The following is a 56,205-nucleotide window of genomic DNA, read 5'->3' on the forward strand; positions in this document are numbered from 1 at the left end:
GGCCAGATTACGGCCGAAGATCAGTTTCTGCATGTTGCCGCCGGACAGGAGCCGCGTGCGGCTGTGGGCCGATCCGCCGCGAATGTCGAAACGGTCGATGACGTCGGCTGCAAAGGCGCGCGCCGTCGATTGCCGGACGAAGCCACCCTTGGAAAAGGGTACGTCGCGCACACGTTCGAGAATGGCGTTCTCCCATATCGCCAGTTCGCCGATGGCGCCTTCGGTGTTGCGGTCCTCGGGGATGCGGCCGACACCGCGGCGCACGAGGTCGCGCGGCGACAGCGTGGAGGTCTCCTCGCCCAGCACGGACAGGCCGCCGGCATCCGGCGCGACGAGCCCGGAGACCAGATGGGCGAGCGTCGCCTGGCCGTTGCCGGAGACGCCGATGATACCCAGCGTCTCGCGCTCGCGCAGGTGAAAGCTGACGTCGGAGAGCCGCCGGGTGCCACCCACGGTGACGGTGACGGTGCGTGCCGCCAGCACCGTGTCGCCCGGCACGGCCGCGGCACGGACCGGGCGCGTCACGCGGCGGCCGACCATCAGCTCGGCCAGTTCCTCCTTGGAGGTCGCGGCGGTGGCCCGCTCGGCGACCATCCGCCCGGCACGCAGCACCAGCACGCGGTCGGCGGCCGCCATCACCTCGTGCAGCTTGTGGGAGATGAAGATCAGCGACAGCCCTTCGGCCGCCATTACCCTGAGCGTCTTGAAGAGGGTTTCCGCCTCCGGCCGGGTCAGCACCGCCGTCGGCTCGTCGAGGATCAGGATCTTCGCGTCGTTATAGAGCGCCTTCAGGATTTCCACCCGCTGCTGCTCGCCGACGGACAGATCGCCGACACGCTTGTCCGGATCGACGACGAGGCCGAAACGCTCGGCGAGGCTTGCCAGCTTGCGCCGCGCGGCAGCCTTGCCCGAGCGCCAGCGCAGCAACGGCTCAGTACCGGTCATGACGTTTTCGAGGACGGTGAGGTTCGGCGCCAGGGTGAAATGCTGATGGACCATGCCGACGCCGGCGGCGATGGCGGCGCGCGGCCGGCCGAGCGGCAGCTCCTCTCCGGCCACGAGAACGCGCCCGGCGTCCGGCACGTAATGGCCGAACAGGATGTTCATCAGCGTCGTTTTGCCGGCGCCGTTCTCGCCGAGCAGCGCGACGAGTTCGCCGCGGTGAAGGGTCAGGCTGACATCGTCATTGGCCGCAAAGTCGCCGAAGCGCTTGGTGATGTGTTCGAGGGACAGGACGGCAGTCATACGGTCTCACTCCCGCCGTTCCGCAATAACCGGGCGTCCGACAGATGCTGGCCGGCCGCGCGAAGGATATTGCGGGGACCGGCCGGATCATCGGGGCCGTCGCAGATCGGCGAACGGGCTGGCATGCGTTCTCGTGGATCAGGTCGGTTCGGCGAAGTCGATGACCACTTCGAACTCGCCGGCCTTGATAGCGGCGCGGCGCTCTTCCATCGCCGCGACCGCCTCGGCCGGGACCATGGACTCGGCGAAGACGATGTCGTTCCCGCCTTCCTGCATCATGCTGTAGGGCGTGTAGTTCTTGCCGGTGCCGTTCTTGGCCTCGGTGTCGGCGATGGCCGCGTCGAGGATCGGCCGGAAGTACCACATGGCGTTGGCGAAGACGGTCTCGGGGTAGCGCTCGGTATAGTCGGTCAGCGAGCCGATCGCCTTGATGCCGCGCTCCTTGGCGGCGTCGGCCGTGCCGATGCGCTCGCCGAACAGGATGTCGGCGCCGGCGTCGATCTGGGCGAGGCCCGCCTCGCGCGCCTTGGGCGGATCGAAGAAGGTGCCGATGAAGCCAATCAGGTGCTTGGCATCCGGACGCACCGAATCAACGCCGGCCCGGAAGCCATTGATCAGCATGTTGACTTCGGGGATCGGGATCGCGCCGACCGCGCCGAAGATGCCGCTCTCGCTCATCTTGCCGGCGAGCATGCCGGCGAGATAGGCGCCCTCGTGATTCCACGTGCCGAAGGTGCCGAAATTGTCGCCGGTCGGCTCGCCGCTAGAGCCCATCAGGAACATGGTGTCGGGATAATCCGCCGCGACCTGCCGCGCCTCTGTCTCGACGGCATAGGCCTCGCCGACGATCAGCTGGGCGCCCTGCTCGGCATATTCGCGCATGGCGCGGGCGTAGTCGGTGCCGCTGACGCCTTCGGAGAAGACATACTCGATGGCGCCGTCCTCGGCGGCCTGGACCATCGCCGCATGCAGGCGCGAGTTCCAGGCGTTCTCCACCGGCGAGGCATGGATGCCCGCCACCTTCAGCGGCGTCTGCGCGAAGGCGCGCGGCATGCTCAGTGCGAGGCCGACACCGGCGCTGCCCAACAGAAAACCGCGCCGACCGATCCGACCTGACTTCAGCATGAAATTCCCCAACGATCCCGAATGAAACAGGCGGCGATTTGACGACCTGCACAATTCCTTGTCAACCGCGCAGCCCGCACAGCAAACAATCAGCCAACAGATGAATCGCCCTGCGGCGCGTAAGCCGCCGGGTCGACCGTCACGGCGCGGCCCGGCAGCGTGAGCTGGCTGAGGCGCGGCTGTGCCCGGGCGATCACCTTGCCGCCGCGCACCACGGCGAGCCGGGTCGCCTTGAGCCGGATCGCCTCGATCGGATCGGCCGCCTGCAGCAGCACGCAATCGGCCCGGTTGCCGACCACCAGCCCGTAGTCCTCCAGCCCCATGATCTGCGCGGAATTGACCGTGACCGCGTCGAAGCAGGCGCGGATGGCGTCGCGCGAGGTCATCTGGCCGACATGCACCGCCATATGCGCCACCTCCAGCATGTCGCCGGAGCCGAGCGAGTACCAGGGGTCCATCACGCAGTCATGGCCGAAGCCGACATTGATTCCGGCTGCCATCAGCTCGGGCACCCGGGTCATGCCGCGGCGCTTGGGATAGGTGTCGTGACGGCCCTGCAGCGTGATGTTGATCAGCGGATTGGGGATCACGTGCAGGCCGGATTCGGCGATCAGCGCGATCAGCTTGGACACGTAGTAATTGTCCATCGAATGCATGGAGGTCAGATGCGAGCCTGCAACCCGCCCCTGAAGTCCGTAGCGCACCGTCTCGGCCGCCAGCGTCTCGACATGGCGCGACAGCGGGTCGTCGGATTCGTCGCAATGCATGTCGACCCGCAGGCCGCGCTCGGCGGCGATGCGGCAGAGCGCGGCGACCGATTCCGTGCCGTCGGCCATGGTGCGTTCAAAATGCGGAATGCCGCCGACGATATCGACGCCCATGTCCAGCGCCCGTTCGAGGGAGGCGGCACCGCCCGGCGTGCGCAGATAGCCGTCCTGCGGAAAGGCGACGAGCTGCAGGTCGATATAGGGCTTCACCCGATCGCGCACCTCCAGGAGGGCCTCGGCGGTGACCAGCCGCGGATCGGAGGTGTCGACATGGCTGCGGATGGCCAGAAGGCCCTGCGCGACCGCGAGATCGCAATAGCGCATCGCCCGCTCGATGAGCGCGTCCTTGGTCAGAAGTGGCTTCAGCTCGCCCCAGAGCGCAATGCCCTCCAGAAGTGTGCCCGAGCGGTTCATGCGCGGCAGGCCCAGCGACAGGGTCGCGTCCATGTGAAAATGCGGATCGACGAAGGGCGGCGACACCAGCCGTCCGCCGGCGTCGATCACCTCGCCCGCCTCGCCGGCGATCGCCGGTTCGATGGCGGCGATCCGGTCGCCCGTCACGGCGATGTCGACGCCGGTGCGGCCGTCGGGCAGATGGGCATTGCGGATGATCAGATCGAACATCGGGCAGCGGATCCTTTCGCTTCGTCCTGGCGCCCGTTTTGCTGCGAGCGCGCCGCGATGTCGATGGGGGCAGAGGCGGCTTGCTGTACGAAACCCACAGGCTAGGCTAACAATGCCGGACCGACGCCCTGCCGGATCCCGCGCGCCGGCAGCTTGCAGGCGCAACGGTGCTCCGGAAGCCTTGCGGAGACCGTGGCGGATGCGGAGTCATGATGTGCCGATGACGCCGCCATGAATGTTTCCAACATCGTCGTCCTGATCGCCACGCTCGTCGCCTTCGGCGCCCTGGCGCGGCCGTTGGCCACGCGGCTGCGGCTGCCGGTCTCGATCCTCCTGGCATTGGGCGGCGCCAGCCTCGGCTTTGCCAGCCTCTATTCTCTCGATCATCCCGGCACGCTGCTGCCGGTCGACCTTGCCGCGTTGATCACCGACCTGCCGGTGGGCTCCAGCCTGTTTCTCTACGTTCTCCTGCCGACGCTGATCTTCCAGAGCGCGCTGGTGGTCGACATGCAGCGGGTCCGCGAGGATCTTCTGCCGATCGTCCTCCTCGCCCTCGTCGCCGTCCTTGCGGCGACCTTCGGCGTGGCGCTGGCCCTGTGGCCGATCGCCGGCATGCCGCTTCTCGCCTGCCTGCTGCTGGCCTCTCTCGTCGCGACGACCGATCCCGTGGCGGTCATCGCCATCTTCCGCGACGTCGGCGCGCCGGACCGGCTGACGCGGCTGGTGGAGGGCGAGAGCCTGTTCAACGACGCGCTGGCGATTTCGCTGTTCCTGATCTTCTCCGCTGCGATCATTGCGCCGGGCTCGGTGACGGTGACCGGTGCCGCACTGAACCTTCTGCTGCTGCCGATCGGTGGCGGGCTGTTCGGCTATCTGATGGCACGCCTCTATCTCCAGTTGCTCCGGCTGATCGGCGACGATCAGGTGACGGCGGTCTCGCTCAGCCTCGCCCTGCCCTATCTGTCGTTCTGGATCGCCGAGCATGTGCTGCAGGTCTCGGGCATCATCGCCGTCGCCACCGCCGGCGTCGCGCTCGCCAGCCTGTCGCCGGCGCGTGTCACCCGCGAACTCTGGCGCCATCTCGACGACACCTGGCAGCAGCTGGCGTCCTGGGCGGCGATCCTCGTCTTCGTGCTCACCTCGCTGCTCGTGCCGCAGATGATGACGGACCTGTCGCCCTTCGACTTCCTCCTGATGCTGGTCATCTTCGCCGCAACGCTGGCGACGCGGGCCTTGGTGCTGTTCGGCCTCATGCCGCTGCTGAGCCAATACGGGTTGTCGTCCAGGGTCTCGCCGCCCTATCGGCTGGTGGTGCTTTGGGGCGGCCTGCGCGGATCGATGACCCTCACCCTGGCGCTTGCGGTCAGCGAGAACGACGCCGTGCCTCGCCCGGTCGCCGCCTTCGTGGTGACGCTGGCCACCGGCTACACGCTGATGACGTTGTTCGTGCAGGGCACGACCCTCAGGCCGCTGATCCGGGGATTGGGCCTCGACCGGCTGTCGGGCATCGACCGCGCGATCCGCGACCTTGCCCTCAGTGTCACTTCGGCACGGGTTGCGCGCTTTGCCGGCGAGATGGCCCAGCGCTTCGGCGGCACCGACGCACCGGGCGATGCCGAGAGTGTCGGTACGGCGGTCGCCGCGGCCGAGCCTGCCGCGACGAGCCCATCGGACGCCCTGTCCCTCGACGGGCGCACGGCCATCGCCCTCGTCTCGCTGACCGCGCGCGAGCGTGAAATGGTCCTCGATCATTTCGCCAACGGCATGCTGGCCCCGCGGATCGCCCGGCGCCTGACCTCCGACACGCGGCGGAGGCTGGAAATGGCGCGCCACGGTGGCGTGGAAGGCTATCGCGCGGCTAATGCCGAGGAGACACGCTTCCTGTGGTCGGACCGGGTGGCGTTCGTGATCCAGCGCCGGCTCGGTCGCAGCCGGATGTTGTCGAAACGGCTGGCCCTGCGCTTCGAGAAGCTGGTGGAGATCTCGCTGGTGCTGGGCAGGCTGCGGGCATTCGCGACCAGCGAGTTGCAACCGGTCCTCGGCGAGGAGACGATTGCCGCCGTCATGGCGGTCCTCGACGAGCGGCAGGCGCGCATCGACCGGGAGATCGACGCGGTCCGCCTCCAATATCCCGCCTATGTCGCCGAGCTCGAACGCTGCTTCGTCCTGCGGGCCGCCCGTGCCATCGAGATCGCCGAGATCCGACGACTGCGCCAGTCCGGCGTCATCAGCAAGGAGATTGAGCGCGACGTGTATCGCAGCGTCGCGCGGCGCCCCGACCTGACGACGCTCAGCCCGCCGCTGGACCTCGGGCTCGACACGCGCCGCCTGATCGACGGCACCGACCTCTTCGCAGCCCTCGGCGACCGCGAACGCGATGATCTGGCGCGGCTGATGACGCCGTTCCTGGCCGCGCCCGGCATGCGGATCGTCTCGCGCGGCGAAGTCGGAGACGCGGCCTATTTCATCTCCTCCGGTGCGGTGGAGGTCGATACCGGCACGCATATCGTCCGGCTCGGACGGGGTGACATCTTCGGCGAGATGGCGCTGATCCTCGACATGCGGCGCCAGGCCGACGTGACGGCGATCGCCTACAGCACGATGCTGCGCCTGGCGCGCACCGACTTCGCGCGCTTCGTGTCCCTGCACCCGAAACTGCGCGCCCGGATCGAGGCGATCGCCCGCAGCCGGCATGCCGACAATGCGAAAGGCTGACACCCGAGATCGCCAAGCCATGCGGGATGGATAGGCCCAGTCCCCTCCCGCCGATCCCGCTGGAATTTCACGTTAGCCGGTTCAGCATCGGCGAACGAACGCGTCAGACGGCACGTTCATGTTCCCAGTCCGCCAGCCGGCCGTGATGACGCACTCAACAAGGAACACGAACCGTGAGCGAAGTCCTGTCGACGACACTGCCCGACGATCTGGAAGAGCGGGTGAAGACCCTCCTGCAGCGCGCCTGCGACCGATCCCTGACGATCGCGACCGCCGAAAGCTGCACCGGCGGCCTGCTGGCCTCGGTGTTCACCGACGTGGAGGGCTGCTCGCGTGCCTTCGACAGCGGTTTCGTGACCTATACCGACGAGGCCAAAATCCGGATGCTGGGCCTGCCCCGCCAGCTTCTCGAGGAGAACAACGCCGTCTGCCGCCCGGTCGCTCTGGCCATGGCCGAGGGGGCACTGGACAAGTCCCTCGCCGACATCACTGTTTCCACCACGGGCTTTGCCGGCCCGGCCGGCGAGGATGACGAACCGGGGCTCGTGCATTTCGCCTGCGCCCGGCGCGGGCGCGAGACGCGGCACCGCGAAGAGCATTTTGGCGATATCGGCCGTGGACCGACCCGCATTGCTTGCTTACGAACGGCACTGGATATGCTCGAGGAGATGATGGATTGAGTTTGCAAAGCCTTCGAGACCGTTCCTTCTATGCGCTGCACCGGCACGGCTTCGTCCGCGTCGGTGTCGCGACCCCCGGCGTCTTCATTGCCGATCCGGCCCGCAATGCCGCGGCGACGATCCGCGCGGCGGAAGACGCGGACAAGGAGGGCGTCGATCTCCTGGTATTTCCGGAGCTCGGCCTCTCCGCCTATGCGATCGACGACCTGCATCTGCAGGATGCCCTGCTCGACAGTGTCGAATCCGCCCTCGCCACCGTCTGCGAGCGCAGCCGCGACCTGCGCAGCGTGCTGCTCGTGGGCGCCCCGCTGCGGCGCAACGGCCGGCTCTACAATTGCGCCGTGGCCATCGCCCGGGGTCGCATTCTGGGCGTCGTGCCGAAGCTCTTCCTGCCCAATTACCGGGAATATTACGAGAAGCGCTGGTTCGCCTCGGGCGCCGGCATGACCGGCCGCGACATCACCGTCGCGGGCCAGGAGGCGCCGTTCGGCATCGACCTCCTGTTCGAAGCCTCGGACCTGCCTGGCTTCGTCTTCCACACTGAAATCTGCGAGGATTACTGGGCGCCGACGCCACCTTCGACGGACGGAGCAATGGCCGGCGCCCGCATCCTCTGCAATCTCTCGGCCTCCAACATCGTCGTCGGCAAGTCCGCCGACCGGCATCTTCTCTCGGCATCGCAGTCGATGCGCTGCATCGCCGCCTATGTCTATTCGGCCGCCGGACGCGGCGAGAGCACTACCGATCTCGCCTGGGACGGCCAGGGCTCGATTTACGAACTGGGCGACCTCCTCGCCGAGTCCAAACGCTTCGCCGATGCCGGACAGCTGATCGTCGCCGATGTCGATGTCGGGCGCATCGGGCAGGAGCGGCTGCGCACCCCCACCTTCAACGACGCGGCGGCGCTTCGCGGCCATCCGGAGACGGCGTTCCGAACGGTGCGCTTCGCCCATGAGCCGGCCTTCGAGGACCTCGGCCTGCGCCGCCCGGTCCGGCGCTTTCCCTATGTGCCGAACAATCCCGAACGGCTGCACCAGGATTGCTACGAGGCCTTCAACATCCAGGTCGAGGGCCTGCGCCGGCGCTTCGAGGCAACGCCCGGCGATCACATGGTCATCGGCGTGTCCGGCGGGCTGGATTCCACCCATGCGCTGATCGTGGCGGCCAAGGCCTGCGACCAGATGGGCCTGCCGCGCTCGACCATTCTCGGCTTCACCATGCCGGGCTTTGCCACCGGCGACGCCACCAAGGCGAATGCGCTGGCGCTGATGCGCGCCCTCGGCACGGGCTGCGAAGAGATCGACATCCGTCCCGCCGCGCGGCAGATGCTCGGCGACATGGGCCATCCCTTCGCGGGCGGCGAGCCGGTCTACGACGTGACCTTCGAGAACGTTCAGGCGGGCCTGCGCACCGACTATCTCTTCCGCCTCGCCAACCAGCGCAGCGGCTTCGTCATCGGCACCGGTGATCTGTCCGAGCTGGCGCTCGGCTGGTGCACCTATGGTGTCGGCGACCAGATGAGCCACTATTCGGTCAATCCGGGCGTGCCGAAGACTCTGATCCAGTATCTGGTCCGCTGGGTCGTGCGCACCGAGCAGTTCGATGCCGAGACCGGCAAGCTCCTGACCGCGATCCTCGACACCGAAATCTCGCCCGAACTCGTACCGGTGGATGCCGAGGGCGGCATGCAGAGCACGCAGGACAAGATCGGCCCCTACGAGCTGCACGATTTCTTCCTGTTCCACACCATGCGCTACGGGCGGGCGCCGTCGAAGACCGCGTTCCTCGCCTGGCATGCCTGGAAACAGGCCGAGGCAGGCCTCTGGCCCATCGAGTTTCCCGAAGAAGCACGCAACCAGTACGATCTGGCGACGATCGCAAAATGGCTGGAAAGCTTCCTGTTCCGCTTCTTCCAGACGTCGCAGTTCAAGCGGTCGGCGATGCCGAACGGGCCGAAGGTGTCGGCCGGCGGCAGCCTGTCGCCGCGCGGCGACTGGCGGGCGCCCTCCGACGGAACCGCGGATGCCTGGATCGCCGAACTCAAGGCAGCCCTGCCGCAGGATCTGCGCTGAACGGCACGCGTGCCAACCTGACGACCCGGACAAAGAAACGGCCGCATCCGGAGATGCGGCCGTTCTGTTCTCTGTCGAAAGCGATGGATCAGGCCTCGGGGGTGACGTCGACGCCCTCGCCCGCGCTGATGTTGTTCAGATGCGCATGCCCCTCGCCGCGCTCCGGATGGGGCGAGACATTGATGTCGGCGCCTTCCAGCCAGCGGCCGGAGACGTCGCCCTGGCCCGGCACGATGCGCCAGCGGGTTCCGTCGCTGAGTTCGATGATCCCGTCAGTGCTGGCGAGTTTGAGCAGAGCCATGGTCGGACCTTTCACGTTCGTTCGGCTGCTTAGCCTTGGTGTCAGGCAATGCCGCGCGTGCGAGAGGGTTCCAGACCGCGCTACCGTGCTTCGCCGTCCTCGGGCAGATCCAGCATGAACCGAACCTCGTCCTCTGTGAAACCAGCAGACAAGGCGAGATCCACGTCCGGCCTGTGGCCGATCGATCTGCGCGGCTTCTCGGCCCCAGGGGCCGTGTCGTCCGTGGTCTCGGTTTCGGAACGTTCGTTGCTCATGCCCCAATGTTGCATCCGCAACGATCGGCGTCATTAAAGCACTATAAGTTGTCTGCACGACTGAAATTCAGTGGGCGTGCTTTTCTTCGAGAAAGGCCCGCTGTTCCGCCGTCAGGCCACGCGGATCGAGGCCACGGGTCAGGATCGCCAGACGCGCCGTCTCCTCCAACTCTTCCATGGCGAAGACCGTGGCCGCCAGTTCGGTTCCGGCAACGACCGGGCCATGATTGGCGAGAAGCACCGCGGAACGCTTGCCGGCAAGGCCGCGCACCGCCTCGCCCATCGCCGGATCGCCCGGCATGAAATACGGCAACAGCTTCACCCGGCCGAGCTTCATCACCGAATAGGCGGTCAGCGGCGGCAGGACGTCGTCGGGGTCGGTGCCGGGCAGGATCGACAGCGCCACCGAATGGGTGCTGTGGAGGTGCACCACCGCCCCGGTCGTCGCCCGCCGGGTCTCGTAGAAGGCGCTGTGAAGCGGGATTTCCTTGGTCGGCTTGTCGCCGGACAGGTGCCGGAACTCCTCGTCCAGCCGCGAGATCCGGGCCGGGTCGAGAAAGCCGAAAGACGCATTGGTCGGGGTGACCAGGATCGTGCCGTCGCCAAGCCGCGCCGAGATGTTGCCGCTGGAGCCGCAGGTCAGGCCGCGGTCGAACATCGACTTGGCGAAGCGGCAGATGTCCTCGCGGAGCCGCGCCTCCTCGCTCATGCCTCGCCTCCCAGACGGGCGGCGGCCTTGGCGAAGAAGTCGTCGGCGCCGAAATTGCCGGACTTCAGCGCCAGCGCCAGTTCGCGGCCCTCGACGCGCACCGCGGGAACGCCGGGATCGATCTCAGGCCCGATCTCCAGCGACTGGACGTCGAGCCCGGTGACGACGGCGCCGGAGGTCTCGCCACCGGCGGAGACCAGCCGGGTGATACCGGCCTCGACCAGCGCCGCCGCGGTGGCGGCAAACAGCCGTTCGATCGCGGTGGCGACCGCTTCCTTGCCATGGCGCTGCTGGGCCGCGGCGACCGTCTCCGGGTCGGCCGAGGAATAGATCAGCGGCACGCCGGACTGCGCAAGAACCCATTCGGTCAGCGAAGCGGCCGTCACCTCGCCTGCCATCACGGCATCGGCACCCAGCTCGAAGGTCGGGTGACCCGCGTCGCGATGGACGCCGACCTGGCGGCGGGTGGCGGTCGAGACCGAGCCGGCGAGTGCCGCCGCGCGGCCGACAACGCCGGTCCAGAGCGCGGTCGAGGAGCCGATCAGCCCCTGCGCGCGGAAATTCTCAGGCAGGCCGAGCGCGATGCCGGAGCCGCCTGTGATCAGCGGCAGGTCGCGCGCCGCGTGTCCGGTGGCGTGGAGATCGGCGTCGAGCACGGCATCGGTGATGACGAAGCAGAGACCGTCGGCGCCGGCCTGGCGAAGCGCGTCGGCGATCGCGTCCTCTCCCTTCGCCACGACGCCGTAGGGCACGTGCGACACCGGCGCATCGGTCTGGCGGGCCAGCACCCGGCGCAGGTCGGCGTCGCGCATCGGCGTCAGCGGATGATTCTCCATGCCCGATTCCGACAGCAGCCGGTCGTTCACGAAGAGATGGCCCTGATAGACCGTGCGGCCGGTCGCGGGAAATGCCGGGCAGACGATGACCGCACCGGCGCCCAGCTCCCTGGCGATCGCTTCGCCGACCGGGCCGATATTGCCCTCGTCGGTCGAATCGAAGGTCGAGCAATATTTGAAGAAGAACTGCCGGCAGCCCTGGCTGCGCAGCCATGCCAGAGCCTCAAGCGACTGGCGCACGGCCTCGGCGACCGGGATCGTGCGCGACTTCAGCGCCACCACGCCGGCTTCCACGTCCGGCGCGGCATCGCCCGTCGGGACACCGCTGTACTGGACCGTGCGCATGCCGCCCTTGGCCAGCGTGTTGGCAAGGTCGGAGGAGCCTGTGAAGTCGTCACCGATACAGCCGAGGATCATGGAATAACTGCCCGCTTGATGTCTGACGGGTTCCTGCATGCAGATGCACGAACCGGGGAATGGCCGCTCCATAGCATTCCGGCACCAAAACGACACCTCCTGCCGTGCGGATCGTCAACGGCTGCCGTCCGGGCCACGCGTCCGGATCGCCGACCTGTCGACCGTGGCCAGGAAAGCCGCCCGCGCGCATCATCTCCCGGCGGCACATTCACCAAGAAACCGGAATCATTCCCTGCGCTTGCGCAACTATGTTGCAGCGCACTTTGAACCGTAAGACACTGGCAAAACAGCGGACAACCGGTGTTTGCCGTCAGCCGAGGTCCGGCAGTCGTCCCTCGATCTCTTCACGCCTCGATTCAAGAAACGGCGGCAAGCGCAGCGCCTGTCCGAGGTCTTCCGGCGCTTCGTCCACCGCAAATCCAGGCGCGTCGGTGGCGATCTCGAAGAGGACATGCCCCGGCTCGCGGAAATAGACCGAACGGAAATAATTGCGGTCCTTCTGCTCGGTCGCGGCAATGCCGTGGTTCTCGGCGAGCTTGCGCACCAACACGGCCTGCTGTGCGTCATCGGCCGCGCGGAAGGCGACGTGATGGACCGATCCGGCGCCGACGCGCGGCTTCAGAAAGCCGCCGACGGCCCGCAGATCGATGATCCGGCCGAAATTCGCATCGCAGACGAAGCGGATGAGCGATTCCTCGCGAGCAACCTCGCGGAAACCGAGGACGTCGGTGAGGATCGCCGCGGTCGCCTCGGCCTCTTCCAGGAGCAGGCTGACGCTGTGAAAGCCGCGGATCGCATGTTCGGCCGGAATCTCGGAGGTCGCGCGGCCCGGCAGCAGGTCATCGCCCGCGCGGGCAACGAAGGCGAGGCGCAGGCCATCGGGATCGCGGAAGGCCAGCACGGTCTCGCCGAAACGCTTGACCAGCGAATCGTGGGGCACACCCTTCTCGATCAGCCGATGGCTCCAGAAGCCGATCGCCCCTTCCGGCACGCAGAAGACGATCTCCTGGGTCTCGCCCACACCGAGCCGGCCCGGTGCCGCATGGTCCCAGGGAAAGAACGTCAGGATCGTGCCCGGCTGCCCGGTCTCGTCGCCGTAATAGAGGTGATAGGTGCCGGGGTCGTCGAAATTGACGGTCTTCTTGACCAGCCGGAGCCCGAGCGTGCGGGTGTAGAAGTCGAGATTGCGGTCCGCGCGCCCCGCAATCGCCGTCACATGATGAATGCCGTTCACGACCATGCCCCTTCTCCGCTTTTTGCCGGATCAACGGGGCACAGGTTAGGGCGGGCGCCGATCCGGCGCACGCGGAATCGCCCGCACCGGGGTCTGGACGCGGCGAACGGTGAGTCAGCCGAGCTCGAGCGGTACGATCTTGCCATTCTCGAGCGTGATCGCGCGGTCCATGCGGGCCGCCAGCTCGTGATTGTGGGTGGCGATCAGCGCCGCGACACCCGACTGGCGCACCAGGGCAGTCAGCGCGTCGAAGACATAGCCCGACGTGGTGGGGTCGAGATTGCCGGTCGGCTCGTCGGCCAGGAGGACATGCGGTGCGTTGGCCACGGCCCGCGCGATGGCGACGCGCTGCTGTTCGCCGCCCGACAGCTCGGCCGGTCGATGTGCCGCGCGCTTGCCGATCCGCATATATTCGAGCAGCTCCCGCGCCCGCTCGGCAGCCGCAGACCGCGACTGTCCCAAGATCATCTGCGGCATCATGACGTTCTCGAGGGCCGAGAACTCCGGCAGCAAGTGATGGAACTGGTAGACGAAGCCGATCGCCCGGCGCCGCATCTCGGTGCGCCGGTCGTCGCCCAGCGTGCCGCAGGGCTGGCCGCCGACAAGGACCTCGCCGGTGTCCGGCCGTTCCAGAAGCCCGGCGATATGGAGCAGCGTCGACTTGCCGGCCCCCGACGGGGCGACGAGCGCCACCATCTCGCCGGCGGCGACGCCGACGGCCGCGTCGTCGAGGATCGTCAGACGGTCCTCGCCCTGGTCGAAATGTCGTCCGACCCCGGTGAGCTGAAGTGCGTAAGTCTCTGTCATCATTCGTACCGCAGCGCCTCGACCGGATCGAGTCGCGAGGCCTGCCAGGACGGCAGGATCGTCGCGAGGAAAGACAGGCCGATGGCCATGAGGACGACCAGCACGACCTCGCCGGAGTCGATCTCGGCCGGCAACTGGCTGAGGAAATAGAATTCCGGGTTGAAGAGGATCGTGCCCGACAGCCAGGAGAAGAACTGCCGGATGTTCTCGATATTGAGGCAGAAGACGACGCCCAGGATCAGGCCGGCCAGCGTTCCGGCGAAGCCGATCGACGCGCCGGTGATCAGGAAGACGCGCATCACCGCGCCCCGGGTCGCACCCATGGTGCGCAGGATGGCGATGTCGCGGCCCTTGTCCTTCACCAGCATGAACAGGCCGGAGATGATGTTGAGAGCCGCCACCAGCACGATCAGCGTCAGGATGATGAACATGACGTTGCGCTCGACTTCCAGCGCCGAGAAGAAGGACTGGTTCTGGGTCTGCCAGGTCACCGTGTAGTTCGGACGCCCGGCCGCGGTCTCGATCGTGCGCTGCAGGTCCTGCACCCGGTCGGGATCGTCGACGAAAATCTCCACCGACTGGGCGAGCCCCTCGTGGTTGAAGAAGAGCTGCGCTTCGGCGAGCGGCATGTAGACGTAGGAGGCGTCGTATTCCGATAGGCCGATCTCGAAGATCGCCGCCACCGGATAAGCCTTGACCCGCGGCGTCGTGCCGAGCGGCGTCACGTCGCCATCGGGCGAGACCAGCGTGATGTTGTCGCCGAGCCGCAGGCCCAGCGCTTCCGCCAGCCGGCTGCCGATGGCCAGCCCGCCGCCTTCGCTGAATCCGTCGAGCGTGCCCTGCCTGATGTTCTCGGAGACCGGCTTCAGATCGGCGAGGTCCTCGCCGCGCACGCCCTTGACCAGGGCGCCCGTGCTGCTGCTGGCAAGGCCCGAGGCGAGGACCTGTCCCTGCACCAGTGGCATCGCGAAGGCGACGCCCGGCACCGTTTCGACCGCGGCGGTCACATCGGAGAAATCGTCGAGTGGCCGGTCGATCGGATACATGACGACATGGCCGTTGACGCCCAGGATGCGGGTCAGAAGCTCGCCGCGAAAGCCGTTCATCACCGACATGACGATGATCAGCGCCGCGACGCCCAGCATGATGCCGAGGAAGGAGAAGCCGGCAATGACGGACACGCCGGCATCGCGGCGCCGCGAGCGCAGATAACGACCGGCGAGCATCCATTCGAAGCGCGCGAAGGGCCGCGTCGAATGGCGGGCCCCGGCCGAGGGCGCGGCGGCCGCGGTGGCTTCGCTCATGCCTGCACCCGGGCAAGAACCGACGACAGCGGCAGCGATTGCCGCTCGCCGGTGGCGCGCAGCTTGATCTCGGCCTCGCCGGCCTTGGCGCCGCGCGGCCCGACGATGACCTGCATGGGCAGACCGATCAGGTCCATCGAGGCGAACTTGGCGCCGGCCCGGGTGTCCTGGTCGTCGTAGAGCACGTCGATGCCTGCCGCCTGCATCTGGCGGTAGAGATCCTCGCAGGCCGCGTCGCAATCGGCGTCGCCCGGCTTCATGTTGATCAGCCCGACATCGAAGGGCGCCACGGATTTCGGCCAGATGATGCCGTTCTCGTCGTGGGAGGCTTCGATGATCGCGGCCAGAAGCCGGCTCGGGCCGATGCCGTAGGAGCCCATGTGCACCGGCACGTCCTTGCCGTCGGGGCCGGTGACGACCGCCTTCATCGGCTCGGAATATTTCGTCCCGAAATGGAAGATGTGGCCGACCTCGATACCGCGTGCGGCAAGCTTGTCGTCCTCTGCGAGCTGGTCCCAGGTCGCCGTCTCGTGCATCTCGTCGGTGGCCGCATAGGGAGTGGTCCAGGCCTTGACGATCTCGGCGAGGCCCGCGGCATCGTCGAAATCGACGCCCTCGCACGGCACGGCCAGATCGAGATAGTCGCGGTGGCAGAAGACCTCGCTCTCGCCGGTCGAGGCGAGGACGATGAATTCGTGGCTGAGCTCGCCGCCGATCGGGCCGGTGTCGGCGCGCATGGGAATGGCCTTCAGGCCGCAGCGCTCGAAGGTCCGCAGATAGGCGACGAACATCCGGTCATAGGCAATCTTGGAATTGTCGTAGTCGAGATCGAAGGAATAGGCATCCTTCATCAGGAATTCGCGCGAGCGCATCACGCCGAAGCGCGGCCGGACCTCGTCGCGGAACTTCCACTGCAGATGGTAGAGGTTGAGCGGCAGGTCCTTGTAGGTGCGCACATAGGACCGGAAGATGTCGGTGATCATCTCCTCGTTGGTCGGACCGTAGAGAAGATCGCGACCGTGGCGGTCCTCGATGCGCAGCATCTCCTTGCCGTAATCCTCGTAGCGCCCGCTCTCGCGCCACAGATCGGCCGACTGGATGGTCGGCATCAGGAGCTCGATCGCGCCGGAGCGGTTCTGCTCCTCGCGGATGATCGCGCAGACCTTGTCGAGCACCCGCTTGCCGAGCGGCAGGAAGGAGTAGAGCCCGGCCGCCTGCTGACGGATCATGCCGGCACGCAGCATCAGCCGATGGGAAACGATCTCCGCTTCCTTCGGGGTCTCTTTGAGAATGGGCAGAAAATATCGCGACAGGCGCATGGGACGTCCGATGAATGCGGGGTTCGACTGGCGCAGGGGCGCTTTTGCGCGTCTTAACCGCTCCCCGGGCGATTGGAAAGCCGGCGGCGCGCGCGTTAGCAAGCTCCGCGCCAATTTGCGCCCGCGGACCGCGCCAGGGGCGGCGTGGCAGAATAATGACACGACCCCGGAAAAATGCGTGACATTGCGAATTCGGCTGGATACGCTCGCGACCATAACAAAAGGCGCCGGCAGGTGCGATTTCTGCGGTCTAGTCTTGGGAGGACGCGATTTCCGGCGCGGCAGTTGCCGCAGCCCCGATCAACGTCATCGGAGCGAAATCCAGACACGCGACTTTGGATGCAAGGCGAAAGCCTTGCATTTTTTTTGCCCTGCGACGGCGTGTTCAGATCGTGGTCACGCGGGCTGCGGCGCGCCGAGCCGAGCCGAGCCGGGACATCGGCAATATCGCCATCCGGATCGGCGACTGACCGTACCGAAGCGAAGGGCTGCCGGTCATGGCGGCCGTCTGTGTCTGGCGAGACCGCGAGGTCTGGTTGACGCTTGCTAGAGCGTCGGACTGAATCCCAGAATCCCGGTTCGCTTCCCTTTAAGCCTTCACCGTGATTCCCTCGTGTTGGAGGTGGATCATGAGCAAAAGCTATTCGATTGATCTGCGTGAACGGGTCGCCGGCTTCATCGACAAGGGGCAGTCTCGTCGGGCGGCGGCTCGCCATTTTGGCGTTAGCGAGAGCTTTGCGATCAAGCTGGACCAGCGGCGAGTCCGGTCAGGATCGATCGCACCGCAGAAGCAAGGCCGCCCTCGCGGTAGCGGAAAGCTGGAGGTGTTTGAGGCCTTTCTGATCGGCGTCGTCGAAGCCAAGCCCGACATCACCATGCCGGAACTGGCCGCGCTGCTGACGGAGGCGCACAGCGTGACCGCCGCCCCGGCGGTGCTGTCGCGCTTTCTGTGCCGGCGCGGCTTCACATATAAAAAAATGCCTGATGGCGTCGGAATGCGCACGCGCCAACGTGCGTGAGGAGCGCCGGGTCTGGAAGACCAAGCGCCAGCCCCGGATGCGATTGGCGCCGCAGCGTCTGGTGTTCATCGACGAGACGTCGGTGACGACCAAGATGGCCCGGCTGCGCGGCCGTAGCCGGCGCGGCCGGAGACTGCGCGCCGACGCACCCTTCGGCCACTGGGGCACCCAGACCTTCATTGCCGGCCTGCGCTGCCACGAACTAACCGCACCCTGGGTCATCGACCGGCCGCTCAACCGATCCGCCTTCGACACCTACATCGAGACCCAGCTCGCGCCGACGCTGCGCAAAGGCGACATCGTCATTCTCGACAATCTTGCTGTCCACAAAAGTCAGCGGGCGGCCGAGTGCCTTCGACGAAGAGGCGCCTGGTTCCTATTCCTGCCACCCTATTCGCCGGATCTGAACCCGATCGAGATGGCGTTCTCAAAGCTGAAGGCACATCTGCGCAAGGCTGCCGCCAGGACATTCGACGATCTCTGGAAGGCCATCGGCGATATCTGCGGCCTCTTTGAACCAGAAGAGTGCTGGAACTACCTCAAGGCCGCGGGATATGCGTCTGATTAAGCGTCCGACGCTCTAAGTGCCGGGGATGATCTTCGGGAAATCGTCCGGGCTCAGCCCGTAGACCTGGGTGACCACGTAGAAGGCGGCGAAGACGACGCAGGCGAGGATCGTCGTCTGCAGAAGCTTCCGGCCCATGCGGTGCTGGGCCGGTGCGCTGTGGGTGGTGCCGAGGGTGATGTCGTCGGCATCCGCCTGGCTGCGCTGGCCAAGCGGCAGGATGACGAAGAGCGACGTCCACCAGATGATGAAATAGATCGCCAACCCCGAGACCCAGCCCATCCTATACCTCCTCGAGTTCGGTCAGCGTCCCGAACATGTCGCCCGGATGGATGAACACCACAGGGCGGCCATGGGCGCCGATCTTCGGTTCGCCGTCGCCGAGCACCCGCGCGCCCGCCGCCACCAGCCGGTCGCGAGCGGCGACGATGTCGGTCACCTCGTAGCAGACATGGTGCATGCCGCCCTTCGGGTTCTTCGCCAGGAAGGCGGCGATCGGCGAGCCTTCGCCCAGCGGTTCGAGGAGTTCGATCTTGGTGTTGTCGAGTTCCACGAAGACGACGGTGACGCCGTGCTCGGGAAGCGCCTGCGGCGCGGACACCGTCGCGCCCAGCATGTCGCGATAGCGCGCGACGGCGTCGGCAAGCGCCGGCACCGCCAGGGCCACATGGTTCAACCTGCCAAGCACCGGCGCCTCCCCCGTTCGATCAGGACCGCGTCACGAAGACGGTCGCGATGGGCTTCTTGCCCCAGGCCTCAAACGCCGCTCCGCGCACGGCACGCCGCACCGCTTCGCTGACCTTGTCGAGATCCTTGCGGCGCTTCAGCGGAATGCTCTCCACCGCGCCGGCGGCCGCGTCGATCAGGATTTCCTCCATCTCGTCGCCCGCAGCGTCGTCCTCGGGCAGGCCGAGCGCCACGACATCCGGATCTTCGCGCAGTTCCAATTTGGCGTCCAACTCGACCAGCACCGACACATGGCCGACGAAGGACAGCCGGCGACGCTCGTTGACGCCCATCGCCTCGGCGGTACCGATCAGGCGTCCGTCCTTGAACAGGCGTCCGACCGGAACGTCGGCGATGACGCTCGCGGCGCCCGGCGACAGTTGCACCATCTTGCCGTTGCGGGCCGGCACGACCTGCTTGACGCCGAGTTCCCGCGCCAGCTTGGCATGGGCGCTCAGATGCGCAGCCTCGCCATGGGCCGGCACGGCAATGGTCGGACGGACCCATTCATACATCTGACGCATCTCGCTGCGGCGCGGATGGCCCGACACGTGGACCAGCTTCTCGCCGTCCTCGAGGATCTGCACGCCGCGCTCGATGAGCGCGTTCTTGATGTCGATGATCAGCTTCTCGTTGCCGGGGATCGCCCGCGACGAGAAGATGACGAGATCGCCCTGCGACAGCGCCACGGTCGGATGCTCGTCGCGCGACAGCCGCGCCAGCGCCGCACGGGTCTCGCCCTGGCTGCCGGTCAGGATGATGACGGCCTTCTCAGGCGGGATGTAGCCGAAATCCTGCTCGCCGAGGAACGGCGGGATGCCGTCCATGTAGCCGAGCTCGGTCGACACATCGACGACGCGCCGCATGGAGCGGCCCATGAGCAGGACCTGGCGTCCGGCATCGCGCGCCGCTGCAGCGATCGAGCGGATGCGGCCGACATTCGACGAGAAGGTGGTGACGGCGACGCGGCCCTTGGCCCCGCGAATGATCTCGCCCAGAGAAGCCGAGACCTCGCTCTCGCTCGGGCTGACACCCTCGCGCAGCGCATTCGTCGAATCGCAGATCATGGCGAGGACGCCTTCGTCGCCGATCTCGCGCAGACGCTTCTCATCGGTCGGCGCGCCCAGCGCCGGGGTCGGGTCGATCTTCCAGTCGCCGGTGTGAACGACCGTGCCCGCCGGGCTGCGGATCGCCAGGGCGACCGGCTCGGGGATCGAGTGGGTGACGTTGATCGCCTCGATCTCGAAGGGACCGACCTTGAAGCGGTCACCGGCCGAGAACTGCGTCACCGGGATCTTGGGTGCGCCGGGCTCGCCCTCGCGCTTGGCTGCGAGCATGGCCGCCGTAAACGCAGTGGCATAGACCGGGACCTTCATCTTCGGCCAAAGGTCGAGCAAGGCGCCGTAATGGTCCTCATGGGCATGGGTGATGACAATGCCCTTCAGCTTGTCGCCCAGTTCCTCGATGAAGCGGATGTCCGGGAAGACGAGATCGACGCCGGGGAAGTCGGCGCCCGCGAACGAGATGCCGACATCGACGGCGATCCATTCGCGCGCATGTTCCGGGCCATAGCCGTAGAGGGCGAGATTCATACCGATCTCACCGATGCCGCCGAGCGGCACGAACAACAATTGGTTCAAGTTCTGACTTCTTTCCTGGGTGGGCCGCCCTGCTTCAGCAAAGCGGCGTCGTTTCGTTCTTCAGTTCACATTCGTCGTCGGGTGCGCCGCGTCACGCGGCGCCGGAGCCGGACGGCGCCACGCGCTCGTCCCGCTCCAGAAAAAACAGATCGCCAGCCGAAACCGCGGTCACGCGTCCGGCCGCGTCCCGCAGCAACAGGAGGCCGTGTTCGTCAAGGGCCTCGAACCGTCCGGTCAGGACCGCGTCGGCGAGATTGACCCGGCAGGGCTGACCGACGCCAACGGCATGGGCCAGCCATTCGTTGCGTATCGCCGAGAAACCGCGTCCGCCGGCGAAGATCGCCAGCACCCGCTCCATCTCGGCCGCCACGGCGCCGAACACTGCCTCCAGATCGTGCGTCGCGCCTTCCAGCGCAAGGCTCGTCACTGGATAGGGCGTGTCGTCGGGCACATGGGCGACGTTGATGCCGCAGCCAACGACCACCGCCATGCGGCCATCCGGCAGACGTTCGCTTTCCAGCAGAATGCCGACCGTCTTGCGACCCTTGATGAGAACGTCGTTCGGCCATTTGACCGCAACGGTGTCACCTTCGGCGACGAGCCGCGCCAGACCGTTGCGGACACCGAGCGACGCCACCAGCGGCAGGTTCGACAATTGCGTCAGCGGCGCCGGGTCAATCAGCAGCCAGCTCGCATAGAGATTGCCGCGTTCCGACACCCAGTTGCGACCGCGACGTCCGCGTCCGGCCGACTGCCGCTCGGCCGTCACCCACAAGGGGCCGGGATCACCGGCGCGCGCGGCTTCGAGCGCGACGGTGTTGGTCGACGAGACCTCGTCCAGTGTCAGCCGTCGCCGGCATGCCGAGGCACCGAGGGCCACCGTCAGAAGAAGGTCCGGGCCGCCGCCTCCGCCGCCGCGAAGATCGGGCCGCCGACAAGGAGGTAGACAGGGAAGATGAACAGCGCGGCAGCGCCCAACACCACCCGCAGCTCTGTCGCCATGGGCACGAACTCGCTGGATGGCTGGTCGTCGAACCACATCACCTTGACGATGCGCAGGTAGTAGAACAGGCCGACGACGCTGGCGAGAACGCCGATCACCGCAAGGCCGTAGAGCCCGGCCTGCACCGCCGCCATGAACACGAAGTACTTGGCGAAGAAGCCGGCCAGCGGCGGCAGGCCCGCCAGCGACAGCATCAGCATGGTCAGCATCAGCGCCATGACCGGATTGGTCTTCGACAGGCCGGCGAGATCGTCGATCTCCTCGACCACGCCGTCCTTGCGGCGCATGGCGAGGATCACGGCGAAGGTGCCGAGCGTCATGGCAAGATAGATCGCCATGTAAAGAAGCACGCCGCGCACGCCGCTGAAATTGGCAGCGGCGAGGCCGACCAGCGCGAAGCCCATGTGGCCGATCGAGGAATAGGCCATGAGCCGCTTGATGTTGCGCTGGCCGATGGCGGCGAAGGCACCGAGCGCCATCGAGGCGATCGAGATGAAGATGATGACCTGCTGCCAGTCGACCGCCAGCGGCTCGAAACCCTGGACGGTGAAGCGCGTGATCAGCGCGATCGCCGCGACCTTGGGTGCACCGGCCAGGAAGGCGGTGATCGGCGTCGGCGCGCCCTCGTAGACGTCCGGCGTCCACATGTGGAACGGCACGGCGGAGATCTTGAAGGCCAGGCCGCACAGGATGAAGACGAGGCCGACGACGATGCCGATCGAACGCTCACTGGTGGCGACCACCTCGGCGATGGCGGTGTACTCGATCTGGCCGGTGAAGCCGTAGACCAGCGACGCGCCGTAGAGCAGCATGCCCGAGGAAAGCGCGCCGAGGACAAAGTATTTCAGGCCGGCTTCGGTCGAGCGGACCGAGTCACGGTTGATGGCGGCGAGGACGTAAATCGACAGGGACTGCAGTTCGAGACCGAGATACAGCGCGATCATGTCGCCGGAGGAGACCATGACCATCATGCCGGTGGTGGACAGCAGCACGAGAACCGGGAACTCGAAGCGGTTGAAGCGCTCGCTCTCGGCGTAGCCGACCGACATGATGACGGCCGCGGCGGCGCCGATCAGCACCAGCACCTTCATGAAGCCCGCGAACGGGTCGAGGACGAAGGAGCCGCCGAAGGCCACGCCATAGGGCGTGACGAACACCATCCACAGGCCGGCAATGATGATCAGCGCCACCGACAGGCCGGTGACCGTCTGCGCGCTCTTCTCGCCCAGAAAGACGCCGATCATCAGAAGGATCATCGAGCCGACCGCGAGGATCAGCTCGGGACCGATGATCGGAAGGCTCGATGCGAGCATGTTCGAATACATTGGCGTGCGATCCCGAGCTTATTGTGCCAGAGCGACCGAGGAGGCCGCCTCGATGGCTGCGGTGTAGCGGTTGACCATGGATTCCACGGAGGCGGCGGTCACGTCGAAGACCGGCATCGGATAGACGCCGAAGAAGATGACCAGCACGATCAGCGGGTAGAGCAGGATCTTCTCGCGGCCCGACAGGTCGAGGATCGACCGCAGGCTCTCCTTCTCCAGCGCGCCAAAGACGACGCGGCGATAGAGCCACAGCGCGTAGGCCGCAGACAGGATGACGCCAGTCGCGGCGAAGATCGCCACCCAGCTGTTGACCTGGAAAACGCCGATCAGGGTCAGGAACTCGCCGACGAAGCCCGACGTGCCCGGCAGGCCGACATTGGCCATGGTGAAGATCAGCATCGCCGCGGCGTAATGTGGCATGCGGTTCACCAGGCCGCCATAGGCGGCGATCTCGCGGGTGTGCATGCGGTCGTAGACGACGCCGACACACAGGAACAGCGCGCCCGACACTAGGCCGTGGGACAGCATCTGGAAGATCGCGCCTTCGACACCCTGCTGGTTGGCGGCGAAGATGCCCATGGTCACGAAGCCCATATGGGCGACGGAGGAATAGGCGATCAGCTTCTTGATGTCCTGCTGCATCAGCGCGACGAGCGAGGTGTAGATGATCGCCACGACCGACAGGGTGAAGACCAGCGGCGCGAACTCGGCCGAGGCCAACGGGAACATCGGCAGCGAGAAGCGCAGGAAGCCGTAGCCGCCGAGCTTCAGCAGGATACCTGCCAGGATGACGGAGCCGGCGGTCGGTGCCTCGACATGGGCGTCGGGCAGCCAGGTGTGCACCGGCCACATCGGCATCTTCACCGCGAAGCTGGCGAAGAAGGCGAACCACAGCCAGGTCTGCATCGAGGCCGGGAAATCGTAAGCCAGGAGCTCGGGGATCGAGCTCGTGCCCGCGGTCCAGAACATCGTCATGATGGCGACGAGCATCAGCACCGAGCCGAGGAAGGTGTAGAGGAAGAACTTGTAGCTGGCGTAGATGCGCCGCTTGCCGCCCCACACGCCGATGATCAGGAACATCGGGATCAGGCCACCTTCGAAGAAGATGTAGAACAGCACGATGTCCAGGGCGCAGAACACGCCGACGACCAGCGTTTCCAGCACGAGGAAGGCGATCATGTATTCCTTCACGCGGGTCTGCACGGACTCGAAGCTGGCGAGAATGCAGAAGGGCATGAGGAAGGTCGTCAGGATAACGAACAGCATGGAGATGCCGTCGACACCCATGTGATAGGTGATGCCGCCGCCCAGCCAGTCGAGGCGCTCGACCATCTGGAAGCCGGCATTGCTGTTGTCGAAATCGATCCAGATCCACAGCGAGACGACGAAGGTGAACAGCGTCGTCAGCAACGCGACATTACGGATGTTGCGACGCGCGAGCTCGCTGTCGTCCCGGATGAACAGGATGAGCAGAGCCCCGACCAGCGGCAGGAAGGTAACGGTCGAGAGGATCGGCCATTCGGTCATCAGTTCACGCCCCCGAGCATCATCCAGGTGACCAGCGCCGCGACGCCGATCAGCATCGCAAAGGCATAGTGATAGAGGTAACCGGTCTGCAGCCGGACAACGCGGTTGGTGACGTCCACCACGCGGGCGGAGATGCCGTCCGGGCCGAGCCCGTCGATCACCCTGCCGTCACCGGTCTTCCAGAGGAAGGTGCCGATCGCCTTGGCCGGGCGGACGAAGAGGAAGTCGTACAGCTCGTCGAAGTACCACTTGTTCAGGAAGAACTGGTACAGGCCGCGATGGCGGGCAGCCACCTGCCCCGGCAGCGACGGGTTGCGGATGTAGAAGGCCCAGGCGATGGCAAAGCCCAGCGCCATCATCACCGTCGGGATGATCGCGATCCCGAATGCCACCTCGTGCAGATCGTGCAGGACGTGGTTGTCCGGGCCGGTGAACAGCGAGACGCCCCAGAACTCGGCATATTCGTGACCGACGAAGAAGCCTTCGAAGACGATACCCGCGAACAGCGCGCCCACCGACAGGATCAGCAGCGGCACCAGCATGACCATCGGCGATTCATGCACGTGGTGCATGACGTCGGCCGACGCACGCGGCTTGCCGTGGAAGGTGAGGAAGATCAGGCGCCAGGAATAGAAGCTGGTCAGGAGCGCCGAGATCACCGTCAGGCCCCAGCCATACATGGCGAAGGAATTGTGCCCGACGAACGCCGCCTCGATGACCGCGTCCTTGGAGAAGTAACCGGCGGTGAACGGGAACCCGGTCAGGGCCAGCGTGCCGATGACCATGGTCCAGTAGGTGACCGGGATGTGCTTGCGCAGCCCGCCCATGCGCCGCATGTCCTGCTCGTCCGAGACCGAGTGGATCACCGAGCCTGCGCCCAGGAACAGCAGCGCCTTGAAGAAGGCGTGGGTGAACAGGTGGAAGATCGCCACGCCATAGGCGCCGACGCCGAGCGCGACGAACATGTAGCCGAGCTGCGAACAGGTCGAATAGGCGATGACGCGCTTGATATCGTTCTGGACGAGACCGACGGTCGCCGCGAACAGCGCGGTGGTGGCGCCAACGAAGGTCACGACAGTCAGCGCGGTGTGGCTGAGCTCGAAGATCGGCGACATGCGTGCCAGCATGAAGACGCCGGCGGTGACCATGGTCGCGGCGTGAATGAGCGCCGAGACCGGGGTCGGGCCTTCCATGGCGTCCGGCAGCCAGGTGTGCAGGCCGAGCTGGGCCGACTTGCCCATGGCGCCGAGGAACAGGAGCAGACAGACGGCTGTCAGCGCGCCTGCCATGGGCAGCGCATAGCCTGCGAAGTTCAGGACCGGCGCACCGGCGCCGGCAGCGGCCTCTGCGCCCTCGCCGCCCATCTGGCCGGCAATATCGGCGGCACCGGCGAAGATGGTGTCGAAATTCACCGAGCCGAACAGCACGAAGACGCCGAAGATGCCGAGGATGAAGCCGAAGTCACCGACGCGGTTGACGATGAAGGCCTTCATGGCGGCGGCGTTGGCCGACGGCTTCTTGTACCAGAAACCGATCAGCAGATAGGACGCCAGGCCGACGCCCTCCCAGCCGAAGAACATCTGGACGAGGTTGTTCGACGTCACCAGCATCAGCATGGCGAAGGTGAACAGCGACAGATAGGCGAAGAAGCGCGGCCGATGCGGATCGTGGTGCATGTAGCCGATCGAATAGATGTGGACCAGCGACGAGACCGTGTTCACGACGACCAGCATGACCAGCGTCAACCGGTCGATGCGCAGCGACCACGACACGTCGAGACCACCCGACTGCATCCACTGGAACAGCGTGATGCGCAGGGTCTCGGACTCGCCGAAGCCGAAGCTGATGAAGGCGATCCACGACAGGACCGCGGCAGCCACCAGGAAGGCCGAAGTCGTATATTCGGACGCCTTGGCGCCGATCGCGTTGCCGAAGAGGCCGGCGATCAGGAAGCCGGCGAGCGGCAGGAGAACGATGGTCTGATACACGCCCGATCAGCCTTTCATCGTGTTGACGTCGTCGACGGCGATGGAGCCGCGATTGCGGAAGAAGACCACCAGGATGGCCAGGCCGATCGCCGCCTCGGCAGCCGCGACCGTCAGCACGAAGAGCGCGAAGATCTGGCCGACGAGGTCGTTCAGGAAGGCCGAGAAGGCCACGAAATTGATGTTCACGGCCAGAAGGATCAGCTCGACCGACATGAGGATCGTGATGATGTTCTTCCGGTTCATGAAGATGCCGAAGACGCCCGTGACGAACAGGATCGCCCCGACGGTAAGGTAGTGTCCGAGACCGACTTCCATCGTATCCGTTCCTTTCGCTCTCAGATGCCCTTGCCGCTCTCGACCTTGCGGATCTCCACCGCGGTCGCGGGCGTGCGCCCAACCTGCTGCGGGATCGACTGGCGCTTCAGGCCTTCCTTGTGGCGCAGCGTCAGGACGATCGCTCCGACCATGGCGACGAAGAGGATCAGGCCGGCCAGCTGGAAGAACAGGATGTAGCGGGTGTAGAGGACGCTGCCGAGCGCCTCGATGTTGGAGACGACCTCCAGCGGCGGGATCGGCATCGATGTCGCCACCGCCATCTGCGGGTCGTAGTAATTGCCGGTGGCGGCGATGACCAGCTCGGCCAGAAGCACGACCCCGATGATCACGCCGACCGGGGCGTATTTCAGCGTGTCCCGCTTCACCCGTCCGAAGTCGATGTCGAGCATCATGACGACGAAGAGGAAGAGGATCGCCACGGCGCCGACATAGACGACGATCAGGATCAGCGCGAGGAACTCGGCGCCGGCCAGAAGGAAGAGCCCTGCCGCCGCCACGAAGGTAAGGATCAGGAACAGCACCGAATGGACCGGGTTGCGCGCCAGCACGACCATCAGGCCCGAGCCGACGGCGACCAGCGCAAACAGATAGAAGAAGACTGCCTGAAGGCCCAGCATCCTCGGGCTCCTTTTGCTGGCGGACACGGCGGCCGAAGGTGCCGCGTGCCTGCCCTTAACGTCATGTCGAAGACCGGTCCGGCGCTTTCACGAAGCAGCGGAACCGGCGATTCTCAGCCGCCGAAAACTCTGCGCCCGATTACCGGTAAGGCGCGTCGAGCGCAATGTTGCGCGCGATCTCGCGCTCCCAGCGATCGCCGTTATCGAGCAGTTTCTGCTTGTCGTAGTAGAGTTCCTCGCGGGTCTCCGTGGAGAACTCGAAATTCGGCCCCTCGACGATGGCGTCGACCGGGCAGGCTTCCTGGCAGAAGCCGCAATAGATGCACTTCACCATGTCGAGGTCGTAGCGCACCGTACGGCGGGTGCCGTCGTTGCGGCGCGGGCCGGCCTCGATGGTGATCGCCTGGGCCGGACAGATCGCCTCGCACAGCTTGCAGGCGATGCAGCGCTCCTGGCCGTTGGGATAGCGGCGAAGGGCATGCTCGCCGCGGAAGCGCGGGCTCTGCGGATTCTTCTCGAAGGGGTAGTTCACCGTCGCCTTGGGCGCGAAGAAGTACCGCATCGACAGGCCCATGGCCTTGACGAATTCGACGAGGAACAGCGACCGGACGGTCTGTGCAATGGCACTCATAAGGCTCTAGCCTCCCAGATTCGAGGCGATGATCGGCGCGGCGAACCAGCCGACGACCGGAAACAGAACAAGCTGCGAATAGCGCGCGACGTTGAGGGCGAGACCTGCAGGATCCCCCTCCCCGCCATGCGGGCGGTCCCGACGGTTGCGAACATAGCCGAGGATCATGAAATCGACGATCCCCAGCACCAGTCCGGCCAGCGCACCGATGAGCGCGGGCTCCATCATACGGCCGCCGCGCCCCAGCCCATCACCTGCAGCACGAAGGCGACCAGCACCACCATGCCCAGCGAGATCGGCAGGAAGACCTTCCAGCCCAGACGCATGAGCTGGTCGTAGCGGTAGCGCGGCACGAAGGCCTTGACCATGGCGAACATGAAGAAGGCCAGCGCGACCTTGGCGAGGAACCAGACGACGCCCGGCACCCAGGTGAAGGGCGCGAAGTTTGCCGGCGGCAGCCAGCCACCCATGAACAGGATGGTCATCAGGCAGCACATCAGGGTGATGGCCGCATACTCGCCGAGCATGAACATCATGTACGGGGTGGAGCCGTACTCGACCATGAAGCCGGCGACGAGTTCGGATTCGGCTTCCGGCAGATCGAAGGGCGGCCGGTTCGTCTCGGCCAGGGCCGAGATGAAGAAGATCACGAACATCGGGAACAGCCCGAGCCAGTGCCAGTCGAGGAAGGTGTTGGGCAGGCCGATCATGGTGCCGAGGCCGGTCTGCTGGGCCAGCACGATGTCGGTGAGGTTCAGCGAGCCGACGCACAGCAGGACGGTGACGATGACGAAGCCGATCGAGACTTCGTAGGACACCATCTGCGCCGCCGAGCGGAGCGCGCCGAGGAAGGCGTATTTCGAGTTCGAGGCCCAGCCGCCCATGATCACGCCATAGACCTCGAGCGAGGAAATCGCGAAGACGTAGAGGATGCCGATATTGATGTCGGCGATCACCCAGCCGTCGGCGACCGGAACCACCGCGAAGGTCGCCAGCGCCAGCGTCACCGCGACCAGCGGGGCGAGCAGGAAGACGATCTTGTCGGAGCTGGCCGGCACGACCGGCTCCTTGAGGACGAACTTCAGGAGATCGGCGAAGGACTGGAACAGACCCCAGGGACCGACGACGTTCGGGCCCCGGCGCATCTGCACCGCCGCCCAGATCTTGCGGTCGGCCAAAAGGATGTAGGCCACCAGCACCAGCAGCACGACCAGGAACAGGAGGCTCTGCCCGAGAATGATCAGGCCCGGCCAGAGATAGAGGGAGGTGAAATCAGCCACTGCCAGCCGTCCTTATTCCGCTGCTTCCAGATGCTCGGCCTTGGCGAGCTGCGAGCACTCGGCCATGACCTTCGACGCACGGGCGATGGGGTTCGTCAGGTAGAAGTCGCCGATATTGGAGGCAAAGCTGCCACCGTTCAGCGTTCCGGCACGGTCGGCCAGACGGGTGATGGCCGCCGCATCCGCCTGCTCGATCCGGTCGGTCCGCATCCAGGGATGCGACTGGTAGATTTCGCTGCGCAATGCGCCGAGGGAATCGAAGCCGAGCGTATGGCCGAGAACCGCCGAGAGCGCGCGGATGATAGCCCAGTCCTCGCGGGCGTCTCCCGGCGGGAAGCCGGGGCGGCTGCCGGTCTGGGCACGGCCCTCGACATTGACCCAGGTGCCGGACTTCTCCGTATAGGCGGCGCCCGGCAAGATGACGTCGGCGCGATGGGCGCCGCGGTCGCCATGGGTGCCGATATAGACGACGAAGGGGCCGGTCGCGATCTCGACCTCGTCGGCACCGAGATTGAACAGGACGTCGACCGCTCCGTTCGTCATCTCGGCGACGTTGCGACCGCCCTCCCCCGGCACGAAGCCGATGTCGAGACCGCCGACGCGCGAGGCTGCCGAGTGCAGGACATTGAAGCCGTTCCAGCCATCGGTGACCGCACCGATCTCGCGCGACAGGGCCGCGAGCGAGGCCAGCAGCTCGGCGCCGTTGTCGCCGGCGAGCGCGCCCTGTCCGACGATGATCATCGGACGCTCGGCGTTCTTCAGCGCATCGAAGAAGCCCTGGCTGGCGCCTTCGAGGTTCGACAGCGTCTCGGCGCCGGCACCCAGATAGGTGTAGTCGTAGCGCAGGTCGACATTCTCGCCGACGACGCCGATCGGGAAGCCGCCCATGCGCCAGCGCTTGCGGATGCGGGCATTCAGCACCGACGCCTCGAAGCGCGGATTGGAGCCGACGATCAGCAGCGCATCGGCATCCTCGATGCCGGCGATGGTGGTGTTGAAGAGGTAGGAGGCCCGACCGTCCGCCGGATCGAGCTTGGCCCCGTCCTGGCGGCAATCGACGCTGGTCGAGCCGAGCTCGGCCATCAGGCGCTTGAGCGCCCACATCTCTTCGACCGCGGCCAGATCGCCGGCGATGGCGCCGATGCGGTCAGCCGCAGCACCGTCGACCTTCGCCTTGACCGCGGCGAAGGCTTCCTGCCAGCTGGCGGGGCGCAGACGGCCGTTCTCGCGGACATAGGGCTTGTCGAGGCGTTGGGTGCGCAGGCCGTCCCAGATGAAGCGGGTCTTGTCGGAGATCCACTCCTCGTTGATCTCCTCGTTGATGCGCGGAAGAATGCGCATCACTTCGCGGCCGCGCGTGTCGACGCGGATGTTGGAGCCGACGGCGTCCATGACGTCAATGGTCTCGGTCTTGGACAACTCCCACGGACGCGCCTGGAAGGCGTAGGGCCGCGAAGTCAGCGCGCCGACCGGGCAGAGGTCGATGACGTTGCCCTGCAGTTCGGAGGTCATCGCCTGCTCGAGGAAGGTGGTGATCTCGGCGTCTTCTCCGCGACCGACCAGGCCAAGCTCGGAGATTCCAGCCACTTCCGTCGTGAAGCGGACGCAGCGCGTGCAGTGGATGCAGCGGGTCATGATCGTCTTGACCAGGGGCCCGATGTACTTGTCCTCGACGGCGCGCTTGTTCTCCTGGTAGCGCGAACTGTCGACGCCGTAGGCCATGGCCTGGTCCTGCAGATCGCACTCGCCGCCCTGATCGCAGATCGGGCAATCCAGCGGGTGGTTGATCAGCAGGAATTCCATCACGCCTTCGCGGGCCTTCTTGACCATCGGCGTGGTGGTGAAGACTTCCGGAAGCTGGCCTTCGGGTCCGGGACGCAGGTCGCGCACGCCCATGGCGCAGGACGCCGCCGGCTTGGGCGGTCCGCCCTTCACCTCGACGAGGCACATGCGACAGTTGCCGGCGATCGACAGCCGCTCGTGGAAACAGAAACGCGGAATTTCGGCGCCGGCCTCCTCGCACGCCTGCAACAGCGTGTAGTGATCCGGAACCTCGACTTCCCTGCCGTCGACTTTGAGCTTTGTCATAGACTTGTCCTGCTTATTCCGCTGCCTGGAGCACCGGACGGCGGTCAGTGTCGGCATTGCGCGAGTAGTCGTCGATGCGGCGCTCGATCTCGGCGCGGAAATGGCGCACGAGACCCTGGATCGGCCAGGCGGCGGCATCGCCGAGCGCACAGATGGTGTGGCCCTCGACCTGCTTGGTCACGTCGAGCAGCATGTCGATCTCGCGCTTCTGCGCGTTGCCGGTCGCCATGCGCTCCATGACCCGCCACATCCAGCCCGTGCCCTCGCGGCACGGCGTGCACTGGCCGCAGCTCTCATGCTTGTAGAAATACGAGATGCGGGCGATCGCCTTCACGATGTCGGTGGACTTGTCCATGACGATCACGGCGGCCGTGCCGAGCGAGGTCTTGATCTCGCGCAGGCCGTCGAAATCCATCGGCGCATCGATGATGTCGGCCGCCGGCACGAGCGGAACCGAGGAGCCGCCAGGGATGACCGCCAGAAGATTGTCCCAGCCACCGCGGACGCCGCCGCAATGCTTCTCGATCAGTTCGCGGAAGGGAATTCCCATCTCTTCCTCGACCGTGCAGGGCTGCTCGACATGGCCGGAGATGCAGTACAGCTTGGTGCCGGTGTTGTTCGGGCGACCGAGGCCGGCGAACCAGCCGCCGCCACGGCGCAGGATCGTGGGGGCAACGGCGATCGACTCGACGTTGTTGACTGTCGTCGGGCAGCCATAGAGGCCGACATTCGCAGGGAATGGCGGCTTCAGCCGCGGCTGGCCCTTCTTGCCCTCGAGGCTTTCTAGGAGCGCCGTCTCTTCGCCGCAGATATAGGCGCCGGCACCGTGATGGACGATGATGTCGTAGTCCCAGCCGCACTTGTTGTCGCGTCCGAGAAGCCCGGCCTCGTAGCACTCGTCGATGGCGCGCTGCAGCGCCTGGCGCTCGCGGATATATTCACCGCGCACATAGATGTAGCAGGTGTTCGCGCCCATCGCGAAACCGGCGATGACGCAGCCCTCGATCAGCGTGAACGGGTCGTTCCGCATGATCTCCCGGTCCTTGCAGGTGCCGGGCTCGGACTCGTCGGCATTGATGACGAGGTAGTGCGGGCGGCCATCGGACTGCTTGGGCATGAAGGACCATTTCAGGCCCGTCGGGAAGCCGGCACCACCGCGCCCGCGCAGGCCTGACGCCTTCATCTCGTTGATGATCCAGTCGCGGCCCTTGCCGATGATGTCGGCGATCCCGTCGAAATGGCCACGCTTCATCGCGCCCTTCAGGCTCTTGTCCCGCAGACCGTAGATGTTGGTGAAGATGCGATCCTGATCGTTCAGCATCTAGATTCTCCTCGCACGCATCAGCGCTCGCCCGAACCGGAAGAAGACGGGGTCGCGAGGACCTTCGCCTGCTCGATCCAGCCTTCGCGCACCGCACGGCCGCGGAAGTTCAGATAGTCGTCGACCCAGATCAGCTCGGTCTCACGCCATTTGGCGATCTGCCAGAAATGGAAGACGCCGAGGCCGTTCAGCTTGGCCTCGATGACCGGGCCGACGCCCTTGATCTTCTTCAGATCGTCCTTGTCGCCCTGCGGCGCATCCAGAAGATCGGAGGGCTTGTCGCCGACCTGTGCCGGCGCTGCCTCGGGCTCGGCCTTGCTGGCGAAATGGTCGGCGTTGCCGGGGCCAGGGCTCGTATCGGACGTATGTTCGCGCAGGCCTTCCGGCTCGCCCGGCGATACCTGGTCGCGGCCGGTGAGATCGGCTGATCCCGCTTTCCGCTCCTGCACGGCCGGCACGTCGTCGGGACGCCGCGCGTCCTGCACCACGGCGGCCTCGGCGGCGCCTTCCTTGGCGGCCAGATTGCCCTTGGTCGAGGCATCGGCGCCCGGCGTGTCGGCGGACACCTGGTTCGCCTCGACCGCATCGCGGTCGGCTTCGCCGGTTGCGCCTTCCCGCGCACCGCCTGTCTGGCCTGCACCAGGGCCGGCCTCGGCGACCAGCGTGTCGCTCTCTTCCTTCTCGGCGCCCTGCGCAACACTGGCATCGCCAGCCTTGCCGGGGGCGGCGATGGTCGGATTGGTCTCGGCGGCTGCCGTATCCGGACGCCCGGCCTTCGACGGCGGGGTGGAGATCGCCTGCCCTGCCCCGGAGCCCTGCGACGGTGCGCCGTTGGCCGGGCCGCCTTGGGACTTCTGGTCGGCGACCAGGTCGTCGTAATCGCCCTTGAGCGTCGTCAGACCACCGATCGGCACCGATTCATGACGGCCGTTCTGCGGTCCGGTCTTCACATCGCCGCCGCGACCGGCCTCGAACTCGTCGATGATCTCTTCGAGCCGCTCGGGAGTCAGATCCTCGTAGGCGTCATGGAAAATCATGACCATCGGCGCGTTGACGCAGGCGCCAAGGCACTCGACCTCTTCCCAAGACAGCGTCCCGGCGTCGTTGCGATGGAACGGCTCAGCGTGGATCTTCGAACGGCAGACCGCCTTCAGATCCTCGGCGCCGCGCAGCATGCAGGGCGTGGTGCCGCAGACCTGGATATGGGCGCGGGTGCCGACCGGCTTCAGCTGGAACTGCGTATAAAAGGTCGCGACCTCGAGGACGCGGATGAGCGGCATCTCCAGCATGTCGGCGACATGCTCGATTGCTGCCTTGGTGACCCACCCCTCCTGATCCTGCGCGCGCATCAGCAGCGGGATCACGGCCGATTGCTGGCGCTCCGACGGATATTTACGGATCGTCGCCTGCGCCCAGGCCGCATTTTCATCGGTGAAGGCGAAGCCGTGAGGCTGGAAGGCATCGTCCGCGAGACGTCTGACAGACATCGGACCTCGACTTTAGAACCAGTTCAACATGCTATGTTGCGGCGCGTTCTATCACACGATCCGCAAAAGGCCAGTGGCCAGAAGCCGCATCAAAGCCCGACAAAGGCGCGGTTTCCCCAAGTGTTGGCGTCGCGGGCGGCAAACCCGCGACGGGTCGAACAAAGCGGCGCCGAAGCGCCGAGGTCACGGCCGTCCGCGCGAGCGCGCGGCGCCGTGACAAATCAACGGTCGACTTCGCCGAAGACGATATCCAGCGTGCCGAGGATCGCCGAGACGTCGGCCAGCATGTGGCCGCGGCACAGCATGTCCATCGCCTGCAGATGGGCGAAGCCCGGCGCCTTGATCTTGCAGCGATACGGCTTGTTGGTGCCGTCGGCGACGAGATAGACGCCGAACTCGCCCTTCGGCGCCTCGACCGCCGCATAGACCTCGCCCTCGGGGACGTGGAAGCCCTCGGTGTAGAGCTTGAAGTGATGGATGAGCGCTTCCATCGAGCGCTTCATCTGGCCGCGCTTCGGCGGCACGATCTTGCCTTCGGTCGCCGAGACCGGGCCGGTGCTGTGCTCGCCGGTGAGCTGGGCGATGCACTGTTTCATGATCTTCACCGATTCGCGCATCTCGATCATGCGGATCAGGTAGCGATCGTAACAGTCGCCGTTCTTGCCGACCGGGATGTCGAAATCCATCTCGTCGTAGCATTCGTAAGGCTGCGACTTGCGCAGGTCCCACGCGACGCCCGAGCCGCGGATCATCACGCCCGAGAAGCCCATCGCCCAGGCGTCCTCGATGCCGACGACGCCGATGTCGACATTGCGCTGCTTGAAGATGCGGTTGTCGGTCAGAAGGCCTTCGATGTCGTCGCAGACCTTGAGGAACGGATCGCACCAGGCGCCGATATCTTCGATGAGCTGCTGCGGCAGGTCGGCGTGGACGCCGCCGGGACGGAAATAGGCCGCGTGCAGGCGCGAGCCCGAGGCCCGCTCGTAGAAGACCATCAACTTCTCGCGCTCCTCGAAGCCCCACAATGGCGGGGTCAGCGCGCCGACGTCCATGGCCTGGGTCGTCACGTTGAGGAGATGCGAGAGGATGCGGCCGATCTCGGAATACAGGACGCGGATCAGCTGCCCGCGCTTGGGCACCTCGACGCCGGTCAGACGCTCGACCGCCAGGCAGAACGCATGCTCCTGGTTCATCGGGGCCACGTAATCGAGACGGTCGAAATACGGGATCGACTGGAGATAGGTCTTGTGCTCGATCAGCTTCTCGGTGCCGCGATGCAGAAGCCCGATATGCGGATCGACACGCTCGACGATCTCGCCGTCGAGCTCGACCACCAGACGCAGCACGCCGTGGGCGGCCGGATGCTGGGGGCCGAAATTGATATTGAAGTTGCGGACGTCGATCTCAGCCATGCGGCGTTTCCTGCTGCGGCGCGACCTTCGCGAAGAATTCGGCGCCCGTCATCTGTTCGGTCTCGTTGGCGAAGGCGTACCAGGACGGCTTCGAGTCGATGAAGATTTCCTGCGTCAGCTGCGTGTTGCCCAGCCCGTCGAACAAAGTCGCCGACATGGCGTAGTGCGCGGCGTCGAGGCTGCGCCAGAAGAGCGAGGTGCCGCAGACCTTGCAGAAGCCGCGCTCGCCCCAGCCGGACGAACTGTAGGTGGCGATGAGGTCGGTCCCGGCGGCCACCACGTTGCTGGCGCCGTCGAGCGCCATGAACGGTCCGGCGGTCCAGCGGCGACAGGTGTCGCAGTGACAGACGCCGACGTCCAGTGTCTCGAAATCGGCATCGATCCGCACGCCGCCGCAAAGGCACTTTGCCTGAAGCCGCTTCGTCCCCATCACACGCTCCCTGCGCTACTGCTTGGCCTTCTCGTCTCCCGGCAGAACATACTCGGTTCCTTCCCAGGGGGACAGGAAGTCGAAATTGCGGAATTCCTGCCGCAGCTCGACCGGCTCGTACACGACCTGCTTCTTGGCCTCGTCGTAATGAACCTCGACGAAGCCGGTCAGCGGGAAGTCCTTGCGCAGCGGATAGCCCTCGAACCCGTAGTCGGTGAGGATGCGGCGAAGATCCGGATGGCCGGTGAACAGGATGCCGTAGAAATCGTAGGCCTCGCGCTCGAACCAGTCGGCGCCGGCGAAGACGCCGGTGACGGACGGCACGGGCAAGTCCTCGCCGGTGCGGACCTTGATGCGGACGCGCTGGTTCTGGCGCGGCGACAGCAGGTGATAGACCACCTCGAAGCGCTCTGCGCGCTCGGGATAGTCGACGCCGCAGATGTCGACCAGACTGATGAACTGGGTCTGCGGATCGTCCCGCAGGAAGGTCAGCACCCGGACGATCTCGGCCGGCGCGACGATCAGCGTCAGCTCGCCGAACGCGGTGATCGTCTCGATCAGCGTGTCGCCGAGCGTCTCGACGACATAGTCTGTCAGATCCTTCGTGGCGTGTTCGCGAATCATCTCAAACCTCAGCGCTCGATCGTGCCGGTCCGGCGGATCTTCTTCTGCAGAAGCAGCACGCCGTAGAGCAGAGCCTCGGCCGTCGGAGGACAACCCGGGACGTAGATGTCGACCGGGACCACACGGTCGCAGCCGCGCACGACCGAATAGGAATAGTGATAATAGCCGCCGCCATTGGCGCAGGAGCCCATCGAGATGACGTAGCGCGGCTCCGGCATCTGGTCGTAGACCTTGCGCAGCGCCGGGGCCATCTTGTTGGTCAGCGTGCCGGCGACGATCATCACGTCGGACTGGCGCGGCGAGGCGCGCGGCGCGAAGCCGAAGCGCTCGGCGTCATAGCGCGGCATCGACATCTGCATCATCTCGACGGCGCAGCAGGCCAGGCCGAAAGTCATCCACATCAGCGAGCCGGTGCGGGCCCACTGGATGAGATCCTCGGTCGAGGTGACGAGGAAGCCCTTGTCGGCCAGCTCGTTGTTGACGTCGGTGACGAAGGGATCGGCCGCCGGCGCGACCGTCCGCGGTCCGGCAACGCCGGCATCCGTCGATGGTGCATGCGCCACGAGCGGGCGGGACGTATCGATCAATCCCATTCCAGTGCTCCCTTCTTCCACTCGTAGATGAAGCCGACCGTCAGGACGCCGAGGAACACCATCATCGACCAGAAGCCGAACCAGCCGAGGGTTCCGAAGGTCGCCGCCCACGGGAACAGGAAGGCGACCTCGAGGTCGAAGATGATGAACAGGATCGAGACGAGATAGAACCGCACGTCGAACTTCATGCGGGAATCGTCGAAGGCGTCGAAGCCGCACAGCTTCTCGTCGTCCGGCGCCTTGAACGCCAGAAGGAACGGAGAGACCAGAAGGGCCAGTCCGATGAGAAGCGCGACGCCGACGAAAATGACGATCGGCAGATAGGATGCGAGAAGTTCGGGCATCTCGATGTCCCCAGAATCAATGGCGACCGATCGGACGGCCGCAAACTCGCGATCATCCCTTCCGCAGGCCGTCGGAGAGCCGATCGGACCGGAGGCACCGGGGATCGGCGGATCGTGACGGCGAAAACAAGGGCCTTTCGCGCTGCGGCGAGAACTATCGCCTTCTCCCTGGCGAAGCAAGGCGGGAAGCGCCGGTATCGGGACCTGCGATCCGGGGCCGCAGGGCACCGGCGGCAGCGCCGGATCGGCACCCTGCGGGCGGAGCCGGAGCGTGGCCGTTGCGTTCCGGCCCCAAGCGTCCGACGATCATGCCGGGCGCGGGAACGCCCGCGAGTGGAGGAGCAGCCATGAACATGCGTGAGGACAAGGTCACGGACTGGCGCACGATGCGCGAGGCGCCGCGCGACGGCAGCCGCATCCTGGCGACCGTGCGGGCCAGCGAGCAGGGACCGGCCGAGGTGGACGTGGTGCGCTGGGCCGCGCCGCGCGGCGCCTTCGAGCCGGAGTGGATCGCCACCGATTCCGACCCGGCCTGCCCGGTCACCTATGGCGACGACGAGCTGGTCGCCTGGATGCCGATCCCCTCCCCGACCCTGCCATCGGCGGCAGCGGAGACATCCTGGCCGCAGCCGGCCAACGAACGGGATTTCGAGGAGGAATCGGGATCGGGTATCTGAGCCGAACGCGCAACGCAGACGCGCTGTCGCGATCGGGGTCGCGACACGCACCGGGGACGCCGAACGCGCGATGCGCCGACGCTGCCTTGCGGCAGCCATCGGGGCTCGTCGGTTCGGAACTGATTGTTCTGAAAGAAAAAGTGGCGCGAGTGACGGGGCTCGAACCCGCGACCTCCGGCGTGACAGGCCGGCACTCTAACCGACTGAGCTACACCCGCGCTCCACCGCTCGGAAGCGGCTGATGAGCGGTCGTTTACGGCCAAGACCGGGGAGTGTCAAGCGACAAGCCGGGACAAAAATCATCGCAGTGCAAGATGATCCGGCGGCGCCGCACAGAAGCCCAGTTTACCGCGGTTTTGCGACGATGGGACGACACGCGGATTGCCGGGACGAACCGCCGCCGAACCCACCGGCAGCCAGAATCGGGACGAATCGAGCCGGCATCTTTTTCACGATTCCCGGCCGGATTCGGATCGGGGTGACGATACCGGGACGCCCTCGCCTTCTTTCCGGGTCCGGCGTCGGACACGGTCGCCGCCGATCATGCCCTCGGGCATCTGCTCGAGCATCGCCGTGTCGACCGGCGCCGGCGGGCGTCGAGGACGATGAACTTGAACCCGGAGGCTATCCGCAACGACGACGCCGCGAGCGACGCGTCAGGGCGCGACGATCGACGCCCGAGCCGCCGTGGCGCCTACCGGCTGCTTGACGGCAGCCCTCCAACGGATCAGCCGCGGATGGTCGGCATGGCTCCCGCAGGTCACCCTACCGCTACCCGCGCATGGCGGGCTTGCGGCGCGGTGCGGAAAACCCTAGAGATTTGCGCGCGGGCGATTAGCTCAGTTGGTAGAGCGCCTCGTTTACACCGAGGATGTCGGCAGTTCGAGCCTGTCATCGCCCACCATTCCCGCCGCGGACGTCGCCGTCTCTCCGGCCCCCATCGCGTCTGCCATGCCCTCAGATCATGTGACATGCGGAAACCGGGCTCATGAGTGATACGGACTGCGTCGTCGCCGGCGCCGGGGTTGTCGGCCTTGCGATTGCGCGGCGCCTGGCGCTTGCCGGACGCGAGGTGCTGGTGCTGGAAGCGGCAGACCATTTCGGGTCCGAGACCAGCTCGCGCAATTCCGAAGTCATCCACGCCGGCATCTACTATCCGGTCGGCAGCCTGAAGGCGCAGCTCTGCGTTGCCGGCCGCAAGGCGCTCTATGCCTATGCTGCCGAGCGCCACGTGCCGCATGCGCGCACCGGCAAGCTGATCGTCGCCACCTCCGAGGCGCAGGTCGCCCGGCTTGGCGAGATCAGGGAGAAGGCGGCGCGCTGCGGCGTTATCGATCTCGTCCTTCTGACCGGCGCGGCGGCAATGGAGATGGAGCCGGCGCTCACCTGCGTTGCCGCCTTGCATTCCCCCTCGACCGGCATCATCGACAGCCATGCCCTGATGCAGAGCTATCTCGGCGATCTGGACGCGGCCGGCGGCCAGGTGGTGTTCAACACCACGATCGCCTCGGGCCGGTTGGAAGATGGCGGCGTCCGCCTCGTCACCCGCGACCGGGCGAGCGGTGAAGAGACCGAGATCACCACCGATCTCCTGGTCAATGCCGCGGGCCTGCACGCCCAGCGTCTCGCCGGCGCCATCGACGGCTTTCCGGCCGATCACGTTCCGGCCGCCACCTATGCCAAGGGCAATTACTTCGCCGCACCGGGCCGCACACCATTCGAGCGCCTGATCTATCCGGTGCCCGAGGATGGCGGGCTCGGTGTCCACCTCACCTTCGATCTCGGCGGCCAGATGCGCTTCGGACCCGATGTTGAGTGGATCGACGGCATCGACTATGGCGTCGATCCGGACCGGGCGGCGGGCTTCTACGCGGAGATCCGGCGCTACTGGCCGGGCCTGCCGGACGATTCGCTGACCCCGGCCTATAGCGGCATCCGCTCCAAGCTGTCGGGGCCGGGCCAGCCGGCGGCCGATTTCCGCATCGACGGGCCACAGGTCCACGGCGTCGATGCGATGGTCAATCTGTTCGGGATCGAGAGTCCGGGCCTGACCGCCAGCCTGGCGATCGCCGATCATGTGGCCGACGGCCTCGGTCTGCCGAAGCGATAATCCCAAGGAAAGCCGGATCGCCGCGTGTTTCGGCCGTGGCGGAAGCCGCCACGGCGCGCGTAGTGCTGCCGATGCTCGCGAGGCTGACGCCTGACGCCGTCCGGCCGGATTATTCGGCCGGCGAAAGCGATGCGTCGTGCAGCGTGTCCGCGGCGGGCGCCCGCTCCCGGTCGATGAAGCGATCGGCCAGCGCGGCGCCCACCACCATTGCGGCGAGACCGACCAGTGACGAGACCGCCAGCACCGCGCCGCCGGTGAAGCCCGCGCCGATGGTGCAGCCCACCGCCAGGATGCCGCCGAAGCCCATCAGGACGGCGCCGATCGTATAGCGCAGCACCGACGGCGTGCCGGGCTCGGTGAAGGTCGCGATGCGGAAATTGCCGAACAGGATTGCCGCGAGGAAAGCGCCGATCAGCGTGCCGATCAGAACGCCCTGATCGAGGCCGAAGAAGCTGTCCGGATCGGTGGCAAGCGCGCCGGTGGTGGCCAGCGGCCGGATATAGGAGAGGCTCTCGGCCTGGATCGGCTCGAACACCTGCAGCGACAGGGTGTAGGTGAAGTACCAGCCGGCGACGACGCTGGCGCCGACGCCGATGCCGCCGATGAATCGCCAGACGGACACCTTCGAGACCAGGGCGAGGGCCAGCGCCGAAACGGCAAGGATCGCACCGATGGCAATGCCGCCTTCCTGGCCGAGACCGGCATGGACGAGGAGGTCATTGCCGCCGATCGCCGCCGTGCTCCAAAGGCCGCCCGCCGCGTCGCGCAAGGGAACGAGGACGCCGCTATAGGTCGCCAGACCGACGATCGCGACAATCACCGACGTATAAAGCGCGCGCAGATTGCCCGATGCCGCCAAGACGATCATCCGGGAGACGCAGCCGCGCGACAGCACCATGCCGAGGCCGAAGACGAGGCCGCCGATGATGGCGCCGGACAGGCTCTGCGCGGTCGAGAAGAAGCGCGTCTCGCGCACGTCGACATAGCCGTAATTGAGCAGGAGCTGGATGCCGAGCACCGCGACGGCGAAGCCGCCGGCCCAGACCGCCAGCGCGGAGAGGCCACGCCGCCGGGTGAGATCCAGAACGGCCGAGCGCGTGCAGAACGCGCTGCGCTGGGCGAAGATGCCGAACAGGCCGCCGACGACGGCGCCGCCGATAAGCGCGGTGGCGTTCTCGCCGACGAGATCGATCAGGGGAACGAAATCCATCGCCATGTGTCCCGGTGCCGTTGCAATGTCCGAAACATATGCGGAGTTCACGATGTATTCGCGCTACAGGAATGCGGGCCGGGGCTGCAGGCGGAAACAGCTTTGCGGCAAACCCGCGCTGCGTGGATTCTCGTTCCCCCCGGCCGGTATCGGTCAGGTTCGGGCGTTCTCGACGGCGCGACGGCCAGGTTTGAACGCCAGAGGACTGTGCCGGGCGTTTACGGCTTGACCATGGTATAGCCGGTCTCGTCGAGACGGATCAGCTCGGCGACCCCGGCCTCCACCTCCTCGGCGAAGGAGACGATCTCGGGCCGCTCGCCCTCGGCCTGCTCGAGCGAATCGAGCGTGTTGCCGCAGGCCACGAAGCCGACATTCGGCATGCTCTGGTCGAAGGAGGTCAGCCGGTCCATCACCGGGGTGCGCTCCGGCCGCAGCATGTCGATGCCGGGGCCGTAGACGACGATGCGGATCTCCACCTCCTCGGCCTTGGCCGTGTAGAAGCGCGAAACATTGGCGGCGATATCGAGCGCCGACCGCATCGCCGCCTCGTCATTGTCGGAGACCTGCAGCGCCAGCTTGTGGGTGACGAAGCCGCCGTCGTCCTCGGCCTCCTGCGCCGAAGCCGCAGTGACAGTCTGACCGGCCGCCAGCATGGCGGCAAAGGCGAAGACCAGACCGGCCAGCGCCGCGGTCAGCCGGGTGCGCCGGAGCGCGATCGGTGCGGGGGCGTTGCTGGCCATGGTCTCGCCTTTCGTTACTGCAGCTCGAGCTCGGGGTATTTCGCGATCACGTCGTCGCGGTTCATCCGCGGCGTGAGCGCCGGATACATGTAGCTGTAGCCGGCATTCTCGTATTTCGCGATGTCGATCACCGCCGCCGGGACGACGGTGAACAGGTCGTAGAATTCGTCCGGCGCGTAGCCCCGGCCCTTGGCGGCGTTGCGGCAGATATGGAACTCGACACCCTCGTCGGCCAGTTCCTTGACCGCATCATAGACGTCCGGGAAGGCCGCGCGGTTGAGGCGCGAGAAGCCATGCAGTTCGTTGCCATGGGCGACGACGACGAATTTCGAGCCCTCGAAATCGCCGAATTCCTTGGCAGCCTTGATGTGGTTGCGGATGAAGCCGAGTGCCCGCACGCCGTCGAGCGGCGCATCGAAGTTGAAATCGTAGAGCACCTTCTGCGCCTCGTACTGCACGGGCTCGAAGGACGATTTGTCGTCCGGACCGGCCCTGACGGCGAGCGACGAGGCGACCAGCGCGGCGGCGGCTAGGAGGGCGATTTTCATGACGATGCCTTTCACTCGGGTCTGACCCGGGCCGGCAGGCCCGGCGCGGACCCCACCGGCCCCGCGTCAGTCGAAGTTACCACCCGCCGGCCCTTCGCCGCCACTGTCCGGCGTCACGTCGAGAACCTGCGCCCGCGAGGTGATCGACACCGGCCCCGGTTTGCAGTCCGACATGCAGGGATCGGCATCGGCCGTGTAATGGGCCTCCGATGCGCGGTCATCGGGAATGAAGCCGCCGGCATTCGGCATCTCGATGGTGGTGAAATTCTCGTTGGAGAGTTCGAACTCTTCGTCGGTCACCACGTCATTCAGATAGAGGACATAGGCCGTCAGCGCGTAGACGTCGTCGTCGCTGAGCGACCGCGCATTGCCGAAGGGCATGGCCCGCCGGATGTAGTCATAGGCGGTCGACAGATGCGGCCAGTAGGAGCCGACGGTCTTTTCGGGCCGTTCGCGGGTGAGCGTGTCCCGTCCGCCGGCCAGCACCGGCCAGCGACCCCTGCCCTCGCCGAAATCGCCATGGCAGGAGGCGCATTGCTCGGTGAAGATCACCTCGCCATCCGCGACCGTGCCGCTGCCGATCGGCAGTCCCTTGCCGTCCGGGCGGATGTCGATGTCCCAGGCGGCGACTTCCGCGTCCGTCGCGGCGCGGCCAAGACGCCGGGGGCCCGTGGACGATTCGCTATGCTGCGTTGGCGCGCTCGCCGACGCGGCGCTGCCGTGCGGCGATCCCTGCGCCACCGCGTCGGGCTGCGGCTCCGCTTCGGCCTCGGGCTCAGAGGATGCATCTTCGGCGGCGGCCGGCGGTGCGGCTTCGGCGGCCTGTTCAGCCGAGAAGGTCGCGAGATAGGCCAGGAGATCGGTGACCTCGCTGTCCTTCTTCAGCCCCGGAAACGCCATGCGGTTGCCCGGCAGCATGCCGCGCGGATCGGCAAGATAGGCCGCCAACGTCTCGTCGTTCCAGACGAGCCCCTCCGCCCCGGCGGTCTTCACGACGGGCGAGTAATTGTAGTCGTCGAGGCCACCGGCGGAGCGACCGTAGAGGTCGTTGAGATGCGGGCCGATCTTGTTCCTGGCGCCCTCGCCGACATCGTGGCAGGCGCGGCAGCGGTTGAAGACCTTCTTGCCGGCGGCTGCATCCCCCTCCTGCGCCAGTGCCGGTGCGGCGAACAGGCCGGCGGCGATCATAGCAACGACGAGTATCGTCTCAGGACACTTCGACATTCTCGAGCCCTCCCTCGGCGTTCAGGTGCCAGGTCTGGATGCCGTTGTTGTGGTAGATCGAGTTCTCGCCCCGTACGGTCCGCAGCGCGGACTTCGTCGGCTGGACGAAGCCCTCCTCGTCCATGGCCCGCGACTGCAGCAGCAGTTCGGAACCGTCCCAGTCGAAATCGTAGTAGAAGCGGTGCAGCGCCATCGGCAGGCTCGGCCCGTCGATCCGCGCCGCGTGCCAGTTGCGTCCCCCGTCGAGGGACACGTCCACCCGCTTGATCCTGCCATTGCCCGACCAGGCGAGCCCGCTCAGCACGGTGCGGCCGCGGCCATGGGTGATCGGGGCCTGCGGGCTCGGATTGGTGATGACCGACTTCACCTCCATGCCCCAGGTGAATTTGCGCGCCGTGCCGTTCGCCAGGAGATCGGTGTATTTGGAGGTTTCCTCGCGCTGCTCCCAGGGCTGGTCGCCGACTTCCAGCCGGCGCAGCCACTTGACCCACATGTTGCCTTCCCAGCCGGGCACGACGAGCCGCACCGGGTAGCCCTGTTCGGGCCGCAGCGCCTCGCCGTTCATCTTCCAGGCGACGAGGCAGTCGTCGAGAGCCTTCTCCATCGGGATCGAACGGGTCATTGCCGCCGCGTCGGCCCCCTCGGCGAGCAGCCATTTGCCGGCGGTCTTCACCCCGGCCTCCTCCAGCAGGTAGCGGAGCGGCGTGCCGGTATACATGACGCAATGGACCATGCCGTGGGTGAACTGGCAGCCATTGAGCTGGGCGCCGCGCCATTCCATGCCGCTATTGGCGGCGCATTCGAGGAAGTAGACACGGTTCTCGCGGGGGAAGCGCTTGATATCCTCCATGGTGAAGACCAGCGGACGATCGACAAGGCCGTTGATCATCAGGCGATGTTCGTCCGGCGGCACCTCGGCGACCCCGGCATGGTGGCGCTCGAAGCAGAGGCCGTTCGGGGTGATGATCCCCTCCAGTTCGTGCAACGGTGTGAAACTCACCGAACTCGTCGCATCGGCCGTCAGCCAGGACACGTCCCGGCGCACCACATGGGCCTCGAAGGGTGACGGCGTGCCATAGGGCCGCGTCACCACGCCTTCGCCGAGATAGCGGTTCCAGTCCTGGATCTCGGTGATTGCCGGATCCCCGCCGGCGGAGGCCGCGGCTGCGCTTCGCAGGCCGGCCAGCCCCGCAGCTGCGGTTCCGCCGATCGCAAGACCACGCTTCAGGAGGTTGCGGCGGGAGAGGCCGCGTTCGCTCGTTCCGGGTCCGTCGCTCATCCGCATTCCTCCCGACATATAAATATATGATATTTTGCATATATCATGCGGCAAGGCGCTTGTCGAGGCGCGGCTGTCAGCCCCGAACGGTCACGCTGCGGTTTTCGCTCGGCGAAATCTCGGGGTGGCCCTTCAGATAGCTTTCCACCAGATCCCAGATCGCCGGTCCCTCGGTGCCTTCGTTCACCGACGCCCAGCCCGCCACGACATAGTCGCGCCCGGCCTCGATCGGCTCCTGCGTGGCGAGGATGGTCATGTCGGAGATTCGCGATCCGATCTCCTTCGTCGGATCGATGCCGTAGCCGAGACCGCCGACGCGGACCATGTCGCCGCCCTGCTGGTAATAGGGATCGGCGTTGAAGAGATTGTCGGCGACATCCTCCAGCACCGCCTTCAGCGTCTCGCCGCTCATCGTGTTGCGGTAAACCTCCGGATAGGTCATGGCGCAGACGGTGTGCAGATCCTCGACGGTGATGTCGCTTCCGGCCGGGACGGACGTTCCCCATCTGAAGCCCGGCGACAGCGCGATCTCGGCATCGCGCTCGGCGAGCAGCGCGTCGCAGATGACGTCGTCCCAGGTGCCGTTGAAATTGCCGCGGCGATACAGAAGCCCGTCGGTGTGGCCGATGACCCGCTGCAACTCGTCCGTATAGGGCGCGCGGACCTCGTCAATGACGGCGGCCATTTCCGCGTCCGGGGTGATCACGTCGGAGAAGACCGGGATCAGCCGGTAGCGGAAATCCTTGAGGCGTCCATCGGCGATGTCGAGATCGAGGCGGCTGAGGAACTTGCCGTTCGAGCCCGAGGCGATCAGCAACGTGTTGCCGACCTGGACCGGCTCGGGCAGCGCGTCGTGGGTGTGGCCGGTCAGGATGATGTCGATGCCGTCGACCCGCGAAGCCAGCTTGCGGTCGACGTCGAAGCCGTTGTGGGACAGCAGCACGACGAGATCGGCCCCGGCCGCCCTCGCCGCTTCCACATGGGCGGCGATCTGCTCGTCGCGAATGCCGAAGGACCATCCGGGGATCAGCCAGGACGGATTGGCGATCGGCGTATAGGGAAAGGCCTGGCCGATCACCGCAACCTTGGAGCCACCGCGTTCGAACATCTTCCACGCCTCGAAGGCCGGTTCGTCCCATTCGCGGTCGAAGATATTGGAGCCGAGGAAGGGGAACGGCAGCGCGGCGATCGCCTCCTCCACCCGCTCGGTGCCATAGGTGAATTCCCAATGGCCGGTCATGGCGTCGGGCGCGATCACGTTCATCGCCGTGATCATGTCGGCGCCGGCGGTCTTGTTGGCCGTGTAGCTGCCCTGCCAGGTGTCGCCGCCGTCGAGCAGCAGCACGTTGTCGTCGCCGCGCTCGGCCCGCGCCCGCCGGACGATGGTCGCGATCCGGTCGAGACCGCCCATCCGGCCGTAGCGCGAGGCCAGCGCCGAGAAGTCCTCCGAGGTCAGCGCATAGGCGTCCGGCGATCCCGGCGCGATGTCGTAGAGCTTCAGGAAGTCCGCGCCGCTGACATGGGGCGGCAGGCCGGCCACCTCGCCGATGCCGATATTGACGGCGGGCTCGCGGAAGAAGACCGGCTTGAGCTGGGCATGGATGTCGGTGACGTGGAGCAGCGTCAGATTGCCGAAATCGGGCGCGCCGAGGAGAGCATCCTCGTTGAGCGCCTGCTGGGCAGCGGCGCGGGACCAGCGCCCCGACAGGCCGGAGCCGGTGAGCGCCGCCAGCGCGACGGTCGCGGTCAGAAACTCACGTCTGGAGAACATGGCTCACCCCCGGTCCGGATCGCATCGGCGGTCCGGACTTGATTCCGTGTCGAATTGTCAGATGCGCGAGGGGCGGCCGCAGCCGCCCTCGCCGCGGCCGGCTACTGGCGAACGGCCGGCGTCTCGACCGACAGGCCGCCACCGCGCCAGGCCGTATAGACCTCGAGCGCCATCAGCTCGTCGGAGAAGGCCTTCGGGAACTCGGCCCGGGTGTCGCGGATGCAGCCGCGGAAACGGTTGTGCAGCGACACGAGATTGGCCTGCTTCAGACGGTAGGTCGGGAAGCCGTTGGTGTTGCCCTGGCTGAGGTGGTCGGCGCGGATGTAGCGACCGTTATTGTCCTCGTGGCAGGAGGCGCAGGACAGGTTGAGCTGGCCGGTGCGCAGATAATAGCGCTCCTTGCCCCGCTCCCACCAACTCATCATCTCGCCGGCGGCCAGATCCACCTCGACGGGCGTTCCCAGCGACTGGTGCTTGATGAAGGCGGTCAGGTCCTTCTGGTCCTGGGCGTCGAACTTGTAGGGCTCGGCCTGCATGTGTTCGGTCCGGCAGGCATCGATCTGCAATTCGACATTGATCGGTCGGCTGTTCGCCGCGTCCCACTTCGGATAGCTGGCGCCGACGCCCGCCATGCTCTCGGAGGCGTCCTCGTGGCAAGTCGCGCAGGACTTGCCGGCGGCGCCCTCGACCGTGTTCCAGATCTCCTCGCCCCGCTCGACATTCAGCATGCCGGGATTCTCGAAGCTGTCGGACTCGACCTGGCGCGTCTCCGCCTCACGGTAGAGCCAGCCGGAGCGCACTTCGTCGAAGGGATGTCCTTCAGGCTCGCTCGGCGCGGGGGCGACGGTGATCATCTCCTGGCCGTCGATGGACAGCCCCTCGTCGACCGGGTCGGCGAGAGCACCGGAAACGAGCGCGAGACTCCCCAGGCAGGACACACTCAACAGGGCGATAACAGTCTTCTTCACGCAATTTCCTCCCATTTCGAGGCTCGGCGCCGGACCGACCGATACCGCTCCCCCGTCCGACGTCTACTTGACCTCGATGGTCTGCTCGTCGGTGTAGGTCTCACCGTTGTCGTCCACCCAGGTGAACTTGAACGTCCCGCTTTCGGGCACCTTGGCGGTGAACTCGAAATACGGATTGGCCGACACGGCCGGCTCGATATCGCATTCGAACACCTTGGTTCCGTTGAACTCGCAGGTGAACTTGTTGATGATCTGCCGCGGGATCGGATTGCCGTCCTTGTCCTTGCGCTGGCCGGATTCCATCTCGTGGCTGATCAGGGTCTTGATGGTGATGACTTCCCCGGCGCTGGCGCTCTTGGGAACCTTCACTCTCGGCTTCGGCGTTGCCATGTCTCGTTCTCCTGGGGTGACATCCGCCGCTGCGGGCCGGGTCACGCATCGATCCTCGTGGGTGAAGCGGTCGCCTCGGCGTCAGCCGCCGCAGCCGCCGATCGTCACCTTGACTTCCTTGCGATCCGAATAGGTCGAGCCGTCGCTCATCTTCGCGACGGCGATGACGTTCTGCGTCTTGGCCAGCCGGATGCGCGTCGTCGCGGCGGCAGCACCGCTCATCGGCGTGAAGTGGAAGGTCGCGACCTCGGGATTGGGATTGCCCTCGGCGAAGATCGTCACCGATTCCACGTAGCTGTCGTCGGTCATCGGGCTCTCGACATCGACGGAGATCGGCACGGTGTTGCCGTTCTCTGCGATCTCGGGCGCCGTCAGGGTGATCTTGCCGGTCTCCGGCGTCTTGCCGCCGGTGAAATCCGCCAGCGCCTTCTCGGTCGCCTCGACCGTGGCAAAGGCCCGGCCCGGCGCAAAGGCGAACATGCCCGCCGTGGCCGCTCCGGCGGACAGGGCGAAAAGCTTGCGTCTCGTCACGTACATCGAATGTCCTTCCTATTCGCCCTTGAGCGTCGCCAGATAAGCGACGACGTCTTCGACCTGCTGGGCCGAAAGGATCGTCTTGCCCTGAAATTTCTCGGCCACGTCAACGCCGACATCCAGCGTGTAGAAGCCCGGCATGATCGTCTGCTCGCCAAAGACTTCCTTGGCGTTCGCGACGATCGCGCGGATCTGGCCCGGTTCCCAGCGCTCGGCGACGCCATCGAGCGCCGGTCCGACATTGCCGTGGAAGAGCTCGCTCTCGAGGTCCTGGACCATGTGGCAGGCAAGGCAGTTGCCGAGACCGCGATTGGCGAAGACCTTGCGCCCCTCGACCGGGTCGCCCGGCTGACCGGTCAGCGAATCCGCCACCGCCATGTCCGCGAAGGACACCTCGGCCGGGGCGGTTTCTGCAGCGAGTGCCAGCGGCGTCACGGCCACGGACAATGCAAGGCTCAGCGCGAACGAACGCATCATGGACAAGGCTTCCTCCCGAATGTCGGCTTTGGGTAGCCGATCTGCTTCGATCCTGTCGACCCAGTAAAGCAGGACGGCGACATCAATTCAAGTATTGTTATTTTCGAATGTATTGTAGCGATGCAATATTCTTGCTGCACTGCAGCAAGTCATTCGGTCGTTTCCATCGCCCCGCCGTCGGCCGCCAGCTTGCGCGCATGGTATTTCTGGAAGTGCTCGTCGCCCTCGTAGCCCTTCTCGCGAACCCACTGGAACATATGCAGGAACGTCGACTTGCCGAAGGCGCCAGGCATGGACGCGACAGCCGCCTCCCCCACGGTTCCGTCCTCCGGAGCAATTTCCGGCATGAACAGGATGGTCGGGGTGAAGACCACGCTCCAGCGGCGGGCCGCGGTCTTCTCCGACAGCGACGACCCGTCCAGGTCGGTGACCTCCTCGTCGCCGAACATGTTGTACTGCACCACGTTGAAATTCGCCGTGATGTAGTCGCGCACCTGCGGATCGGAGAGGACCTCCTCGTGCATCTTGCGGCAGTAGATGCAGCCGCGCTGCTCGAAGACGATGGCGAGGCGCTTGCCCTCCTCGCGGGCGGTTTCGATGTCCTCGGCCACGTCGCGGAACGACAGCGAGAACCAGGGCTGCTTGTGCAGGCCATCGTCGCCGATCTCGGCGGCCTGAGACAGCGTCGTGGCGGCCAGAAACGCCACCAGCGACAGCATGAAGATCCGTGCCATATCGTCCTCCTCGACGTGCGATCATCCCTGACGCGACCGACTGGAGGCCCCGTCCGCCCTGCAAGTGCCCGCCGCCCACGGAGCGGCCGGCTTCCTTCTAGCCGATCGTCGCGAAGACCGGAAAGGTCCCTAGCAACCAGTAGGAGATGGTGGCCATCTGTCCGGTGACGAACAGAATGCCGGTGACCACCAGCGCGCCGCCCATGATCTTCTCGACGGTGGCCATGTGCCGGCGTATCCGTGCCGCGAAGGCCAGGAACCTCGTGGCGAAGGCGGCGGCCAGCAGGAACGGCACGCCGATCCCGATCGAATAGGTGGCCAGCAGCCCGGCGCCGCGCAGGGCGGTGTCCTGCGACCCGGCGACGAACAGGATCGCCGCCAGCACCGGCCCGACGCAAGGCGTCCAGCCGAAGGCGAAGGCCAGACCGATGACATAGGCGCCGAGCGGCCCGGCGGGCTTCTGGGCGACGTTCACCCGCGCCTCGCGGTAGAGCAGCGACAGCCGGAAGACGCCGAGGAAGTGCAGGCCCATGATGATGATGATGATGCCGGCGACGACCGACAGGACATCGAACCACTGGGCGATCACCTGCCCGACCAAGCTCGCCGTGGCGCCGAGCGCGACGAAGACCGTGGTGAAGCCGGCCACGAAAGCCAGCGAGGCCAGCATGATCTGCCGTGCCACGGCCGGTTCGGTGCCGCGTTCGCGAACCTGGTCGAAGCTCAGCCCGGCCAGATAGGCGAGATAGGGCGGAACGATCGGCAACACGCAAGGCGAGACGAAGCTGAGAAGCCCCGCCAGCAGTGCGGCGCCATAGCCGACATCGAGCATTTGGACGTTTCCGATTGCGAACTTATCTGAGGCCAGCAACGGTCGCCGGCTTGCTCCGGCGGGATCCGGCCATTAGATAGAAGAATGCATATGTTATCATCAATAGCAATTCCACCGACCGGGCGCCCGCGCCGCCCCGTCAGGCGAGTCGGACGGTCGATCGTGGCCGCGGTCTTCGCATGGACGCTGCTGGGTGTGACCGCAAGCCCGTCCCTTGCCGCCGAACTCCTCATGCTGGAACGGCCCGGCTGCATCTGGTGCGCGCGTTTCGACGCCGAGATCGCGCCGGCCTATCCGAAGACCGAGGCCGGACGCACCGCCCCGCTGCGCCGGGTCGACGTCAGCGAGCCGTGGCCGGACGATCTGCAGCATATTGCGCCGGAGCGGGTGACACCGACCTTCATTCTGGTCGACAATGACCGCGAGATCGCGCGGCTGCGCGGCTATCCTGGGGAAGACTTCTTCTGGGGCCTTCTCGACGACATGCTGGCCGACCTGCCGGCCAGGACCGCGGCTTCGCGCGCACCGACCCGACCGAGCGAGTGACTTGAGCAATCTGACCAACTGGGCCGTTCCCAAATTCGATCCCTCGACCTCTCCGGAAGAGACCGAGGCGTTCTTCGCCCAGGCCCGCAAGGCGAGCGATCTTCTGAAGGCGATGTCGCACGAAACGCGGCTCGTCATCCTGTGCCTGTTGTCGGAGAAGGAGCGCTCCGTCGGCGACATCGAGTCGATCCTGTCGATGCCCCAGGCGGCGGTGTCGCAGCAGCTCGCCCGGCTGCGCTTCGACCGGCTGGTCAAGACGCGGCGCGAGGGGCGCACGGTCTATTACAGCCTCGCCAGCGAGGAGGTCACGTCGCTGATCGGGACGCTGTACGAACTGTTCTGCGCGCCCGTCAGGGGCACGCCGGACGCGCCGCGCTGAGCGTCTTCGGCGGATGCATCGTCCGGCCGCGGGCGACGGCGATCGGCTTGTAAGCGCTGCGGGCCAGGCATAGGCTCGCAGGTGGACGCGCCCGTTGGGCGCTCGGGAGGCACCGACATGCTGGTGGAAAGCGGCCTTGCGCTGCCGCTGGCGGGACTGCTCGCCGGCACGGCGATGGGCTATGTCGCCCGCAGACAACATTTCTGCACCCTCTCCGCGCTGGAGCGACGCTGGTACGCCGGCGACGACAACGGCCTGCGCGCCTGGGGCCTCGCCATTCTCGTGGCGATCGTACTCACCCAGCTGCTCGTTCTCGCCGGCCAGTTCGCCCCGGAGCAGAGCTTCTATCTCACCCCCGCCTTCGGCTGGACCGGGGCTATCCTCGGCGGGCTTGCCTTCGGTGTCGGCATGGCGCTGGTCGGCACTTGCGGCTTCGGGGCGCTGGTGCGGCTGGGCGGCGGCTCGTTGCGCGGGCTGGTGGTCATTCTCGTTCTCGGCTTGTCGGCGCTTGCCGCCCAGCGCGGCATCCTGGCGCTCGGCCGCGTCGCCCTCGTTGATTCGCAGGCCTATGATCTGACTCGGCTCGGGGCGCCCGACCAGACCCTCGGCGCGGTCGCGAGTGCACTTGCCGGCCGCGACCTGCGATGGCTGATGACCCTCGCCGTCGTTGTGGCGCTCGGCACCTGGGTCTTCCGCTCCGCCAGCTTCCGCAGCGACCGCGGCAAGATCCTCGCCGGCACCGCCATCGGCGCGGCCGTCACCTTTGGCTGGCTGGCGACGACATGGGTCGCCAGCCGCTCCTTCGTGCCGGTGCAGGTCGAGAGCGCCTCCTTCGTGGTGCCGCCCGGCGACCTGCTTCTCCAGATTGTGGCCTATACCGGCGCCCTGCCCGATTACGGCGTCGGGCTGGTTCTCGGCGTGGTCGTCGGCGCCGCGCTTGCCGCCTGGCGTCGCGGCGACGTGCGCTGGGAGGCCTGCGACGACGCCCGCGAACTGTCGCGGCACCTCCTCGGCGCCATGCTGATGGGGGTCGGCGGGGTATTCTCGCTGGGCTGCACGATCGGCCAGGGCATCTCGGCCGCCTCGCTGCTCACCATCTCGGCCCCGATCGTGCTGATCTCGATCGCCATCGGCGCGCGGCTGGGCCTCGCCTATATTCTCGAAGGCTCGATCCGCCACGCCTTCCGCGGCATCGAACGGCGGCCGGCCGAATAGCTCAGGCGCCCGGCACGAAGCGATAGGCCGTTCCGTCCGTCTCGACACGGCCCAACCCGCCCTGCGGCAGGTGGAAGCCGACGAAGCGCAGCCTGTCGGCCGCCAGGCGGTCGAGCAGTCGGCGGCGCGTCGCCGCGCCCATTTCGGCATCCTGATCGGCCCCCCAAGGCAGATCCGGCCGTGCGAAGGAGACCGGGTCGTTGGAGATGGCGTCGCCCACCACCATCGCCGGCGCATCGAGGCCGTGCAGCACGAAGGCGCAATGGCCCGGCGTGTGTCCGAAGGCTGCCATGGCCTCGACGCCCGTCACCGGCTCGGAGCCGGCGTCGAACAGCGTGGTTCTCTCTTCAATGGCATCGAAGCGGCTGCGCGCCCCGACGACGAAGTTCTGCCGCTCCTCCGGCAGACCGGTCAGTGCCGCCTCGGAACGCCAGAAATCCCATTCGATGCGGCAGATGTGAAAGGCCGCCTCGGGAAAGGCGATCTCGTCGAAATCGTCGAGGACGCCCCAGATGTGATCGGGATGGGCGTGGGTGAAGATGACGTCGGTGATCGCGCCGGGATCGATGCCCGCCGCATCGAGACTGTCCGGCAGACGGCCGGCGCTGGGCATGAAGTTCGGCCCGGAGCCGGCATCGAACAGGACCAGACGCTCGCCGCTGCGGTAAAGGGTCAGATTGCAGGGCGGCGTCAGCACCGCCCCCTCACCCGTCGCCGGAAGACCGAGCTCTTGCCGATCCTCGTCCGGCAGGCCGGATAGGAGAAACGACGCCGGCAGTTCCAGATGACCGTCGCTGAGTGTCGCCAGCGGATCAGCCGGCGATGCCGCACGGACCCTGCCCCCGGCCGCGATCGCGCCGGCCAGCGCGGCCCCGCCAACCATCAGATTGCGTCGCGTGATCATGGCATCCTCCCGTCAAACCCGTTGACCGCATTCATACATGCGATTTTCACGATGTATAGGCGCTCAAAGAGGACCGAGTCCGAGTGCGTGGCCTTTGGCCATCGAGGGGTGATGCGCGGAACGCCTGCGCCAGCAGCGCTGCGAACGCCGCAAAACAGCGGCTGAACGTCTGAGAGAATGATCGGGAAATCGTGCGCTCGACGAAGACGGCTACCGTCTTCGGAGAAATGCTGGTCGGAGTGGCAGGATTCGAACCTGCGACCCCCTCGTCCCGAACGAGGTGCGCTACCAGGCTGCGCTACACTCCGTGACCTGCGCCGCGGTGTATAGCGACGGTGTCCTTCGCCTGCAAGCGCAGATCACGCATTCTGTCGTGCAAATTTCGCATTTTCCGCCGGCGGTGCCGGCAAGGCGATCGCGCCGTCCCGATCCGGCGCCGGACGGCTCAGATCCCGGCCTCGTTCCGGCTGCATTCGGCGCAGCGGCCGTTGATCTCGATCGAGGTGCGCACCGGCCGGAACCCTTCCGATTCCGCCCAGCCCTGCAGCCTTTCGCAGATCACGTCATCGGAGAATTCCCAGACCCGGGCGCAGGATTCGCAGATGCCGAAGGCGATCATGGCACTGCCGTGATGTTCGCCCGGATGGGTGCAGGCGACGAAGGCCTTGCGGCTGTCGATCCGGTGGATCAGGCCGCAATCGATCAGCTTGTCGAGGGCGCGATAGACCTGCAGCGGCGCGCGAAACCCCTCGTCACGCAGGCGATCGAGGATGGTGTAGGCGCTCAATGGTTCGTCCGCTCCGTCGAGCGTGTCGAAGACGAGGCTCTGGTTGCGGGTGAGATTCGGGCGGGCGCTCATCGCGATGCCTCCGCGGCCGGGTCGCGCGCCGCGCCGCGCAGCGGCCAGGGCAGCAGGCTGACAAGGAACAGGGCGAGCGCGGCCACAACGATGGACGGGCCCGACGGCGTATCGAAGTGCAGCGAGCCGAACAGCCCCCCCGCCGCCGCCGCCGCACCGACGCCGGCGGCCAGCAGCGCCATCAGTTCCGGCGTCGCGGCGAAGCGCCGGGCAGTCGCGGCGGGAATGATCAGCAGCGAGGTGATCAGCAGGATGCCGACGATCTTCATGGCGATGGCGATGACCAGCGCCATCAGCAGCATGAACAGGAAGCGGGTGCGTTCGGGCGACAGGCCCTCGGCCTCGGCGAGCTCGGCGCTGACGGTCGATGCCAGCAGCGGGCGCCACAAAAACAGCATGCCGACGAGAATCACCACGCCACCGAGATAGATCGCCAGGAGATCGACGCGGGAGACGGCGAGAATGTCGCCGAAGAGGAAGCCCATCAAATCGATCCGCACCCAGGTCATGAAGGCGATCAGCACCAGGCCGAGGGCGAGCGTGGAATGGGACAGGATGCCCAGCAGCGCGTCGGTGGAGAGCCCGCCGCGCCGCTGCAAGAGGACCAGCGCGGCGGCGACGATTGCGGCGACGCCGAAGACGCCGAGCATCAGGTCGATCTCGAAGGCGGTGGACAGGGCGACGCCGAGCAGCGCCGAATGGGCCATCGTGTCGCCGAAATAGGCCATGCGCCGCCACACGACGAAGCAGCCGAGCGGTCCGGCGACCAGCGCGATGCCGATGCCGGCGAGAACCGCACGGACGAAGAAATCATCGAGCATCGACGGGCTCCTTGCGGATCGTGCCCGCATTCTCGGCTTCAGCCGGCGTCGCGTGCGAGCCGTGGTGGTGATGGTGGTCATGGCCGGCGTGGTGATCGTGCGCGCCATGGTGCCCGGCAACGGGCGTGCACTCGTCGTCGATGGTGCCATCGGCGAAGCGGACGCGCCCGTCGGGCAGATGGGCGTGATCGTGATGATGGGCGTAGATCGCCAGCGTCTCGGCGGCGCGCGGTCCGAACATCCGCTGATAGGCCGGCGAGGACGCGACCGACTGGGGCGAGCCCTGGCAGCAGACATGGCCGTTGAGGCAGACCACCGTGTCGGTCTTGGCCATCACCACGTGCAGGTCATGGGAGACCAGCAGGATGCCGCAGCCCTCGCTGTCCCGGATATCGGAGATCAGGTCGTAGAGCGCCACCTCGCCGGAGAAGTCGACGCCCTGCACCGGTTCGTCGAGGACCAGGAGATCCGGCTTGCGCAGCATGGCGCGGGCCAGCAGCGCCCGCTGGAACTCGCCGCCGGACAGGTGATGCACTTCCGAGCGGGCCAGATGCCCGATACCGACACGCGCCAGCGCCGCCTCGACGGCGGACCGCGTCGCCGGATTGGTCAGCGTCATCAG

Annotated in this window: 54 protein-coding genes, 3 tRNA genes and 1 pseudogene (2 of these 58 running past the window's edge); 10 read left to right on the plus strand and 48 right to left on the minus strand. The window is 66.3% G+C overall.

Going from position 1 to position 56,205, the window contains the following annotated elements:
* The 3 genes from SI859A1_RS10670 to SI859A1_RS10680 all read right to left on the minus strand — a co-directional run.
* Nucleotides 1–1,245, minus strand: the 5' portion of a protein-coding gene (locus SI859A1_RS10670; protein ID WP_009209778.1) for an ABC transporter ATP-binding protein. It extends 279 nt beyond the left edge of the window; 1,245 of the gene's 1,524 nt are visible here — the first part of the coding sequence; the start codon lies at nt 1,243–1,245; the stop codon falls past the left edge of the window.
* Nucleotides 1,246–1,383: 138 nt separating this feature from the next.
* A complete protein-coding gene (locus SI859A1_RS10675; RefSeq protein ID WP_009209779.1) occupies nt 1,384–2,370 on the minus strand; it encodes a BMP family protein in 987 nt (328 codons plus the stop codon).
* Between the two features lie 89 nt (nt 2,371–2,459).
* A complete protein-coding gene (locus SI859A1_RS10680; RefSeq protein ID WP_009209780.1) occupies nt 2,460–3,761 on the minus strand; it encodes an amidohydrolase family protein in 1,302 nt (433 codons plus the stop codon).
* Nucleotides 3,762–3,992: 231 nt separating this feature from the next.
* On the opposite strand from SI859A1_RS10680, the gene SI859A1_RS10685 reads away from it, so the two are divergent.
* The 3 genes from SI859A1_RS10685 to SI859A1_RS10695 all read left to right on the plus strand — a co-directional run bounded on the left by SI859A1_RS10685 (nt 3,993) and on the right by SI859A1_RS10695 (nt 9,228).
* Nucleotides 3,993–6,476 (plus strand): cation:proton antiporter domain-containing protein, encoded by a 2,484-nt coding sequence (locus SI859A1_RS10685; RefSeq protein ID WP_009209781.1) that lies wholly within the window; start codon nt 3,993–3,995, stop codon nt 6,474–6,476.
* 173 nt (nt 6,477–6,649) lie between these two features.
* Nucleotides 6,650–7,156, plus strand: coding sequence for a CinA family protein (locus tag SI859A1_RS10690; RefSeq protein WP_024351174.1), 507 nt, complete (start codon nt 6,650–6,652; stop codon nt 7,154–7,156).
* Nucleotides 7,153–9,228, plus strand: a complete 2,076-nt coding sequence (locus SI859A1_RS10695) for an NAD(+) synthase (protein ID WP_009209783.1) — start codon at nt 7,153–7,155, stop codon at nt 9,226–9,228. Before SI859A1_RS10690 ends, SI859A1_RS10695 begins: the two co-directional genes overlap by 4 nt.
* Nucleotides 9,229–9,316: 88 nt before the next feature.
* Here SI859A1_RS10695 and SI859A1_RS10700 read toward each other — a convergent pair whose 3' ends face one another.
* From SI859A1_RS10700 to proS, 7 genes are all read right to left on the minus strand, one after another.
* Nucleotides 9,317–9,529 (minus strand): hypothetical protein, encoded by a 213-nt coding sequence (locus SI859A1_RS10700; protein WP_024351172.1) that lies wholly within the window; start codon nt 9,527–9,529, stop codon nt 9,317–9,319.
* Nucleotides 9,530–9,850: 321 nt separating this feature from the next.
* Nucleotides 9,851–10,492 carry a 3-oxo-tetronate 4-phosphate decarboxylase gene (gene otnC / locus SI859A1_RS10705; RefSeq protein ID WP_009209785.1) on the minus strand — a complete coding sequence of 214 codons (642 nt, stop codon included), beginning with the start codon at nt 10,490–10,492 and terminating at the stop codon, nt 9,851–9,853.
* Nucleotides 10,489–11,745 (minus strand): 3-oxo-tetronate kinase, encoded by a 1,257-nt coding sequence (gene otnK, locus SI859A1_RS10710; RefSeq protein ID WP_040325690.1) that lies wholly within the window; start codon nt 11,743–11,745, stop codon nt 10,489–10,491. Before otnK ends, otnC begins: the two co-directional genes overlap by 4 nt.
* A 310-nt stretch (nt 11,746–12,055) precedes the next feature.
* Nucleotides 12,056–12,985 carry a ring-cleaving dioxygenase gene (locus SI859A1_RS10715; protein ID WP_009209787.1) on the minus strand — a complete coding sequence of 310 codons (930 nt, stop codon included), beginning with the start codon at nt 12,983–12,985 and terminating at the stop codon, nt 12,056–12,058.
* A 108-nt stretch (nt 12,986–13,093) separates the two neighbouring features.
* Nucleotides 13,094–13,786 carry an ABC transporter ATP-binding protein gene (locus SI859A1_RS10720; RefSeq protein ID WP_040325691.1) on the minus strand — a complete coding sequence of 231 codons (693 nt, stop codon included), beginning with the start codon at nt 13,784–13,786 and terminating at the stop codon, nt 13,094–13,096.
* Nucleotides 13,786–15,090: a lipoprotein-releasing ABC transporter permease subunit gene (locus SI859A1_RS10725; RefSeq protein WP_009209789.1), complete on the minus strand. Its 1,305-nt coding sequence runs from the start codon at nt 15,088–15,090 to the stop codon at nt 13,786–13,788. The genes SI859A1_RS10720 and SI859A1_RS10725 overlap by 1 nt, the downstream gene beginning before the upstream one ends.
* Entirely contained in the window at nt 15,087–16,409 is a 1,323-nt protein-coding gene (gene proS, locus SI859A1_RS10730; RefSeq protein ID WP_009209790.1) for a proline--tRNA ligase, read from the minus strand. The genes SI859A1_RS10725 and proS overlap by 4 nt, the downstream gene beginning before the upstream one ends.
* Before the next feature lie 629 nt (nt 16,410–17,038).
* Here proS and SI859A1_RS20905 point away from each other — a divergent pair.
* A pseudogene (locus SI859A1_RS20905) lies at nt 17,039–17,996 on the plus strand (IS630 family transposase).
* Between the two features lie 12 nt (nt 17,997–18,008).
* Here SI859A1_RS20905 and SI859A1_RS10745 read toward each other — a convergent pair.
* The 20 genes from SI859A1_RS10745 to SI859A1_RS10840 all read right to left on the minus strand — a co-directional run bounded on the left by SI859A1_RS10745 (nt 18,009) and on the right by SI859A1_RS10840 (nt 37,365).
* Nucleotides 18,009–18,275, minus strand: coding sequence for a DUF1467 family protein (locus tag SI859A1_RS10745; RefSeq protein WP_040325692.1), 267 nt, complete (start codon nt 18,273–18,275; stop codon nt 18,009–18,011).
* Nucleotide 18,276: 1 nt separating this feature from the next.
* Complete coding sequence (gene mce, locus SI859A1_RS10750) at nt 18,277–18,681, minus strand: methylmalonyl-CoA epimerase (RefSeq protein WP_009209792.1); 405 nt, start codon at nt 18,679–18,681, stop codon at nt 18,277–18,279.
* Between the two features lie 19 nt (nt 18,682–18,700).
* Nucleotides 18,701–20,311: a ribonuclease J gene (locus SI859A1_RS10755; protein ID WP_081451467.1), complete on the minus strand. Its 1,611-nt coding sequence runs from the start codon at nt 20,309–20,311 to the stop codon at nt 18,701–18,703.
* A 139-nt stretch (nt 20,312–20,450) separates the two neighbouring features.
* Complete coding sequence (locus tag SI859A1_RS10760; protein WP_009209794.1) at nt 20,451–21,239, minus strand: biotin--[acetyl-CoA-carboxylase] ligase; 789 nt, start codon at nt 21,237–21,239, stop codon at nt 20,451–20,453.
* Between the two features lie 2 nt (nt 21,240–21,241).
* Entirely contained in the window at nt 21,242–22,687 is a 1,446-nt protein-coding gene (gene nuoN / locus SI859A1_RS10765) for an NADH-quinone oxidoreductase subunit NuoN (RefSeq protein ID WP_040325693.1), read from the minus strand.
* An 18-nt stretch (nt 22,688–22,705) separates the two neighbouring features.
* Complete coding sequence (locus SI859A1_RS10770; RefSeq protein WP_009209796.1) at nt 22,706–24,214, minus strand: NADH-quinone oxidoreductase subunit M; 1,509 nt, start codon at nt 24,212–24,214, stop codon at nt 22,706–22,708.
* On the minus strand, nt 24,214–26,202 hold the full coding sequence (nuoL, locus tag SI859A1_RS10775; protein WP_009209797.1) for an NADH-quinone oxidoreductase subunit L: 1,989 nt from the start codon (nt 26,200–26,202) through the stop codon (nt 24,214–24,216). Before nuoL ends, SI859A1_RS10770 begins: the two co-directional genes overlap by 1 nt.
* Nucleotides 26,203–26,208: 6 nt before the next feature.
* A complete protein-coding gene (gene nuoK, locus SI859A1_RS10780) occupies nt 26,209–26,517 on the minus strand; it encodes an NADH-quinone oxidoreductase subunit NuoK (RefSeq protein ID WP_009209798.1) in 309 nt (102 codons plus the stop codon).
* Between the two features lie 20 nt (nt 26,518–26,537).
* Nucleotides 26,538–27,155, minus strand: coding sequence for an NADH-quinone oxidoreductase subunit J (locus tag SI859A1_RS10785; protein WP_009209799.1), 618 nt, complete (start codon nt 27,153–27,155; stop codon nt 26,538–26,540).
* 139 nt (nt 27,156–27,294) lie between these two features.
* Nucleotides 27,295–27,786 carry an NADH-quinone oxidoreductase subunit NuoI gene (gene nuoI / locus SI859A1_RS10790; protein WP_009209800.1) on the minus strand — a complete coding sequence of 164 codons (492 nt, stop codon included), beginning with the start codon at nt 27,784–27,786 and terminating at the stop codon, nt 27,295–27,297.
* A 6-nt stretch (nt 27,787–27,792) separates the two neighbouring features.
* The gene (locus SI859A1_RS10795) at nt 27,793–28,014 is read right to left on the minus strand and encodes a hypothetical protein (RefSeq protein WP_148233810.1); all 222 of its coding nucleotides are present in this window, start codon (nt 28,012–28,014) and stop codon (nt 27,793–27,795) included.
* Nucleotides 28,011–29,066: an NADH-quinone oxidoreductase subunit NuoH gene (gene nuoH / locus SI859A1_RS10800; RefSeq protein WP_024351153.1), complete on the minus strand. Its 1,056-nt coding sequence runs from the start codon at nt 29,064–29,066 to the stop codon at nt 28,011–28,013. The genes SI859A1_RS10795 and nuoH overlap by 4 nt, the downstream gene beginning before the upstream one ends.
* Nucleotides 29,067–29,078: 12 nt before the next feature.
* Complete coding sequence (gene nuoG / locus SI859A1_RS10805) at nt 29,079–31,154, minus strand: NADH-quinone oxidoreductase subunit NuoG (RefSeq protein ID WP_009209802.1); 2,076 nt, start codon at nt 31,152–31,154, stop codon at nt 29,079–29,081.
* A 13-nt stretch (nt 31,155–31,167) separates the two neighbouring features.
* The gene (gene nuoF / locus SI859A1_RS10810) at nt 31,168–32,475 is read right to left on the minus strand and encodes an NADH-quinone oxidoreductase subunit NuoF (RefSeq protein ID WP_009209803.1); all 1,308 of its coding nucleotides are present in this window, start codon (nt 32,473–32,475) and stop codon (nt 31,168–31,170) included.
* Nucleotides 32,476–32,495: 20 nt separating this feature from the next.
* Nucleotides 32,496–33,962, minus strand: coding sequence for an NADH-quinone oxidoreductase subunit NuoE (nuoE, locus tag SI859A1_RS10815; protein ID WP_009209804.1), 1,467 nt, complete (start codon nt 33,960–33,962; stop codon nt 32,496–32,498).
* 221 nt (nt 33,963–34,183) lie between these two features.
* Nucleotides 34,184–35,374: an NADH-quinone oxidoreductase subunit D gene (locus SI859A1_RS10820; protein ID WP_009209805.1), complete on the minus strand. Its 1,191-nt coding sequence runs from the start codon at nt 35,372–35,374 to the stop codon at nt 34,184–34,186.
* On the minus strand, nt 35,367–35,804 hold the full coding sequence (locus tag SI859A1_RS10825; RefSeq protein WP_009209806.1) for a GFA family protein: 438 nt from the start codon (nt 35,802–35,804) through the stop codon (nt 35,367–35,369). The genes SI859A1_RS10820 and SI859A1_RS10825 overlap by 8 nt, the downstream gene beginning before the upstream one ends.
* Nucleotides 35,805–35,819: 15 nt before the next feature.
* Nucleotides 35,820–36,428 (minus strand): NADH-quinone oxidoreductase subunit C, encoded by a 609-nt coding sequence (locus SI859A1_RS10830; RefSeq protein WP_009209807.1) that lies wholly within the window; start codon nt 36,426–36,428, stop codon nt 35,820–35,822.
* An 8-nt stretch (nt 36,429–36,436) separates the two neighbouring features.
* Complete coding sequence (locus SI859A1_RS10835; protein ID WP_009209808.1) at nt 36,437–37,021, minus strand: NuoB/complex I 20 kDa subunit family protein; 585 nt, start codon at nt 37,019–37,021, stop codon at nt 36,437–36,439.
* Complete coding sequence (locus tag SI859A1_RS10840; RefSeq protein ID WP_009209809.1) at nt 37,012–37,365, minus strand: NADH-quinone oxidoreductase subunit A; 354 nt, start codon at nt 37,363–37,365, stop codon at nt 37,012–37,014. The genes SI859A1_RS10835 and SI859A1_RS10840 overlap by 10 nt, the downstream gene beginning before the upstream one ends.
* Before the next feature lie 347 nt (nt 37,366–37,712).
* On the opposite strand from SI859A1_RS10840, the gene SI859A1_RS10845 reads away from it, so the two are divergent.
* Complete coding sequence (locus tag SI859A1_RS10845; protein ID WP_081451371.1) at nt 37,713–38,042, plus strand: hypothetical protein; 330 nt, start codon at nt 37,713–37,715, stop codon at nt 38,040–38,042.
* A gap of 141 nt (nt 38,043–38,183) precedes the next feature.
* On the opposite strand, the gene SI859A1_RS10850 is transcribed toward SI859A1_RS10845, so the two are convergent.
* A tRNA-Asp gene (locus SI859A1_RS10850) sits at nt 38,184–38,260 on the minus strand.
* A gap of 610 nt (nt 38,261–38,870) precedes the next feature.
* On the opposite strand from SI859A1_RS10850, the gene SI859A1_RS10855 reads away from it, so the two are divergent.
* Nucleotides 38,871–38,946: transfer RNA gene (locus SI859A1_RS10855), tRNA-Val, on the plus strand.
* An 84-nt stretch (nt 38,947–39,030) separates the two neighbouring features.
* Nucleotides 39,031–40,152, plus strand: a complete 1,122-nt coding sequence (locus SI859A1_RS10860; RefSeq protein WP_009209812.1) for an NAD(P)/FAD-dependent oxidoreductase — start codon at nt 39,031–39,033, stop codon at nt 40,150–40,152.
* A 109-nt stretch (nt 40,153–40,261) separates the two neighbouring features.
* Here SI859A1_RS10860 and SI859A1_RS10865 read toward each other — a convergent pair whose 3' ends face one another.
* The 12 genes from SI859A1_RS10865 to SI859A1_RS10920 form a co-directional block, all read right to left on the minus strand.
* Nucleotides 40,262–41,362, minus strand: a complete 1,101-nt coding sequence (locus tag SI859A1_RS10865) for a YeeE/YedE family protein (RefSeq protein WP_040326461.1) — start codon at nt 41,360–41,362, stop codon at nt 40,262–40,264.
* A gap of 218 nt (nt 41,363–41,580) precedes the next feature.
* Nucleotides 41,581–42,102: a DsrE family protein gene (locus SI859A1_RS10870; RefSeq protein ID WP_009209814.1), complete on the minus strand. Its 522-nt coding sequence runs from the start codon at nt 42,100–42,102 to the stop codon at nt 41,581–41,583.
* A 14-nt stretch (nt 42,103–42,116) separates the two neighbouring features.
* Entirely contained in the window at nt 42,117–42,650 is a 534-nt protein-coding gene (locus SI859A1_RS10875) for a DsrE family protein (protein ID WP_040325694.1), read from the minus strand.
* 66 nt (nt 42,651–42,716) lie between these two features.
* On the minus strand, nt 42,717–43,874 hold the full coding sequence (locus SI859A1_RS10880; RefSeq protein WP_009209816.1) for a c-type cytochrome: 1,158 nt from the start codon (nt 43,872–43,874) through the stop codon (nt 42,717–42,719).
* Nucleotides 43,858–45,153, minus strand: coding sequence for a sulfite dehydrogenase (gene soxC / locus SI859A1_RS10885; protein ID WP_040325695.1), 1,296 nt, complete (start codon nt 45,151–45,153; stop codon nt 43,858–43,860). The genes SI859A1_RS10880 and soxC overlap by 17 nt, the downstream gene beginning before the upstream one ends.
* A gap of 76 nt (nt 45,154–45,229) precedes the next feature.
* On the minus strand, nt 45,230–46,924 hold the full coding sequence (soxB, locus tag SI859A1_RS10890) for a thiosulfohydrolase SoxB (protein ID WP_009209818.1): 1,695 nt from the start codon (nt 46,922–46,924) through the stop codon (nt 45,230–45,232).
* Nucleotides 46,925–47,025: 101 nt separating this feature from the next.
* Nucleotides 47,026–47,907 (minus strand): sulfur oxidation c-type cytochrome SoxA, encoded by an 882-nt coding sequence (gene soxA, locus SI859A1_RS10895; protein ID WP_009209819.1) that lies wholly within the window; start codon nt 47,905–47,907, stop codon nt 47,026–47,028.
* Between the two features lie 48 nt (nt 47,908–47,955).
* Complete coding sequence (gene soxZ, locus SI859A1_RS10900; protein WP_009209820.1) at nt 47,956–48,282, minus strand: thiosulfate oxidation carrier complex protein SoxZ; 327 nt, start codon at nt 48,280–48,282, stop codon at nt 47,956–47,958.
* An 81-nt stretch (nt 48,283–48,363) separates the two neighbouring features.
* On the minus strand, nt 48,364–48,819 hold the full coding sequence (gene soxY / locus SI859A1_RS10905; RefSeq protein ID WP_009209821.1) for a thiosulfate oxidation carrier protein SoxY: 456 nt from the start codon (nt 48,817–48,819) through the stop codon (nt 48,364–48,366).
* A 12-nt stretch (nt 48,820–48,831) separates the two neighbouring features.
* Nucleotides 48,832–49,290, minus strand: a complete 459-nt coding sequence (gene soxX, locus SI859A1_RS10910) for a sulfur oxidation c-type cytochrome SoxX (RefSeq protein ID WP_040326463.1) — start codon at nt 49,288–49,290, stop codon at nt 48,832–48,834.
* A 152-nt stretch (nt 49,291–49,442) separates the two neighbouring features.
* Nucleotides 49,443–50,027: a thioredoxin family protein gene (locus SI859A1_RS10915; RefSeq protein ID WP_009209823.1), complete on the minus strand. Its 585-nt coding sequence runs from the start codon at nt 50,025–50,027 to the stop codon at nt 49,443–49,445.
* A 97-nt stretch (nt 50,028–50,124) separates the two neighbouring features.
* Nucleotides 50,125–50,859, minus strand: coding sequence for a cytochrome c biogenesis CcdA family protein (locus tag SI859A1_RS10920; protein WP_009209824.1), 735 nt, complete (start codon nt 50,857–50,859; stop codon nt 50,125–50,127).
* A gap of 162 nt (nt 50,860–51,021) precedes the next feature.
* On the opposite strand from SI859A1_RS10920, the gene SI859A1_RS10925 reads away from it, so the two are divergent.
* From SI859A1_RS10925 to SI859A1_RS10935, 3 genes are all read left to right on the plus strand, one after another.
* Nucleotides 51,022–51,405, plus strand: a complete 384-nt coding sequence (locus tag SI859A1_RS10925; RefSeq protein WP_040325696.1) for a thioredoxin domain-containing protein — start codon at nt 51,022–51,024, stop codon at nt 51,403–51,405.
* Nucleotide 51,406: 1 nt separating this feature from the next.
* Nucleotides 51,407–51,784, plus strand: a complete 378-nt coding sequence (locus SI859A1_RS10930) for an ArsR/SmtB family transcription factor (protein WP_040325697.1) — start codon at nt 51,407–51,409, stop codon at nt 51,782–51,784.
* Nucleotides 51,785–51,865: 81 nt separating this feature from the next.
* Nucleotides 51,866–52,999: a YeeE/YedE family protein gene (locus tag SI859A1_RS10935; RefSeq protein ID WP_009209827.1), complete on the plus strand. Its 1,134-nt coding sequence runs from the start codon at nt 51,866–51,868 to the stop codon at nt 52,997–52,999.
* A gap of 1 nt (nt 53,000) precedes the next feature.
* On the opposite strand, the gene SI859A1_RS10940 is transcribed toward SI859A1_RS10935, so the two are convergent.
* From SI859A1_RS10940 to SI859A1_RS10960, 5 genes are all read right to left on the minus strand, one after another.
* On the minus strand, nt 53,001–53,903 hold the full coding sequence (locus tag SI859A1_RS10940; RefSeq protein WP_009209828.1) for an MBL fold metallo-hydrolase: 903 nt from the start codon (nt 53,901–53,903) through the stop codon (nt 53,001–53,003).
* A gap of 231 nt (nt 53,904–54,134) precedes the next feature.
* Nucleotides 54,135–54,211 (minus strand) — tRNA-Pro (locus tag SI859A1_RS10945).
* Between the two features lie 137 nt (nt 54,212–54,348).
* The gene (locus SI859A1_RS10950) at nt 54,349–54,762 is read right to left on the minus strand and encodes a Fur family transcriptional regulator (protein ID WP_009209829.1); all 414 of its coding nucleotides are present in this window, start codon (nt 54,760–54,762) and stop codon (nt 54,349–54,351) included.
* On the minus strand, nt 54,759–55,583 hold the full coding sequence (locus SI859A1_RS10955) for a metal ABC transporter permease (protein ID WP_009209830.1): 825 nt from the start codon (nt 55,581–55,583) through the stop codon (nt 54,759–54,761). Before SI859A1_RS10955 ends, SI859A1_RS10950 begins: the two co-directional genes overlap by 4 nt.
* A protein-coding gene (locus SI859A1_RS10960; RefSeq protein WP_009209831.1) for an ATP-binding cassette domain-containing protein crosses the window boundary here: on the minus strand, nt 55,573–56,205 show its 3' portion. 288 nt of this gene lie beyond the right edge of the window; 633 of the gene's 921 nt are visible here — the last part of the coding sequence; the start codon falls outside the window, past its right edge; its stop codon occupies nt 55,573–55,575. Before SI859A1_RS10960 ends, SI859A1_RS10955 begins: the two co-directional genes overlap by 11 nt.

Origin of the sequence: Aurantimonas manganoxydans SI85-9A1 (assembly GCF_000153465.1) — a bacterium.
Taxonomy (GTDB): domain Bacteria; phylum Pseudomonadota; class Alphaproteobacteria; order Rhizobiales; family Rhizobiaceae; genus Aurantimonas; species Aurantimonas manganoxydans.

Coding starts and splice junctions, on each gene's coding strand:
- SI859A1_RS10675 (WP_009209779.1), bottom strand. CDS start 2,370: ATGCTGAAGTCAGGTCGGATCGGTCGGCGCGGTTTTCTGTTGGGCAGC.
- SI859A1_RS10680 (WP_009209780.1), bottom strand. CDS start 3,761: ATGTTCGATCTGATCATCCGCAATGCCCATCTGCCCGACGGCCGCACC.
- SI859A1_RS10685 (WP_009209781.1), top strand. CDS start 3,993: ATGAATGTTTCCAACATCGTCGTCCTGATCGCCACGCTCGTCGCCTTC.
- SI859A1_RS10700 (WP_024351172.1), bottom strand. CDS start 9,529: ATGGCTCTGCTCAAACTCGCCAGCACTGACGGGATCATCGAACTCAGC.
- otnC (WP_009209785.1), bottom strand. CDS start 10,492: ATGAGCGAGGAGGCGCGGCTCCGCGAGGACATCTGCCGCTTCGCCAAG.
- otnK (WP_040325690.1), bottom strand. CDS start 11,745: ATGATCCTCGGCTGTATCGGTGACGACTTCACAGGCTCCTCCGACCTT.
- SI859A1_RS10715 (WP_009209787.1), bottom strand. CDS start 12,985: ATGGTCGTGAACGGCATTCATCATGTGACGGCGATTGCGGGGCGCGCG.
- SI859A1_RS10720 (WP_040325691.1), bottom strand. CDS start 13,786: ATGACAGAGACTTACGCACTTCAGCTCACCGGGGTCGGACGACATTTC.
- SI859A1_RS10725 (WP_009209789.1), bottom strand. CDS start 15,090: ATGAGCGAAGCCACCGCGGCCGCCGCGCCCTCGGCCGGGGCCCGCCAT.
- proS (WP_009209790.1), bottom strand. CDS start 16,409: ATGCGCCTGTCGCGATATTTTCTGCCCATTCTCAAAGAGACCCCGAAG.
- SI859A1_RS10745 (WP_040325692.1), bottom strand. CDS start 18,275: ATGGGCTGGGTCTCGGGGTTGGCGATCTATTTCATCATCTGGTGGACG.
- SI859A1_RS10755 (WP_081451467.1), bottom strand. CDS start 20,311: ATGAATCTCGCCCTCTACGGCTATGGCCCGGAACATGCGCGCGAATGG.
- nuoN (WP_040325693.1), bottom strand. CDS start 22,687: ATGTATTCGAACATGCTCGCATCGAGCCTTCCGATCATCGGTCCCGAG.
- SI859A1_RS10770 (WP_009209796.1), bottom strand. CDS start 24,214: ATGACCGAATGGCCGATCCTCTCGACCGTTACCTTCCTGCCGCTGGTC.
- nuoK (WP_009209798.1), bottom strand. CDS start 26,517: ATGGAAGTCGGTCTCGGACACTACCTTACCGTCGGGGCGATCCTGTTC.
- SI859A1_RS10785 (WP_009209799.1), bottom strand. CDS start 27,155: ATGCTGGGCCTTCAGGCAGTCTTCTTCTATCTGTTTGCGCTGGTCGCC.
- nuoI (WP_009209800.1), bottom strand. CDS start 27,786: ATGAGTGCCATTGCACAGACCGTCCGGTCGCTGTTCCTCGTCGAATTC.
- SI859A1_RS10795 (WP_148233810.1), bottom strand. CDS start 28,014: ATGATGGAGCCCGCGCTCATCGGTGCGCTGGCCGGACTGGTGCTGGGG.
- nuoG (WP_009209802.1), bottom strand. CDS start 31,154: ATGACAAAGCTCAAAGTCGACGGCAGGGAAGTCGAGGTTCCGGATCAC.
- nuoF (WP_009209803.1), bottom strand. CDS start 32,475: ATGCTGAACGATCAGGATCGCATCTTCACCAACATCTACGGTCTGCGG.
- nuoE (WP_009209804.1), bottom strand. CDS start 33,962: ATGTCTGTCAGACGTCTCGCGGACGATGCCTTCCAGCCTCACGGCTTC.
- SI859A1_RS10820 (WP_009209805.1), bottom strand. CDS start 35,374: ATGGCTGAGATCGACGTCCGCAACTTCAATATCAATTTCGGCCCCCAG.
- SI859A1_RS10825 (WP_009209806.1), bottom strand. CDS start 35,804: ATGGGGACGAAGCGGCTTCAGGCAAAGTGCCTTTGCGGCGGCGTGCGG.
- SI859A1_RS10830 (WP_009209807.1), bottom strand. CDS start 36,428: ATGATTCGCGAACACGCCACGAAGGATCTGACAGACTATGTCGTCGAG.
- SI859A1_RS10835 (WP_009209808.1), bottom strand. CDS start 37,021: ATGGGATTGATCGATACGTCCCGCCCGCTCGTGGCGCATGCACCATCG.
- SI859A1_RS10840 (WP_009209809.1), bottom strand. CDS start 37,365: ATGCCCGAACTTCTCGCATCCTATCTGCCGATCGTCATTTTCGTCGGC.
- SI859A1_RS10845 (WP_081451371.1), top strand. CDS start 37,713: ATGAACATGCGTGAGGACAAGGTCACGGACTGGCGCACGATGCGCGAG.
- SI859A1_RS10860 (WP_009209812.1), top strand. CDS start 39,031: ATGAGTGATACGGACTGCGTCGTCGCCGGCGCCGGGGTTGTCGGCCTT.
- SI859A1_RS10865 (WP_040326461.1), bottom strand. CDS start 41,362: ATGGATTTCGTTCCCCTGATCGATCTCGTCGGCGAGAACGCCACCGCG.
- SI859A1_RS10870 (WP_009209814.1), bottom strand. CDS start 42,102: ATGGCCAGCAACGCCCCCGCACCGATCGCGCTCCGGCGCACCCGGCTG.
- SI859A1_RS10875 (WP_040325694.1), bottom strand. CDS start 42,650: ATGAAAATCGCCCTCCTAGCCGCCGCCGCGCTGGTCGCCTCGTCGCTC.
- SI859A1_RS10880 (WP_009209816.1), bottom strand. CDS start 43,874: ATGTCGAAGTGTCCTGAGACGATACTCGTCGTTGCTATGATCGCCGCC.
- soxC (WP_040325695.1), bottom strand. CDS start 45,153: ATGAGCGACGGACCCGGAACGAGCGAACGCGGCCTCTCCCGCCGCAAC.
- soxB (WP_009209818.1), bottom strand. CDS start 46,924: ATGTTCTCCAGACGTGAGTTTCTGACCGCGACCGTCGCGCTGGCGGCG.
- soxA (WP_009209819.1), bottom strand. CDS start 47,907: ATGGGAGGAAATTGCGTGAAGAAGACTGTTATCGCCCTGTTGAGTGTG.
- soxZ (WP_009209820.1), bottom strand. CDS start 48,282: ATGGCAACGCCGAAGCCGAGAGTGAAGGTTCCCAAGAGCGCCAGCGCC.
- soxY (WP_009209821.1), bottom strand. CDS start 48,819: ATGTACGTGACGAGACGCAAGCTTTTCGCCCTGTCCGCCGGAGCGGCC.
- soxX (WP_040326463.1), bottom strand. CDS start 49,290: ATGCGTTCGTTCGCGCTGAGCCTTGCATTGTCCGTGGCCGTGACGCCG.
- SI859A1_RS10915 (WP_009209823.1), bottom strand. CDS start 50,027: ATGGCACGGATCTTCATGCTGTCGCTGGTGGCGTTTCTGGCCGCCACG.
- SI859A1_RS10920 (WP_009209824.1), bottom strand. CDS start 50,859: ATGCTCGATGTCGGCTATGGCGCCGCACTGCTGGCGGGGCTTCTCAGC.
- SI859A1_RS10940 (WP_009209828.1), bottom strand. CDS start 53,903: ATGATCACGCGACGCAATCTGATGGTTGGCGGGGCCGCGCTGGCCGGC.
- SI859A1_RS10950 (WP_009209829.1), bottom strand. CDS start 54,762: ATGAGCGCCCGCCCGAATCTCACCCGCAACCAGAGCCTCGTCTTCGAC.
- SI859A1_RS10955 (WP_009209830.1), bottom strand. CDS start 55,583: ATGCTCGATGATTTCTTCGTCCGTGCGGTTCTCGCCGGCATCGGCATC.